Genomic DNA, 44677 nt, shown 5'->3' on the forward strand with positions numbered 1-44677 from the left:
ACACCCAACTGCCTCCGGCTCGCCTTCGCCGCAGGCCGAGTAATCGCCGCGAGGAGTTCGTAGCTATCTACGTTTAAATTTCCAAAAGCTCGGTATGCAACATTTCGTGAGTCATCAGGAAAGCGGAGCCTCTTAAATGTAAGTCATTCGATATAACGAAACCATGTCCACATTAACAGCTACGCATCACTCTTCCTCAGCAAGAGTCGGTGCCCGACCACCGGACATAAACACATCTAGTTGATCGCCAGCAACCAAACAGTCAAATCTCATTTCCGACTTCAGCATCTGCGCCGCCTCGATTTCGCCGCAAAATTCACTGAGAGAGATCGCATTGATCACCTCAAAACATTGTTCTTTCAAACAGCCCCGTGCGCGCCAGGGCAGTCACACTGCTCCGGCATTTCCACAAGCAAACGACCAATGAAACCTACTAGAGTCATATTTTCTTTTAAGAACTCTCCTTTCTCTAAGCAAATCCTCGATCGCGACCATTTTTGGTGCATCCGTCTACACATTGTCGTCAATTTACGGGAAAGCATCCGCTGCCCGCGGATGATTCGCGAGCTCCTGATAAAAGATCTCGCACCGACCCGCAGCACAATTTCTTTCGTTTTTATCGATTATACGCTTGCGAATTCCGTCCAAATTATCATAAATGACATTCTCGACGTTTGGTCCCAAAAGACATGAATTACTAAGGGCGGCAGCTCGAGCAGCCGAAACCCCGGTAGTTGCCGCCTGCATTGGCAAAATTTGGTTGCTAATCGAACGGTCTGCGCCTGCCGCATCGAAAGGCCCTTCGGAATGTTGCTATTGACGCGTTAGCCATGGTGTCACACAGGTTAATAAGTTAAAGATGTAGGTGGATCTCGAATGCTTTCCATCGGATGTGCATATATAGAAGCAGCGATCCGCCGCAAGCCAATGCTAGCTCACCAAGGGTAAGCTCCGCTATCGAAAATAGTCAGCAACCTTATCTTTTCCTGCGTGGTTCAAACGTATGCGGTCCTGAAGGTCCCCTAGCGATGAGCGAATGAATCTCTCATCTCAGCTGCCTCCGTGGACAGCTGCGATGAATGGCATAACAGAAGATTCAGATTGGCGAAGTCGCCTGGTAGTCGACGCGAAGCGGGACGGTTACCGGAGCCGCTGGTCGTACCGATGTCGGTGAACGTTGTGTGGTCGATGGATTTCATGCACGACCAGTTGAAGGATGGTCGCCGGATCCGGCTCTCGCGCAATGACGTGACGCTGTCGTGATTCACCATGGCGATCAAGGCTGCCAGTACACGTCCTGTGCCTTCGGCGCCGCTGCCGTGAAGCTGGCGTGGGTCTGTCGATGGGGACGGTGGCGGATTGCTTCGACAACGCCATGTGCGAAGCCTTCTTCGCGACACTCGAATGTGAACTGCTCGCCCGCACACACTTCCAAACCCGCGAACAGGCGCGGCAAGCGCTGTTCTCGTGGATAGAAGGTTGGTACAACGTCAGCCGCCGCCATAGCGGCATCGGTTACCGCTCGCCGATGCGCTACGAGCAACTTCACGAGGAACAAAACCGAATCGGCATCACTGGCGAGTTGTCCACCGCCGGCCGGCGTCGTGGTCGTAATAGGCGACCCGCCGACCGGCCGTGGACAACTCGCGGCACTGCCCAAACCGGAGGGATTCAATCCATTCAAAATTCAACTGCTTAATCATCCACGGAAGCGGGTCACCCCCAATGTTGCGCTGGCATCCCCGATCGTAATTCGAGGGCTCGAAGCTTACTCTCAGTCAGCGCAGGACGGTCCCAAGCGAAAGTTTCAGTGCCCGCAAACACATGCCACACGATGACCGCGAGTTTGCGAGCAGTGGCAACGATCGCGATCTGCTGACCGCGTCGATCACGCACGCGCAGGTAGAAGGCGCGTTTGGTGATGTGACCATGCTGAGCCCGCGTCGGACCTGGTTGATAAACCGCTGAATTGAGCCCGAAACAGCTGACCAACCAACTTCTCTGGCTTCGGGAACCGGCTGGCTTCGCCGATTGCCGACAGCAGTCCAATCGCCACCGTGGCATTGACATCGGCGATCGTCAGCAATTACTAACACGAGCTCACGACTCAACGTTTGAAAACGGCCTGCCCACCCGAAGTGCTCCCCAGTTCCTCTTGTACCGGATGGTCACACATACGCCTGAACTGCGCGGCGCGAATCACCGGGCACCGGATATATAATGCCGGTTACAGATGCCATCGCGAACATCAATTCGCAACTGCGCAAGGTTCTCAAGGCCCGAGGTCACTTCCCAAGCGATGAAGCCGCAACGAAACTGATCTGGCTGGCCCTGCGCAACATCACAGCTGATTTGTGACGCGCGGCCGATGACTGGAAGACGGCCATGAACGAATTCGCTACCCTTTACGGGGATCGATTCGTTCGACCATCCGTGCAACTCCCAGCCCGCCTTGAACACGGAAATTCTCACACCCCCTTCGCACCGTGCCTTACAACGCAAAAGACGCGATGATTCTATGCGAAAAATTTGTTAATCTGGCCCAACAGGGCGCGCACCACGATGCTCGAACTGTGCCGACGCTCAACATCTATCGATAGACTGGCTAAAAATGATTCAAGCGCGGCGAAGACCCACTGGCCGATCCGCCGCGTCGCCCCGCCCGCAGTCCGTCAAAAACCTCCGATGCTGGCAAGCGAGAGGTGCCGCGCTTACGCAAGACCCAGCGTAAGCGTCCGAGTGACGCCGTACTTGACTCCGCGGAAATTCTCGAGTGGATGACGGGTTTTATAATTGGGATCGCATCCACACATCCTTCGCATTTCGGTCTCCGATGGCTTTCGCGGTATAGGCGCTCGCTGTCTGAGCTCAGTGTACGTGAAATCCGAGCCGAGTCTCTAGCAGAGGTCGAGATGAAAACCGGAGGGGCGGGGTCAGACCAGCGCCACTACTTGGCAATGCCATGTAGCCACAGCTCTTAAAACTGAAAGTCGGCGAACGTTTACCAAAGCCATTTCTAGCAGTCTGTTGAAATATCTCTTCTTGAACGAGCGCCCGCTCATTCGAGAGAGCCAATGCCGTATAGAGTCCCAACTAATTCGCCGCCGAACTTCGTTGATTCAGGTGCTGCTAAATTCGCCCTCATGCCGCGCGAGCGGCCAGCGTGCGCATGCGCGTCAGGTTGTAGGTCGTCTGAGTCAGGACAAAGAGTTGGTCGACGCGCTTCAGACCTCGATACATCACCTGCCGAATCCTCCCGACTGTCTTACTCCAACCAAACACCGGCTCAATGCATTTGCGTTTGCGCTGACTAATAGCGTAGCCAAGCCATCGTGTCGTTCGAGCATCGATGGCGGAGCCGCCCGCGCGGCCGACGTTTTGTGCCACGTGCGGCGTCACATATTCGCGCGGCATGTTGCCACGAAGCCCGACGTATCGTAGTTTTTATCAGCGCCGACCGAAATGGACGTACCGGCGACTCGCGCGGCGTCCGCAAGCATCTGCGCCGCCGTGTCCCGCTCGGCCGTGGCGTTGGCCTGCGTGACCGGAGCGTTCACGACCATCAGTCCTTGTGCGAGCAGGTCAGCGATCCGCGTCGCGTCATTCACATCGGTTTTGCGACCACACATCTCGAATATAAGCCGCGTTGCCCAACACGAGTTGGGAGGAACCTTCGAGAACGTGCCACACTGGCTTCCAATTTACACCGGTGGCCTCCATCGCCACGTGAGAACATTTGTGGATGGCTAGCCAGTCCGACAGCGCAAGCAATCCCTTCGTTGTGCTGCAAAAACTTTGCACTTCGAGGGGCTTTGGCGCGGAAACACAACGGACGCAGGCGGCGATGATGTCCTTATGTATGTCCAGTCCGGCGCATCGCGGATAAAGTACCTGCATGCTGTGGTTCTGCATAATAGAGAATAGCAGCGGAGACGCCCCTCGTTATCGGATTCTGGTAAGCGTGCTCCAGCAGGGCGACATGTGCCCTCGGTCACAATTCGGAGTGCTCGCAGGGTTGTGGGTCGAGCTTTCAAACGGGCTCAGCACGCCAGATAATGGGCCGACGTCGATCGCCGCTGCCTCGTCATCGTATCCCGTCCCAGGTCCATTTGCAGCAGTAGTGCGCTTCATGCTTCGGGGTCGGGCAAGACCGGATGATCCACTCTCAAGAGTTGGAGCCGCTACAAAATCCGGGGCGGTCCAGTTATGCGAGCAAATTCACTCAGATGGTGATTGCGGTCAGAATCCGTAACTGTGAGTCGCTTTCCGAAAGACTGGTGGGTCTGTAGAGTCTAGACTTTCACCGGTGCGGAACTATACGCATCTTTCAAAGAAACCCTGGTCCGCAGGAGATTGCCGGGCTGCGACGGTTATGGTGATTGCGCTGGGTGCTTCTTGGTGCTCATATCGCCAAGTACCTGCGTTTTTCTGGCGTGACTGATAAGGTGTTCGAGGTGAGGAGGGCGATAAATCGTTGCGTTGGTGGAAGTTTGGGCCCGTCGGCGATTCAATTTAGGGCGCGCGCGACCGAGGTCAGTGTCGCATTGTGCCAGTCCTGCATGAGGTGCAGTGATGAGAGAAGTCGCAAATCGAAGTTCAAGCAAGATTGTCTAGCTTTAAGCCATGGCTTCTGCTTGCTCCCTTCGAATTGGCAGGTAGAAGGCTATTGAAGCAATGTTATTGGTGAGGTGTGCGGGGAAACTTGAGGTCCGCGAGAACGCAAACTGATGCGTCTAAATAGACTCCGGTTAGTAAGTAGGGTTGTCAATAAAAATCGGCTGTTACTCGGATGCGGCCGTCACGGTCAGGCCGAGTCTGATCTGTTCTTCGGAGGTGTGCGGCCGTCGTCATCGGCGCGTCGCGCGTTGCAAGAGACGCGCTAGTAATGAGGCAACAACTTGGCGTCGCTAGAGACGACAATTCTTTCGAGCGGAGGAGGCTGACGAGTGCTGCGCCTAAGCAATAGTCGCGATGTCGGTTAATTATGTGAGGGTGCTGCTGATTGGCCTCGCGGTTTAGTTGGTCGGATAGAGGGTTGGTCAAGAATGCAGGCGGATAAACTACCAACGCGATTCGAGGGTTATCTTGGTTATTAGTAAGATTGCCGTGTGTGGCTTGGGTTACGTAGGCCTTCCAGTTGCCGTGGCGTTCGCGCGGCAGTTCGATGTGATTGGATTTGATGTTGACGGTCGTCGAATAGAATCTCTGCGTCGTGGCGAAGACTGGAACGGTGAAGTCGAATCATGCGTGTTGAGCGCGTCGACGATGCGCTTCACCGACCGGGCAGAAGTTCTGTCGGAATGTAACTTTTTTGTGGTTGCCGTGCCTACGCCGGTCGACAAGAAGTGCAGCCCCGACTTTTCGCTTCTCGTGCGCGCATGCCAGACGATCGGTCCGGTGCTTCGCGCCGGTAGCATTGTCGTGTTCGAATCGACCGTTCATCCAGGTGCGACCGAAGAGATTTGCGCGCCGGAACTCGAGAAGGCATCGGGTCTGCGTTGCGGTATCGATTTCAAGCTCGGTTATAGCCCAGAGCGCATCAACCCGGGCGATCGCGAACATCCGCTGAATAAAATCGTGAAGATTGTGTCAGGCCAGGATGCGGAGGCGCTTGAGATCATTGCCGATGTGTACGGTCAGATCATCGACGCAGGTGTGCATCGCGCGGCGTCGATTAAGGTCGCGGAAGCCGCGAAAGTGCTCGAAAACACGCAGCGCGACATTAATATTGCGCTAATGAACGAGATGTCCAAGATTTGCGATCTTGTCGGCATTTCGACCTCGGAAGTGTTGAAGGCCGCGGGCACCAAGTGGAATTTTCTGCGCTTCACACCGGGCCTCGTTGGCGGCCATTGCATCGGCGTCGACCCGTACTATCTGACTTCCAAAGCTCAGGAGCTGGGCTACCACCCCGAAGTGATTCTAGCAGGCCGGCGTATCAACGACGGCATGGCCGATCACGTCGCCTCGCGACTCGTGCAGCTTCTCGCGCGAAATCATCGTCTCTCGCCGGTCGCACGCGTTGGCGTGCTCGGGATGACGTTCAAGGAGAATGTTTCGGATATCCGCAACTCGAAAGCGGTCGAGCTGTGTCGCGCCCTCGAGCGCTTCGGCCTCGCGCCGATCGCGTTCGATCCGATCGCCGACAAGGCGCAGATGGAGCGCGAGTACGGCATCAGCCTTCTGAGCAAGGCGTCGCTCACGAAGCTGGATTTGTTGGTTCTCGCAGTGCCCCATCGACAGATCATGGACTGCATTTGGAGTGACCTGCCGCACATGATTAACGACGACGGTGTAGTTTGCGACCTCATGTCCGCGCTTGATCGCAACCGCCTGAAGTCGGGTCTGCAGTACTGGGCACTCTAAGCGGGCCTTCTCGACTCTCTACCCAGGATTTTCATGGCTGCTGCATCGAAGCTGACGGTAGCGCCCGTCGGAACATGTCGCATTCACGGCCCGCTCCGCAAGGGCGTGTCGCGGTATCCAATCAAGGCGAACACATGGCGCAATTATGGATTCGTGCACACGAGCGCAGAGGCGCTTCAACAGGTGCGTTTCATGTTCGGCTCCCAGTCCATACCGGCCATGATTCAGCCGCTGACGTTTCGCCCCGGTACATCGCTGCAGTCACTGGAGAAACCTTATGTGCCGGCGGATGTGTACCTCGTCGAACTGTCGTCGCGGAAGCTTCTAAGCGTGGGCGAGCACGCGGTTCAAACCAATTACATGGGGCGTTACTTCGGTGAATTTCTGGCCGATCGTGACCGGGCCCGCTTGTTTTGGTCGATGGGGGCTGCCGAGCAGCACGCGGTACGTCGCGCATGGCTCGATACGGACCCTGTCTTTCTTCGTCTGTCGAAGGATGATCGGGAACTGCTCGCGAGTATTTCAAGGCGTGTGCAATCGGACAACGAAATCGAGCGCGATATGGCGCAGATCGTTCAAGTCGTCGGCAGAGACAAGCTTGTGTTCGTGACACACGTGGATGCTGTCACGCCTGACGAGTCCGTGATCGCGCAGCGGCATGAACTGATCGAACTGGTGAAGGCGTGCGCAGCCCGGCTCGATGTGCCTTGCTACGATCCGACGCCGGCCATGCAAGAGATTGGACAAAATCATGCGCTGGAACGTAACGGGCTGGATTTGACGCATTACACGGACGCGTTTGCAGAACGTCTTTTCGATGATTGGTACGCGCGCTACCTGGTCAGGCGCGTCGGGATCTTGTCATGGAACCGTTTCGAAGTGTCCGATCCGGTCGCGGCGATTGAGGCAACATGGTTTGCGGGAGATCTGCGCGGCGCATCACGTCGCCTGCATGCGGCTTTGCGCGCAGATCCGACGCAAGGCGAGCATCGAATGTTGCTTGCGCGCATGCAGTCCGATTTGGGCGATCACGAAGGAGCCATCGCGAATGCGGAAGCTGCACTGAGCGAGGACGGGCCGACTGAACAAGCTAACGAACTGCTGATGCGCAGCCTCTTCGAGCTCGAGCGCTATGTCGAGGCTCATCGCATTGCAACCGGCCTGCTGGGTGACGAGCGCGAGACGCCGGAGGTTCTGCGTATTTGTGCGCTATCGGCTGCTCGTATCGGTGAATTCGAAACGGCGATCGTAAGCTGGAAACGTCTTTTCCGACTTACGCGGGAAAGCTCGGAGGCCGCGGACGCTGTGCTCGACTTGCTCGAAGCCGCGGACGATGCTCAAGCCGCCGAGAGCTGGGCGGACGAAGTGCGCGAAGTGCTGCCAACGCATGGGCCAAGTTTCGCGGTGCAGTGGAGGCGCTGGATTTCATCGGGAAACCGAACCGCATTGTTCGCGTTAGCCGCGCAAGCGCCGCCTCTCGACGTGGGACTCGTCTTGCCGCTAGCGCGCCTCTCGGCCACGAAGGGCTTCGTCGTCGCGGCCGCTAGGTTGATCGAGGCGCAGGGCGCGATTATTAAGGATAATCCCGAAGTTGTGGGGTGGATCGCCGTGCAAGCGCCAAAGTGGCTCTCAGAAGCGAAGGATGCGATCGAGCACAATGACTTGCACGTCGCCGTCGATCGCATCGGGGGAAACTGTCTGCTGGATCCAGAGAGTCGTCCGATCATGCGCGCCGAGTGGACGCTCGAGAAGCGTTTGCAGAAAGACGCGCGTGCTGCGTTTAGCGAAAAAAACCACGTGTGGTTGATCGAACTCATTGATCATGTTGTAGAGGCGGGCCTGTCGTTCCCTGAGATGCACTCATACCGGGGACGGGCGGCCGAAGCGATCGGTGACATGAACGCGGCAATTCATTTCTTGCGGAATGCAGCCGACGAACGAGGCGCGTCTCTTTCGTCGCGCCTCTATCTGGCGCGGGTCGCTGCCCGCCGCAACTTCTACGCGGAGGCTCTCGAAGCATTCGGACAGATCGCGTCGAACGAGAACGTCGATCAGGCTATGCGTAACGAGGCGCTTCGCCAACTCGATACCGTCAGGTCCCGATGCGTACGTGCTGCGCGCGAGCTCAACGCCCGCGGAGGACACGACAAGGCATGGGCGCTGCTGGATTTGATCGAAGGCGATGTCGATGTCACCTCAGAAAGGAAACGTGTGCTTTCGGCGCTGCACGTGAAGTTGCGTTTGCTCGATTTGTCTGATGCAAGTGGGCGCTCCGCGCGGGCGAAGGCGATTCTCGATCTGGCGCCTCGCGACCACTTGGCGCTGAAGGCTGCAGCGGTCGCAGCCATGCGCCTGCAACGATTCTCTGAGGCGCTTCCCTATTGGGAAGCGCTGCGCGGGACACCTGAGCGCGCAGATTATGTCGAAAGCAATATCAAGAAGTGCGCAAGGTTAATCGAACGCTCTACCGTTTCAACCGGATTCCCGAGAAAAGTCGCTTGTTAAGTCCGGTGACAAGCCGAGGCTCACGGGTCCGACTCCGTAAGTGCGCGATTCCCGCATTAAATGCGCTGACCCAAATACAGGAAGTTCATCGATGAAAGGAATCAACGAGCTGAATGCGGTTGCCGTCGATTCGTCACAACGAGGCAGGCTGAACGAAACAGGAATGCCTTATATCGAACCGCTTCAGTCCGTGCGAGACGAGCTTGCGCAACTCGTCGCGCAGGCGAGTGCCGTTCAGGCCGCACAAAAAGCGCTCGCCCGTGCAGAGCAGCTCGCCGCGGCTCATCTCGGCGACTGGACCGTGCGCTTCATGATTCTGCAGCTCAAGGAAGCGGCGGGTCATACGGTAAGGATGTTCGAGCAGTGGTCGGAACTTCTGCTGGAGCAGCCGGACAATCTGCGCATCGTGCGTTATTGCGCGTCGCATCTCGTCAGGGAACATCGAGACGCGGAAGCGCTCGTGCTCATCGACGTCTGCATGCCCGAGTCGCTTGACGATCATCGCGCAGGGCTCGTTCGCGCCGAGCTTCTCGCGGACATTCGCGCGTTTGCCCAATCCGATTCGCTGTTCCGCCGCCTAATCGATTCGCATGACCGTCGGGAGTTGCGCGTCGCTTTCGCGAAGCGTCTGAGCAAGCGAGGCCTGCTGGCGGATGCGGTCGAAGTGCTCGCGCCTGTTGCCTCATCTCTTGCGCCTGAGTCCAAGGCGGGGCAGCTCGCGCACGCGCTCGCGAGCGACCACGCATTCTTCACGCGCTTCGAGCCGGCAAGCGAGCTGACCGGACGCGACATCAAGATCGTCGCGATGAAACATGCGATCCTCTCGTTTCGCGATCGCGTACTTCCGGATGCCAGCATCGAAGGCACGCCGTCGATTGCACTGCTTACCGGCAGCCTAGGGCTCGGCGGTGCCGAGCGACAGTTGACGCGCCTTGCCTGCAACCTGCAGAAGATGTCGGCGGGATCGAAAGATGTCGCGCGCGGCGTTGGCGATCTTGTCACGATGAAGCCGAAAGCAGTCGAAGTACTGGTGAAGCAGTATGCTCAAACAGTCGGTTCGGGCAAGCACCAGCGACTTAATTTTTTCGCGGCCAGCCTGCGAGAGGCGGGCGTGCCGCTCACCGAAGTCAATGCGCTTCCCGCAGTGTCGGTGAGCCATCAGCCGGTCGATTATCCCGACCTCCTGCGTCTCCTCGAAAGGCTGCCCGCGCCGGTCCACTACGGTGTCACGCGCCTTGCGCCACGCTTGCGAGAGCGGAAGTTCGACGTCGTCAGTCTCTGGCAGGACGGCACGTGCCTGTTCGGCGCACTGGCTGCGCTGCTCGCGGGCGTACCCGTGATTCATCTCGTGTTTCGCGGCCTGCCGCCGAGCATCCGCAAGGAGCGCGACCGGCCGGAGTATGAAGTGCTGTATCGCGCGCTTGCACAGGTGCCCGGCGTCCAGTTCGTGAGCAATAGCCGCACGGCCGCCGAAGAATACGCGCGCTGGCTCGACCTGCCGCTCACTCGCTTCCAGATTCTCTACAACGGCGTGCCGGAGCTCGACACGGCGGCGCCGGCCGACGAGCAGGCGCGCTGGCAAGCATTCGTCGATGCGACGCCCGATGCGACCGAAACGATCGGCGGCGTATTTCGCTTCGAGCCGGACAAGCGGCCGCTTCTGTTCATCAAGCTGGCTGCGCGTTATCTGAAGCGGCGTCCGCACGCGCGCTTCCTGATCGTCGGGGACGGGCGGCTTCAGGAGAAGGCGGTTGAGCTCGCGGCCGAACTCGGTGTGACGAATCGGCTATTGTTCGTGGGCCTGTCGGCGCATGTCGGCTTCTGGTATTCGAAGCTGGATGTGAAGGTGCTGCTCTCGCGCTACGAGGGTTTGCCGAACGTGCTGATCGAGGCGCAAATGCTCGGCATTGCGACGCTGTCCACGCCTGCGGGCGGAGCCGGCGAATGTTTCGTCGACGGCGTGACCGGACATCTGCTCGATTCCGCCGAGCAGCCTGACCTGAATCTCGCGTGCGAGAAGCTTGCCACGCTCATCGACAACTTCCAGGCAGACGGCACCATGAGCGAGCACGCCCGGCACCGTGCACGCGTGCTGTTTTCCGTCGACTCAATGATCGAACGATTCTCCGCGCTGTGCCTGCCGGCGGAGGCCAGCGAAGAATCCGGAACAGCCGATTGCGGCGATCTCGCCGACAAGCGGCTCTCGACCCCGGCTTCATCCAGACATCTCGAGACCTCCGCTCTTTCGGTTCGTGAAGAAGAAGCATGAAGTCGACTGACCTCCTGCGCTGCCGGAAGCTCCGGTGCGCGTCGCCATACCGAAGCGCTGCGGCACTGGTGTTCGCGCTGTCCAGCACCCTGGCGCTGCAGGGTTGCGGCCTGCCGCGCAGCGGGCCGTTACACAGCGAGGTCGATGCCGCAGGCGAAAGCAGCAACATCGTGCTCGTGCCGGTGACGGAAGAACTCGCGCGCACGAGCCGCGGACCGGATCGCGCGAGCTTTCCGGCTGCGTTTCTCGGTGCGGCTCCGTTCGATTACGACCGTCTCGCGCCGGGCGACGGCGTTCAGGTCACGCTCTGGGAACATGACGGGCTCGGTTTGTTCGCCGCGGGAAAGAGCGGTGCATCGAATCTGGGCGAACTGATCGTCGATCGTGCCGGTGACATCCATCTGCCTTACATCGGCAAGGTGAGGGCGCAAGGCCAGACGCCGGCGCAGTTGCACGACGCGATCCTGCGCCGCGTGAGCCGCCTCGTCGTCGGTGCAGATGTGAGCGTGCAGGCCACGGCGCGCCGGGGCCAGACGGTCACCGTGCAGGGTGATCTGTCGAAGCCGGGCATCTATTCCCTTGGACGGGACACTGAACGTCTCAGCGGGCTGCTCGGACTGGCCGCGCCGAATCAGAGTAATCCGGAACAGCTCTCCGTCACCGTGCGCCGCAACGGCGTCGCGGGCTCGGTGCGGCTTGCCGATATTTATCGCGATCCAGCCGAAGACGTGGCGTTGCGCCCGGGCGACTCGATCGTCGTGAGTGGCGTCGTCGAACGGCTGACCGTGCTGGGCGCGGCGGGCGTCCAGGGCCGCGTCAAGCTGATGAAGCGCAATTACAGCGTGCTGGACGCGCTGGGTGACTCGCGCGGCCTGAGCGATTCGCTCGCCAATCCGCGCGCGGTCTATTTGCTGCGTCGACAGTCGGCCCCGGGCACCGACGCTGCGCAGCGTCTGGATACACGTCCGCTCGTCTATCAGTTCGACTTCACCAAGCCTGGCCAGATCATGCTGGCGGGCGAGTTCGTCGTGCGGGATGGCGATGCGATCCTGATCTCCGACGCGCCGTTCACGCAAGTGCAAAAGCTTCTGTCCACCTTCAGTGCGACGCTCGGCACTGCGCGGTCCATCAGCACGCTTACGGACTAGCGACGTCGCGATGAGCAACCAAGATCGCATTTCGAAGTGGCGTGAGCGCCGGGAGGTCAGCAGTGATGTCGGCGGGGGCGCATTCAGCCGTCCCAATCCGGCCGCGGAGCAGGTCGATGCACGCGCCGTCGCGGCGATGCAGGTGGATATCGTCGCGGAAAAGGCGGCTTCGCCCGCCCAGCTTGCAATCGCCGATGCGGATGCTTTCCTTGCGCCGCAGCCGCCGGACGAAGCGGCGCCGCGAAACGACGAACAGGCTGCGACGCTGCTGGCGCGCATGCTCTCCGCGCTGCGCGAAGCACCGCGGCGGTCGGTTGCCGACCGCCGCGCCGTGTATGAAGCGCTGGAAGCGCAGCTCGATCGCGAGGCGGCAAAGCGGGATCTCCACGAAGAGTCCGCCGATTTCGGACGACGCGTGTGGCGCACTACGATTCGTCTCCTTGAAGACGATATCCGTGCTGGCATCGATGTCTTCGCAAAAGGCTATGCGCCGGCGGCGCTCGCCTCGCACGAGTTGCGTCTTGCCGCGGCTTACGAGCAGCGCAGGCAGCGCCGCCGCGACCAGGAGGCGCGCGAGGCGCGCCGGCTCGCTTCGCGGCAGGACACCGCTTTCGAAGTCGAGCTGGAGGGGGGCGAAGTCGCGGAGGTGGTGGCGCTGCGTCGACGTATCGCGATGCTTCATGCCCGTCAGCGGCCCGTCGCGCCTGAGCCGGATCGCCTGCGAGTGTCGGCGCTCCTGCCGCTTCTGATCCTGCAACTGCGCACGATTCACGGCGAAAGCCGCTTCGCGCTCGTCTGGGCGCTGTTCGGCCCCACTGTGCTGCTCGCGCTGATCTCGTCGCTATATTTTCTGACGGGCACGCACTTCATCCTCGGCATGGGCGTGCCGACGTTTTCGATGCTGGGCGCGACGACCTGGATCATGTTCCGCCAGATCATTTTTCGCAGCAGCACGGCTTATGTATCGGCGCGCGGGGTGCTCAATCTGCCGGGCGTCACACCGTTGATGAGCGTCATCGTGCAGGCCACGATCTATCTCGTCATCTATTTGTTCGTCTTCGCGATGCTCATCGGCATCGGATACCGGATCGATCTTGTGACCCTGCCGGCGAGCTGGCCGACCTTCATTTGTTATGTCGTGTCGATGGCCGTGGGTGGCACCGCCGTCGGCCTGCTGTTTGGCGCGATCGCGACGAGCTGGCACTTCTTCCTGAGGCTCGCCGCCGTGATCGAGCGCATCCTCGAAGTCGTCAGCGGCGTTTTCTTCGTTTCGGAACAGCTGCCCGAACAGTTTCGCGCGTACTTTCTGTGGTCGCCGTTCGCGCACGGCATGCAGCTGCTGCGATCGTCGTACTTCCAGAGCTACGTGTCGTCGGATGCCAGCCTGCCCTATTATTTGACGTCGCTCGTTCTGCTCATGGTCGTCGCGCTTGCGTGCGAACGCCTCGCGCGCAGCCGAGTTCATCCAATGTGAGCGCTATGATCAGTTTCATCGACGTCACCGATTCGCCCAAGGTCTTCGGCTCGCATCAACCACTGTTTCTCCAGGCCAACCTTGCGCTGTCGCAGGGACGCTACGCGCTGCTTTCGCGTACGCCCGAGCTGCATCGAACAGTGATCGACGTCATGGCCGGCTTACGGCCGCCGCGTGAGGGCTTCGTCAAACATCACGGCCTCGTGTCGTGGCCACTTGGACGGCAAGGTTTCATCCGAGGCAAGGCGAACGGGCTGCACATGATCGCATTCGTGGGCTCACTATACGGCATCGACACGAATTCGACCGTCGAACTCGTTTCGGATCTGCTGACGACGCCCGAGCATCTGGAGCGGTCAATGGAGCACTGGCCTCTCTATACGCGCCAGGAGTTTTCTTTCGCGCTGGCGCTCGCTCCCGCATTTGATGTCTACGTTATCGACGGCGCGATGCCTTTCGAGCCCTGCCGTTTCACGCGCCTGTGGCTCGCACTGTTCGAAGAGCGTCTCGTGGGCCGGACGCTGATACTTTCCACTTACCGCCAGAACCAGCGGGCGGACTATTGCACTAAAGGTTTGGTTTATGAGCGAAGTGGCCTCCGAATCGAGGAAGACCTCGACGAGTGCATCCTCCGATATCCTGCGCGGCGATCCAGGAGTGAATCCGGCGACACGGGAGAAGAGCCCACATTGGATGCCTTCTCCAGCGGACAGTTCGGTCTCTGACACCGTTTCGGCCATCGACGTGCGCGCCCTTGCGCGTGCGGCCGCGCAGCGCGAGCGCCGCCGCCGCCGCTGGATCACGCTCGCCGTCGTTCTTGCGCCGGTGGTGCTTGCCGCGCTGTATGCGAATCTCATCGCGGTGCCACGGTACTCGGCCGAGTCGCGCTTCTCGGTGCGCTCGAGCGCCAGCCAGTCGGCCATGTCGGGCGCGGCGGGCGGTCTGCTCACGACCGGTGACAGCTCGGGTCTCGCGGGCGGCTTCGTCGACGGCTGGGCAGTCAGCGACTTCGTGAATTCCCGCGACTGCATGCAGCAGCTCGACCGCAAGATGGGCTTGCGGCAACGTCTCGCGCACACTGGTTTCGATCCGGCGGCGCGCCTCTCGCCGGACGCGACCGAGGACGAGCTGTTCCGCGCCTATAAGGCATCGGTGAAAGTGTCGTACAACATTATGGAACAGGTCGACGTCATGAAGGTGAGCGCCTTTTCTGCGGCCGATGCTTTTGTCATCTCGGAGGCGCTGCTCGATATCGCGCAGGAATTCGTCAATCGAATGGACGAGAAAGGCGTGAACGATGCGCTGAAGGTGAGTCGCCACGCGGTCACGCTCGCCGAGACGAACGCGCGCAGCGCACGCGCCGCGCTGACCAAATGGCGTATCCAGCACGGCAACATGGACCCGGCGGCTGATGCCACCATGCTCCTAGGCATCGTCGGGCAGATCGAAGGCGAGCTGAACGTGGCGCAGATCAACCTCGACAAGATCCGCGCGGTAGGCAATCCCGATCATCCGATGTTGCGGCCCGCGGAAACAATGGTAACGACGCTGGACAAGCGCCTCGCCGATACACGCCGGCGGTTGAGCGGTGCGGGCAACACCGAGGCGACTCAACTGCGGGAATACGAAGAGCTGAGAAATGCCCAGACTTTCGCCGATTCCCACCTAACGGCGGCGCAACAAAGCTACCAGCAGGCCTTCACTGATACCCTACGTCTGCAGCGTTATCTCAGCGTGATCGCGCGGCCTTTGCCGGGAGACCGGCCGACGAGTCCTGACACGCCCGTGCTGCTGCTCGAGGCGCTCGCGGCGGGTTTCGTGCTCGCCTTGCTCGTGCGCTTCGGGTGTGCGCTCGGCAAGGAGTTCCGCCATGGATGAACTCGCCATGACCGTCACGCCGGCCTTCGATCTGTGCCGGCAGGCCGTGCGCGCCTGTGACTGGAACGCCGGCCTCGCCGCTTGGCAGGCCGCGCTCGACGGCGGGAACGTGCCCACCGCAAGCGCGCGCCTGTATCATGCCATCGCCTGCATTCGCTCCGCTGCGGACCCGATGACAGCAATCGGCGCGCTCGATGCGTCCTTCGTCACGGACGCGGCGGCGCGCATGGATGTGCGCCGTCTGATTGTGATGCCGTTCGTTCGCGACAGCGCGCTCGACGCCGCTGCAGAGGCGCTACGGGTGCTGGTTCAGGCGTGGCCGCACTTGGCCGATGATCGGCGTCTTCTCGCCAGCGTGTTCGGCCGCCTGAAGCGCTGGGATGAAGCCATCGGGCAAGCGGACGCGGCATCGCTCATCGAACCGGCCAACACGGCGATGCTGGCCGCACGCATCCAGTTGCGCCTGCAGGCGTCGCTCGTAGCGGACGCGGCGCGTATTGCCCGCGCGACGGCCGATGCCCTCGATCTCGCCGATTCGAATGCGCACCTCTGGCTGACCGCGCTCGTGCGCAATGGCGATGGCGCGCTCGCGGGGCAGCTCGCGTCGAGGCTCGACGTAGCCGTGCTGCCGAACGACCGCGTGGCGGCGATGGTGGTCCAGGCGTTGCTTTCGGACGATCGCATCGAGGCGGCGATCGTCGTCGGCGAGCGGGCGCTCGACGCGGGCCATGAAGGCGCGGCGCTTCGGTCGAGCCTTGGACAGGCCTACCTTGCGCGCGGAAATCACCAGGACCGCACTGAACATGCGCTTTGCCACTTCGCGCGCGGCGTCGAGCTCGCGCCGAAGAATCTGCGGCTGGCCTCGTTATACGGCGAGACGCTGCTTCGCACAGGCAAGTATGCCGAGTCAATCGCTCCTCTGCGGGCGGCCTGCGAACTGGCGCCAGAACTGGAACACGCGCGTGCGATGCTGGCACGTGCGATGCGCTATGCCGGCCGGTACGACGAAGCCGCCGACGAGCTGTTGACGCTCGTTCGTCGACAGCCCGATCGGGTGCGTTTGCAGCGCGCGGCCGTTGCGGCGCTTTCGCAATCGGGACGCAAGGACGAAGCGTCCGAGCTGTATGAAAGCTATCTCAAGAAGCGTGCCGACATGCTTCCCGCGACGTTCGCCGAAGCACTCTTGGAACTCGACAAGAAGATCGAATCGGCGCCGATTCCCCGGGCGCGCCTCGACTGGGCGTGGTCGATGAGGCGCGAACCTGCTGAGGTGGATCGCGCCACATGGGAGCGGGCGGCACGCTGGGGATATCTCGTGGACGACCTGCTTCTCGAATGGATCGAGTGCAGAGAGTCGCAGATCGAAGAGGCGATGTCGCTGCTCGGCAGTCTCGACGAAGCAGAAGCGTTCTTCGCGCCGCTGCTCGCGAGCGGCAAAGGTTTCGTGGTCGCGACAGCTCACGTGGGGCCGATGTACGCGGGACTGATGACGCTCGAGCTGCTCGGCATTCCGGCACGCTGGCTGTCGACGACGCCGAGCATCGCAAGCGCGAGCTATGCTTCGGCGCTGATCTCCACTGCCGACCAGACCGAAGCCCAGGTGGCCAAAGAGTGCCTGCGCGCGCTTCAGGCCGGCTATGCGGTTTGCCTCGCGGTCGAAGGCGCGCCCAATCCGGCTGCGCCGCGCATCAGCTTCGAAGGCCAGGAAGTCACCTATTCCAGTTTCGCTTCGAGGGCCGCGCATCGGCTCGGCTTGCCGTCGATTTTCTATGCGCCACGATGGCACAAGGGCGAGATCGTTCCTACCTTGGAAATGCTGCCCAATCCGTTGCCAGGCGAAGACGTCGAAGCGTTTGCGCTTCGCTGGCAGCAGGCGTACCTGACGCATCTGCGCGATCACATCGCGGGACCGGCGGAGAATCTCCGCCTGAGCGGCGGCATCTGGCGCCACGTGCGCAGGGTCGACCGTTCCCACAGCGCGAACGCCGCTGATGATGCCGCAGGAAGCGATTCACGTGCAGCGCATCCTGGCGACACTACTGAAACCTCCGACCAGACGATCTAAACCAAGTGAAAGCAGAACTCTTTGCAAACGAATTGAACATACCTGGCTGGATGCGGCATGAGTCCCAGGCAGCCTTGTGCCAATTCCTGCTCGCGAACCGCTTTCAGTGGCTCGTGACGGGGGCCGCAGGCTTTATCGGCTCGAATCTGGTCGAGTCGCTGCTCACGCTCGGGCAGGACGTGTGCGGCATCGACAACTTCGCGATGGGCCATCAGCGCAATCTCGACGAGGTCGAAAAGCGCGTCGGCGCGCTGCGCTGGTCCCGGTTTTCGTTTTCTCGTGCCGACATTCGCGACATGAACGATTGCGAGCGGGCCGTAGAAGGGGTCGATTACGTGCTGCATCAGGCCGCGCTGGGTTCCGTGCCACGCTCGGTCAAGGATCCAATCGCGACGAATGACGTCAACACGTCCGGATTCCTGAACGTACTCGACGCCGCGCGGCGCGGCGGCGTGCGTCGTCTCGTCTATGCGGCGTCGAGCTCGACCTATGGCGACGAACCGAATCTGCCGAAGCGTGAAGAGCGCATCGGCAATCCGCTGTCGCCGTATGCGGTGACCAAACTTGTCAACGAGATTTATGCAGCCGTCTACGCCCGCACCTATGGGTTCGCGTCGGTCGGGCTAAGATATTTTAATGTGTTCGGTCCGAGGCAGGATCCTGATGGCGCGTATGTGGCCGTCATTCCGAAATGGATCGCTGCGATGCTCGCCAACGACGATGTCCATATCAACGGAGACGGAGAGACGAGCCGCGACTTCTGCTTCGTGGACAACGTCGTGCAGGCGAGCCTTCGTGCTGCGCTGAGTAACGATCTCACAGCGAGCGAAGTCTATAACGTGGCGGTTGGCGGCCGCACTACGCTTAACGATCTCTTTCACGTCATCCGCGACGGTCTCGCGGGACTCGGCGTCACGTATGAGAAAGCTCCGGTGTACCTCGATTTCCGCGCGGGCGACGTGCGTCACTCGCAGGCCGACGTCGCGAAGGCGCGCGCGCAACTGGCCTATGAGCCATTGTTCGATCTGCGCGCCGGCATGTCCGAGGCGCTGCCCTGGTATCTGGACTTCCTGCGCGCCGAAGCGCAGCGCAAGTCGAACTGAAAAAAGGCGATGATGAGCGCAACGTTGATGTCCAGCCTCGGCCGTCGTATTGTGCCACTTTCGATGATCACGGCCGGAATGCTGTCGGCGTTGACTGGCCTGTCCGCGCGTGCGCAGGCGCTCGAGGGTTGCCAGAAGGCGAGTGTGTCGTGCCCTCCGGTAGCGGAGCTCCTGAGCCAGCGCGAAGGATATGGCCGAAAAGCCACGGGCGGCGCAGATGGCGTCGTGATGATGGTCACGTCCGCGGCGGACTCTGGTCTCGGCACGCTGCGCGAGGCCGTGCGACGTGCGAAAGGCCCCACTTGGATAAGCTTCGCGTCGGATATGACGATCGACCTCGAATCACAGATTCGCCTGCCATCGAACATCACGATCGACGGTCGAGGACACTCGGTGAAGCTGCTCGATTACGGGTTCGGCATTTACGGCAGCGCCAATGTGATCGTGACGCATCTCACGATCGATGGTCGCCTGCGCACCTTCTCACAGGCGATCAACATTGCAAACGGTTCGCGCAATGTCTGGCTCGATCATCTCGACCTGTCGCGTTTCGCGGATCGTCTCCTGAACGTGAAGAACGGCTCGACCGATGTAACCGTCTCATGGGTAAAGTTCCATGACGACGACAAGGTCATGCTGCTCAACAACATCACCTCGGAGAACCTGTTCAAGAACTATGAGCGCGACGCCATCGCTCGCGTCACCTTGCATCACAACTGGTTCATCGACACGGTTCAACGCAATCCGCGCGCGCAATTCGGCACGTTCCATCTGTACAACAATTTGGTTGAGAACTGGGACTTCTATGGCATGAGCTTTAGCCTCGAAGCGAAAGCTACGGTGGAAGGGAACATCTTCGTCAATCATTCGGACAGGGTCTGCACGGAGCCGCCGTTTTTCCCGACGGTCGAAGGCATAAATGCGACCTATTGCTCAAATATTTCCGGCGCGCCCGCTAGATCGGCGCTCGTAAATGGTGAGTCGGATCGAAAGCGCTACGAGGAAACCCGTTCGAAATATCAATACACACAGGACTATCGCGCATTCCTCTCGGTACGCGACAACCTCTATCTCGGAGATGCGCAGGCCGTGCTCACGAACTATCATCCCGAGGCTGTACCGGTGCACCCGTATTGCTATAGCTACGAGCATGCAGATATCACGCTAGTTGAGCGCGTTCGACGGCATGCTGGTAACGTTCCGTCCGGTACAGCAACGCTGTGCCGCCGTGGGTCGGTTGACATGTCAAATCCAATGTTCCAATACGCAGGCGCAAACCTACCTGGCAATCAGAGCGAAAACGGGGCACGTTCTAGAAAATTTCCAGAATGACTTTCACAAATTTTGTCAGCATTCGATGCTGCGAGGGATGTTCGGGCAACCGCGGTGGTAAAAGCACGCTGTTCGCGGCCGCCGGTTACTCGTATCGACTAATGCGCGGTCTCGGGTCCCTCTGCTGCGTAGACCTTCCCCACCACGGGCGCAGCCTCGTCGGATGGCAAGGAGCGCAACAGCGACGGTCAGCCAGCATTAGCATTGCACCGAATCTCGCTGCGACAAGGGCAAGTCTTTGCGCCTGACCTCGGTTTGGATCGTTGCGATCGCGAAGTGATGAGTTGAGCGACGAAGACCTTCAAGGACAGTCCCGATGAGGTACGTGAGGTGATGCTCGCGACTATCGGAAACCAACTCGGCAATGTCTTGAAACCGTCGGCTGAACTTGAAAGTGGCATCAGAGATGCGGGGGTAAGCTACATGACGTAAGAGACCGGAGGCTTTGCGTCGTCCGTCCCGCTAGAACTGGCCAGCCACACCGGACTCCGGAATGGCGGAGGGGCTTCGCAAAGCAATGGAACAGAACTAAGTCGCCTTCATACCTAAGCTTAACGCCGCGTGCGGCGCACAAGTTCTCTGGTGTGCGTGAGCACGGCATCGAACGTATCCTCACAGCGCACTGAAGTACCGCTCTGAGCCCAGAATTCGCTTAAAAGCCAACTCATAAGCCCAAGTGCGCGTAGATTTCGGAGTTGCGGGAGGTAAATCTACGAACCACACAGCCATACACAACAGATGCATATTTCGACGCCTGAGTGAAAAACAATGAAAAATTCTACGCCCAACTCGCGCTGCGACAGCGAGCTACCGTCCCGCGCAACACGCCGCCAATTTCTCGGTTATACCGGCGCCGGCGTGCTCGCAACACTTCTGCCTGGCTGCGGCAGCGATGGGATGAAGGCAACTCAATATCCCCGCACAATCGCAATGGGGCAAGAAATCATAGAGAACACTGTCGATCGTTCGGCGCAGCCCGTCGCAGCCGTCTCGATAGCCATGCTTAAGGACAGTCGCGTAGTCTGGCAGCAAGCGTTCGGCCTCTCCTCCGTGCCAAACGGAACCCTGACGACAACTCAGACACGATTCAATATCGGCTCGGTAAGTAAGGTAATCGCGGCCCTCGCTGTCGCCATTCTCCAGGATCGCGGGCTCATTTCGCTTGATACGCCAGTGGTTCATTATCTTCCCTCGTTCACAATGCTGTCTCCCGAATACGCTCGGATTACTACCCGACACTTGCTTTCGCATTCTTCGGGGTTGCCCGGCACAAACTTGCGTAATATCTTCACTTTCTCTCCCATACCGGACTATGCAGCTGACACGCAGAGTGAGCTGGCATTTACACATTTGAAGCATTCGCCGGGAGAACTGGCGGTCTATTGCAACGACGGCTTTACGATGATCGAGCGGATCGTGTTGTCTGTGACGGGGCAGAGCTTCATAAGCTTCGTCAATGAGAACATCTTCGTCCCCCTAGCGATGACCAATTCTGGGTATCTTGCAAGCGTGCCAAACGAGGGTTTGTTTTCTTATCCTTATGTGAAGGGCACGCAGTATCAGGAGTTCGTCAACGCTTACGCCACCGGCGGAGTGAGTTCTACACCCGGAGACATGATGAATTTCGCACAGATGCTTATCGATCGAGGCATGTTCGAAGGCCAACGTATAGTGTCGGCTGCCGGTATCGCGGAGATGGGAGCAGATCAGACCGCTGGGCTTTCGATCAATCCCTCGCCGGAGTGGCGTTGGGGTTTGGGTTGGGATTCTGTTCAGCAACCGGCCCTCGCAGCGGCTGGTGTTCTGGGATGGGAAAAGGACGGTGGCACGGCGTTCTACACGAGCGAGTTCATCGTCGTGCCGCACGCGAAACTTGCGGTGATGGTCACTGGCAACACGGGATATGATGCGCGCAAGCTTGCAGAATCGATCGTGCTGTCCGCACTGGAAGAGGACGGCACGATCCGCGAACTACCACCGAAGGTCAGCATCGCGCCTCCGGCCGCCGCCTCCGGTCCTTCGATCGCCAGCGCGGCCGGCATCTACGCGAACTCCGACTCGCCACTTCAGGTGCTTGTCAACTCCGACAACAGTCTGCAACTCAACCAGTGGGATGGCGCCAAGCACGGGTGGGCCCAGGTCGGAACCGGTCCATACCGCTACCGAAGCGACGGTTGGTGGTGGAGTAACAGCGACCCATTTTCATATCGGTTTGCTGTCGTATCTAGAATTGGTGAAGACGGCAAGATGTACAGCTATCGTTATCTGATGAAACGCGTCGTACCAGGTGCCGGCTATGCTTTTCTCACTCTGCCGATCGGTCAGCAACTCGCCGCACTCGAACCGCTAGACAGCGTATGGGAGCAACGCCTTGGCACACAATGGCGCGTAACCAACGATTCGCAGACGGCCGTGTCGGTCGTCATGAATGGCGAGCAGCGGGCCGTTCTGACTTCCCTTGCCGAACTTCCAGGCTACTTTCTGTATGGAAATGACGACCTTCGTTATCAAGTTTTTGTGCCGTTGGCGGATGACAGAGGTGGCATGTCGGTGAAAGTCCCCGGAAATTATGGCCGTGACCTCTACGAAATACGCTTTGTCGTCGCGAACAACCTCACCACGGTGACTCTGGGCAGTTCGACTTACGTAAGAGTGTGACGTCTGGTACTACCGTGCCCTAAAATCCGTGGCATTATAGGAGCTTCTTCATCCTTTGCATGAGGAAGCGATGGACTGGGAGTCATCGTTCGACGAGTACCTGGAACACCTCTGCGAGACAATTGGACACAGTGATTGTCGTGCCGGTCTGATGGGATATTGTCAAGGGTTGATGCTGCTGATTGCGCGTGGAAGTATTGAGCCGCGGGCGGCCCATCTCGAGCCGCAACGCGTAAGCGCGCGGCACCAGTCTCTGCATCACTTCGTTTCAGAGTCCGAATGGTCTGACGCCGCATTAGTTGAACAGGTTCGTCGCTGGGTATTGCCGCACATGAATCCGTCAAAGGGGCTGTATTGGATCATTGACGATACCGGTTTTCCGGAGATGGGAAAGCATTCGGTGGGCGTGGCGCGGCAATATTGCGGGCAGTTGGGTAAGCAGGACAATTGCCAGGTAGCCGTGAGCCTGTCGGTAGCCACCACGGAGGCGAGCCTGCCCGTCGCGCATCAGCTTTACCTTCCGAAGGAATGGCGGACGATCCGGCGAGACGGTGGTTGGCAGGGGTTCCCGAGGAGATTGGGTTTGCGACCAAGCCGCAGATCGCCATCAAACTGACATTGCCCGCGAATTTCGGATCCCTTAACTGAGCGGAGATTATGCCACCCGTTGGTTCTGGGCGGCGTACCAGTACTGCTCGAATTGCATCGGGCTGACGTAGTCTAACGTCGAGTGCAAGCGCGAATGATTGTAGAAGCTCAGCCAGTCGATAACCTCGTCCATCGCTTCTCGACGCGTTGCAAAGCGATGACCGAGAATGCGGGCACGCTTGAACGATCCCCACAGGCTTTCGGTCGGCGCGTTGACGCTCCTATGTCAAGAAGGTCGGGCGGAATCGGCCAAGTCGGCCAGAATAAGCGGATACAGTTCTCTGACGATATAGCGCTTTGGGCAGCGATGAATTCCTTGTTCGACATTCCATCCTTAGTCCGTCTGTGGACGTACGCCCGGGTTCTGGTGTCACTGCGCATTCGCACCATTGCAATGGTCCACAGAGCGTTGTTTGCAGCGCGGTCGCCTCCACGGTTCAGGCGATGTCGGACCGTTTTGCCAGAGGAGGCTTGCAATGGGCTCGTACCGCAAAGCGCGGCAAGTGCTGCATCGCTTTTCAAGCGCTCCGGATTGTCGCCCGCAACGGCAACAAGCACGGCCGCCGTTTGAGGCCCAACGCCGAACCGTTCTCGAAGTCGTCTGGCATGTTTGAGGGTCAGGCGTTCGAGCATCGCATCGAGCATCTTGAGCTCTTCCGCGAGCACGAGGTAGCGTTTAGCCAGCAAACGCAGCGTCGTCGCCAAAGTCTGTAGCATAAGCGTTTAGCCCAACGTCGCGACCAGCGCGAGCAACGGCTCGCGTCCTCGGCGGATGACGGTGAAATCGGCCTGCATCTGCTTGCCCGGTGGCGTCTCGAAGCGCACGACCGGCTCGGCTTCGGGATGTTTGTGGGGCGCCAGAAACGCCTTGAGCTGGCTGATACCGCCTGCATAGCCGGCCTCCTGCAGTTCGCGCAGCAGAACTGTCGCCGGAATCCAGTGCGGCCGCGCTGCTGCCACGCGCTCCAGCAGATAGTCTTTGAAAGGTCCTATATGCAGCGCTTGGACCGGCAGACCGGAAGGCTGGCGGACTGGGTCCGTTCAATGCTCACGCGTCGACATTCCAACGTGGTGGCCTGTGCGCTGGCCAACAAGCTGGCGCGTACCGCGTGGGCGCTGGCGACGCACCATACGACGTTCCAACCATGATGAGGCGAAATGCTCGCCTGAACGCTCGGTCTACCGTTGTACCGACGTATCCGTCTGGTTTTGCGATGACTGACATTTGATGACGTGAACGGCATAACGGCCTGACAGACAACCTGTGATGTAAATCGGCCTTCGAGGCCGAGACAGTTTTTAAGGATTGTCAGGCGCGACTCTCATCGTGGCGCGGGGAGCACTTTCCTCAAACGACGCCGGATAGATTTGGACAGGCCAACCACACCGTCAAAAATCAGGGTTGCAAAAACGAAGGGGACCATAGATTTACATCGGCGCTAACATATCAACGCCTATCGTGCCTGGAAGCGCGGTGGCACCGTTGAGCGCAAGCGACTGACCGAGTTGCAGTTGCTCAGCTTGATCAAGTCGATCCACGCCGAGGTCAAAGGCGCTTACGGTTCGCCGCGCATGACCGAGGAGATTCGATCGCGTGGCTTTCCGGCCAGCAAGACGCGGGTAGAGCGGTTGATGAGCCGCCACGGTATTCGGGCGCGTCACCGGCGCCGTTACCGCGTGACGACCGATTTCAGGCACGAGCTGCCAGTCGCGCAGAACCTGCTCAACCGCGAGTTCACGCCTGAGGAGCCCAATCGGGTGTTCAGCTCGGACATTACGTACATCTGGACCGGCGAAGGCTGGTTGTATCTGGCGGTGGTGCTGGATTTGTTCAATCGAGAGGTGGTGGGCTGGTCAATGCGGGCCGACATGACGACGGAGTTGGTGGGCGATGCACTGACAATGGCAGCCTTCCGTTGCGTGCGGTAGCGCATCGTGTGCACGCGTTCGTTCTTCAAGCTGTTGAAAAAGCTCACCTTGCGCAATTCCGTGTGTTGCATGCTGAAAGCATTTCGCGACTATCGGGTCAGTCGCTGGAGAAGATCGTGAAGGCCGTGATTCCCTCGGAGTATGTCGAAGGTTACATGATTGGGGCCGCCGCTCGCGCGAGCAAGAAGTGGACAACTCCGCAGGCCCAGGCGGATCTGAAGCGGTTCATTCTTCCGCTGGTGGGGCGTAATCACGATGATTTCGTCGTGTTCAAGGAGTTCTCGAATGCGCGTTTTCAAAAAGGCCTGCTGGAGCAGCTTTTTGCGGAGGCCGAGGCAGTACATGGTGCCAATGACCGACGCCGAAAAGGCTTTTCCCTCAGATCCCATGCAGCCGCATTGCTTGAAGGCAATCTATACCGCAGCCTTACCTGCAAAATGGAGACAATATTGAGGTTCGTCCGGTTGCTGCGGGATCGGGCTATCATGGCCGTCAGTGAACGCGCAGCGCTGGCGGCATCGTTGTGCGGTTTCAAACTGAAGCGCAACACGGAGTCTCGTGTTTAGAACCATGAGGTTGGCCCGCTGAGGCAAGCGTCGCAGCAAATACCTCAAACGGAAATTGGAACGCGTGAGTCGCGCGGGGCCGGCTGTTCAGGCTGTCGCCAATGGCGTCGAAATCTTTCTGACTGTAGAAAGACAGGTCAGTGCCTTTCGGCAAATATTGACGAAGCAATCCGCTGGTGTTTTCGCAATGTCCCACGCAGCCAGAGGCCGTGCGGATCGCAGAAATAAATGCGCACGCCAGTGGCCGAGGATAGTCGCGAGAAGACGCAGATGATCGCAGACGTCGGCGACGCGGCTGCGGCTGCACGGTCAACGTCACGACGAAGGCTTGCTGGTTCAAAGTTGGTGCTGTTGTCGCCACCCAGCTTCCTGCTCCCAATTCCGGCGGTTTGAGAGATGCCAGGTGCATAGTTCTTTCACAGCGGAGTACGGTTGCGTTTTGTCAGCCTTGTCGAGTTGTTCAATCGCGTCGATCCAGCGTGAGGTAGATTCAAGATAGCGGGCATCCGCGTCCTTTGGGAATAAGACGCCATCAAACTTGAAGACGACGTCCCAGGTAGGAATAAGGAGGTTGCGCACCCCGCTGGCGATTGCGGTCAGCGGCTCTCGCCGGTACCCGGGCGGCAGCTTCTGGATGTCATCGAGGAGCGTATTGAGGCCTTCTAGACTGCTAACGCTCGCTGCCCGCTTCGTCAACTCTAGAGCCCTAGTCACCTCGGGAGCATCGAGGGTTGAAAGGGCACTATTGACGCAGCGTACTGCTCCCAAGACTTCGTGGGTCAGATCGTTCCGAACAATCCACCACGCTTCGGGAAGTAGCTTGGTCTGCAATAAAATCTCTTGCGAACTCAAATGATGCGACCGCATACTTGTTGATGCGCGTGAGTTCAGTCTAGTCAATGCAGCCTGAATCTCCCAATCAAGCCGCTCTGGATCAAGGTCGACTGCTTCATTAAGCGCTGTCGCGACCAGTGATGAAACGAGCTGCTCGCCTCCACCGACCAGATCTTTTCGCTTATCTCCGAGGTTCAGTTCGGGGAAATTCAGCGTTATCAGAGTGTCGATCGATTTACGGCCGGAATCAAAGCGAAACTCCAGCGCCTCGTGACCATCGCCGTGGTTAAGGTTCCCGGGGACGAATGTATCTACTCCCACCTGCGAAAGATGCGAGACCAATAAGACTTGCGCCATCCGGCGCTCCTGCGACGTCAGTCCCTGGACGTCTCCATAGCCTTGGCGCTGTGCCTCGCTGGACAGCGCGAGAGTCGCGATTTGCTGCAGGGCGCCTTGCTCAGCACCGTGCTCAAATAGGTGATCGCCCAAGGCGTTCCCCAACACATCGCAGATGCTGTCGCGGGCTTGCTGGACTGATGCTGGATCAGAAAAATCAACCGACTGCAGCGTTTCCGCAATCTGCGCTCGGGGTGAAGAAGAAAGCCCAAGGCTGGGGGGGAGATGAGTGCCCAATCCTATAATGTCTGACATGTTCCGAATCTCCTTTATGTTTTGTTTGCACCACCTAAATCCCTTGAGGCAGGATAAAAACTCCAAAATGAATGGTTCGAGTTGCTCCAGCAGCAGCTGGCGCCGAGGACGTTCGATGTATTGTTGGCGGCGCGTAGAGAAAGTCTGACTCGGCGGCAAATGTACGCGTCAAACCACGACGGCACTTTGGCGAAATAGCCTCGATTTTTTTAAATGCGCCTGGTAGATGCGCCGGTATCGGCGAAGATGCTCCACTGCGCGCGCCAGTGAAACGCCACCTTAGGGTTAATGCCGTTCAGTCATGAACCGTCCCGGGAATCGCGGCGGCTGTCTTGTTAAGTTAATGCGGGCTCAGCAGCAGCTGTTTCAAGGTAAGCGCCTCCTCAATCTTGCAATTACCCACAGTCGTGGTGTGCAAGTTCGTAGCCTAGGGAAGGTCTAATAACGCCTTTTGAAAGCGACTGTGTGCCACATTCGAATTCGGCGTGCCTTAAGAGATCGTTTATCCAACGAACGCGATGATAAAAGACGCCGAAAAATTCACTTCCATTCCGTCGGTTGCTGCGCTTCGCGGGCATTTTCTGCTCAAATTTTGAGCAACTTGCGCCGCACCATCCAAAGATTCGAGAGCGCGAACAGCGTTGTTAGTTGAGCAGTGTTCTTCTTCAAGCCGCGATAGCGAACCTTGACGAAACCAAACTGCCGCTTGATCACGCGAAATGGATGCTCGACTTTCGCCCGGATACTTGCCTTGAGGTATTCAATTTCATCAAGAACGGCGTCGAGCTTGTTGTTCTTGTCCAGCGCAGCACGCTTGCCCGGGCCCATCGCGACATGCCACCTCACTGTCCGCGCCTCGATAACCCGCATCGCCATACACGTCGGTTTCCTTGCCATGCAGCAGCGCGTTCGCCTCGACCACGTCATGCACATTCGCCGCCGTTCCTCTGACCGTGTGTACCAGCCCCAAGTCCGCGTCAGCACCTACATGGGCCTTCATCCCGAAGTACCATTGGCTTCCCTTCTTGGTCTGATGCATCTCAAGGTCTCGCTCACCACTGGCATTCTTGGTCGAACTTGGCGCCGCGATCAGCGTGGCATCAACCACCGTATTTACGCAGACCCCCCCTAGCTGAATGTCAATCAGGCGCGCATGCCGCGCCACACGACGGTATTGCCTGGCGGCGGGTCGCTGGCACGTGCAAGGTAGCCGCCGAGTTGCGCAAGCTTGATGAGGCTGCGCAGCAGCGGCGGAGCCTGTGCCATGCGAGGCGTGTCTTTAACGACGCGATCGAGGAGTTCGACTTCTGTTTGTATGAGCGCCAACTGGGCCGGCGCATGGGCAGCGCACCGGTTGAGCATCGTCAGCCAGAAGATGCGCCAACTCAGGATACAGAACACCGAGATAAGATTGGCTAAGCGATCGGCGGTACGCAGCTTCGATTCTTCAGCCTTGCCTCCCGACTTCAGAACCTTATGGAAGGTCTCTATTTTCCAACGCATCGCGTACCAGTCGTAGACCAAAATAAAAGTGTCACTCTTTCGCAAGTAAATGTGTCACTTCGGACATTTTCGGTTCGCACGCGATAAAAATCTCTTTAAATTCAGTTGTTTGACGGACGCGAAATAAAAGTGTCACTGCTTTTTCAGGAGGTGCCGAGAACAATCGCTTAAAACGGCGCCGCATTACCTGCGTAAGACTCAGTCATCCGATATCGGATCGAGGTCAGGAAACAGCACGGCGGTAAAACCGAGCTTGGCGAAATTTGTGATTCGCATCGGATACAGCTTGCCGATCAGATGATCGCATTCGTGCTGAACCACGCGCGCGTGAAAGCCTTCAGCGACGCGATCGATCGGTTTGCCGAACTGATCGAAGCCGTGATAGCGGATCATCGACAGACGACTCACCGCGCCACGCAGGCCCGGCACCGACAGACAACCTTCCCAGCCCTCTTCCGTATCCAGTGATACAGGCGTGATGGTCGGATTGATCAGCACCGTTTCCGGCACGGAAGGCGCGTCGGGATAACGCTCGTTATGGCCGAAACCGAAGATGACGACCTGAAGATCGACGCCGATCTGCGGCGCGGCGAGCCCGGCGCCATTGGCGTCATGCATCGTCTCAAACATGTCACGGACAAGCTCGTGCAGTTCGGGCGTGTCGAAATGATCGACCGGCCTGGCGATGCGCAGCAAGCGCGGATCGCCCATCTTGAGGATTTCGTGAATCATGTTGTCTGCCCCTCCATGAGCTTATGCATAAGTGTTCAGGCAAAATGGATTTCAAATTTCGAGCCAAAGCCGCCGAGTAGCGTGGTGATCTCGGTATCGATGGTTTGCTTTGTCAACCTAACGAATTGCCGCCAGTGGTACTTGGCGTGTTTCCAGACGATCTCGATCAGGTTCAACTTGGGACTGTACGGCGGCCGATAGAAGAGCACCATACGATGGTCGAGAATCCGTCGATCGTTTCCTGATCGATGTTGTGATGAATAGAGGCGTTATCAAGGCGGCACGCCCCGTCGACCGAGGCTGATCTCCAGCAGGCCCCGCCCACGGGTTCGAAAGTCTTCAACTGGATGTTTGAGCGACAGCTGTTGCAAGGTCTTCTTCTCCGGCCCGGTCAGTTCAACGGCACATTTCATCGGCAGCAGGTCATCTGACCCGAAAAATTGCAACTCGTTTACTCTTGGTACTTACCATCTTCGTCGCGCACCGGAATGCCGAGTGCCTCGGCATTTGCGAGCTTGCTGCCCGCTTCAGCACCCGCCACCACGCAGTCGGTCTTCATCGACACCGCGCCGACCACCTTCGCGCCGGCCGCTTCAGGCAACTCCTTCGCCTCGTCGCATCCCATCGTGGGCGGCGCGCCCGTCAGCACGACTGTATTGCCCGCCAGCGTGACCGCGGTGCCTTCGGCGCGGGCGGCCCCACGGCCATGTCACCTTGCCGGGCGCGCGTAACTGCTCGATGACCGTACGGCTCTGCTCCTCGGCGAAGGAGTGATTGTGTTGGATCGCCTCGGTAACAATCGGGCCGCCGTCATTCAATCCAGCTCGAGAGTCACCAGTGCCCTGTCGCCTCGAATATCTCGCGATGCAATACTTCGTTTAGCACGAGGCCTAACAGTTATACGCACGCAGAAAGAGAGAGAGGCGAGCCGGACGGTCGGCGTCAAGTTTGTGGCGGGACGACACCGCACAAGATCCGCACGCCTCCCCCGCCCAATGGCATCGGATCGTCCGCAAAATTGTCGCCGCCCGCATGTACCATCAATGCACGCCCGCGCAATTCATCCAGCGTATGGATGCGGGGAGCAAGAACAAGTTCCGATATTCGCCCATCTGCGTCGGCATGCAAACGTGGCAGATCGCCACGATGACCATCGCCGTACGGCCCGGCATGCCTCTTCGTTTCAGTCGGATCCCAATGCCCTCCGGCTCCCCCCGCCGCCACCACTTTGCCATTGACCGTGCCCGGGGCGCACGATAGACGTTCGTGTACATGGAATCCGTGTGTACCACCAGGCAATTTCTCCAGGTTTACCTGAAACAGCAAGCCGTACGAACTCTCGCGGACTACGATGGAGCCGGCCTGCTGCCCAGCTCCGCCAAGGGTAGCCTCATACATTGGCACAGACAGCTCTGCCGCACCCGCGGCCCGTGTAATCAGAGCACCTGTTGCGCACAGTACGATCGCTCCCAAGATACTAACTCTCATGTTTATTCGCCGTTGTATTGAGGAGCGGCAATTCTAGCGGACAGGATAACGCCGAAGTTATTGAAGGTTTCAATGACCATGATAGCCATATTTATTCGGAATGCATATTGTCATTTACCTTTTTGATAGCGCACAAGCTGATCGTGCCACCGCTTTCTTCGAGGGTCCTCCTTCTGCCTCGGCAGGGGGAATGTCGCCGATGGGGCCGAACAGCCGGCGATTGTTGAACCAGTCCACCCATTCGAGCGTTGCCATTTCAACGGCCTGCAGATTACCCACGGCCCGAGGCGATGGATCACCTCGGCCTTGTACAAGCCGTTGATCGTCTCAGCCAGTGCGTTATCGTAGGAGTCACCCACGCTGCCCACTGACGGCTCGATGCCGGCGTCGACCAGCCGGTCCGTATAGCGGATCGATACGTATTGGGCGCCGCGGTCGCTGTGATGGATCAGGCCGTTCTGCTGCGCCGGCTGTCGTTCGTACAAGGCCTGCTCCAGTGCATCCAGAACAAAGTCTGTGCGCGCCGAGTTCGACACATGCCAGCCGACAATGCGTCGGGCAAACACGTCGATGATGAACGCGACATAGACGAAGCCCTGCCAGGTCGATACATAGGTAAAATCCGACACCCACAGCGCATTGGGCCGTTCGGCCGTGAATTGCCGGTTCACCAGATCCTTCGGGCAGGGCTTCGAACCATCGCTCACTTTCGTGCGTACCGTCTTGCCCCGCAACACGCCGCGCAGGCCCATCAGCTTCATCAGCCGCTCGACCGTGCAGCGCGCCACGACAATGCCTTCGCGCTTCAATTGCTTCCAGACCTTGTCGGCACCGTAGACCTGGAAGTTTTCTTCCCACACGCGCCGGATCTCATCCTTAAGCATCCTGTTGCGCCGGGCCCGCGGCGGCGCCAGTCCAGGATCGGCGCGACGGGCCACGTGTGCATAGTACGTCGACGGTGCGATCGGCAGCACCCTGCAGATCGGCTCGACTCGTAGACGTGCCGATGATCATCAATGAACACGATCATCACTTCGGTCGGCGGTCGAGCTCCGCCTGTGCGAAATACGCTGATGCCTTGCGCAGGATTTCGTTGACCTGCCGAAGCTCACGGTTTTCCCGCTCCAGATCCTTGATTCGATCCTGCTCCTGCGTGCTCGTGCCCGGGCGCAACCCCCGATTCCGCTCTTCCTTGCGCACCCAACTCCGCAGCGTCTCGCCCGAGCAGCCAAACTTCGCTGCGATCGACGCGATCACTTTCCATTGCGAGTCGCGCTCGCCCTGATGCTCCAGTACCATCCGCACCGCCCGCTCACGAACTTCCGGCGAGGACCATGGTGACTTCTTCTTCGTGTTTTCCATAGCTCCATTTTCTCAAGAATTGGAGCCTCCGGAAAACCCGGGGCGCTTCATTCGCCACTCGCCGAAATTCATTGAGTGCCGGCTTCAGGTCTTCAAGATAGTCGAAGGCAAGTGAGCACAGTATTTTGTCGAATGACTGATCCGATAGCCAGTTGAGCGGGGCCGCAAGATCACCTTCCGTTACATCGACCGGAAGCCCTCTACACCGCGTGCGAGCCAGTTCCGCTATTTCCGGCGTGACATCGAAAGCGTGCACTGATGCCCCGTTGTGCGCCAGATGCTCGCTGCAAATGCCCGGACCACATCCCGCATCGAGAACACGCAACCCATTGACATTCCCAAGCAGTGCCATGGTCGCAGGTCGTTCGTAGAGGGCATTGTGCGGTTTGGTCAGCGCAATCTCGGCATAGCGTCTTGCAAATTGGGAGTACGCCATGTTGCTTGTGTTCTCTGCGTCGGCCATGTGTCACCGATAAAGGTCGATAGGAAGACATATTTCACTGCGCCCAGATATCCCACTGCGGCCAAGCTGCACTTATAGAAAAGCGAACTCATCGTTCAGGTCCCTTGAGAGACGCGGGCCCGGAAGTGGCGCTGCGGACTGCGCCTTCGACAACTCACAGCCGCCACGTCAGGGAGGGCTGTTGCCTGTATCACCCAACGATGCGCTCAGGTATCAGTTCGCGGCGAAGGCGTCCCTGATCTGCTTGGCCCGCTTGACCTCGTCGCTGTGGAGGTAAATCGACGTCGTCGCAATCGACGAATGGCGCAGATCCCTCATGGCGGATCGCGAAGCCGTCACCCAGGCGGTAGCGTACGAAGCGTTCAATTTCCGACAGGAGGGAAGCCGGAACGAGTCCCCGGTTGGCCACGACGTACGGCAGCATGCGCTGCCAGTTATCGATCCACATCCGCGTGGCGGCAAGATCGGCAGGTGCGACCCGCCGAATAGTCAGCCCTGCTTCGTCAACCCTGCGCCCCGGCCTGTCGTTCTCCGGCTCATCGCAATCCTCAATGAGGATAACTAACTCTTGATGATCAAAAAATTCGACCCAAAAGTCTGCGAGATGCCGGTGCCCATCGAGCGTCACGTAGCCGGGGCGCTCGCAGAAGCATATAACGGTCGGGTCGGCTTCCAGCACGATCCACTCGTCAACGAGCGCGCGCCGGAAGAACGTGAGACGCCGCGCAAGCTTCGGGCTGAACACTTCGAAGCGGTGAGCTCCTTTGGGGCGGACAGCCGGAAGCGGCTCCACAATGTGCAGGGAATTTTCCATAAGATCAGCAACTTACGGACGGGCTTCGAATTTTAGGAGGTGAAGTAGCAAATTTAATACGGACATATGCGAATTGACACTTTCATTTCGTCCCGAGTGGAAGCAAATGTGTCACTCCGGCGACGGAATGCGCCGTCGCATCGAGCCTCGGGTAGTGACACTTTCATTACGGCCTACGCCAGTCGAGCTTTTCGATAGCGTCAGCACGAGATTTTACTGGCAGATCAGTGATCAACTTCCACTCGATCGGAGGCCGACCGGCGGGTGCGGCCGTCTCCAGAGCATGAATGACGGCCAGACGTAGGTCGGGATAGCGACGCTGCTTGTAGAGAGGTGGTCGCACGGTAATGCGGCGATACCTGATCTCAAAAAAGGCTTCGTCGGGACGGCCTTTCGAATCGCGGAGCTCAACACGATGGACACCCTTGATCTTCGCCTCGGCCATTTCGTCGGCGATCGTATGCTCTCCGTCGCCGGCTAGGCGGTCAACACATGTGCGCACCAGGAAGTGAGTGCCCAAGTCGTGCGCTTCACAGAACAGTTCGTAAATGTCGCTCTCGCGATCGCCGATATGTACGCAGCGTTTGGGGATGCACCCAATAATGTCGTGGATTGTCTCAGATTTTCTAGCCAGCGATAGCTTTCCTTTTCTTCAATTGGCACACGCGTAGGGTTGACCTTTCGCTTCAAAGCCGTGCAGCCCTTGAACTTGGCACGGGTCCAGAATTTGATGGCCGTCAGACCAAGCGGCAAGCCTTCAGTGGCTACGGCCAGACTCGAGTGCATCAGAATGCCGCATTGGGTCAGCGGCTTCTGCAGGCCGTGCCTGCCACGCTGAATCGAGGTCTTGCCCGTATAGCCGACAAGTTCAGACCGTTCCCGCTAATACGAGAACGTTGTCGTATCTTGCGGTACAAGAATCGGGCCTTCCGTCGCCCTAAGAGGCGTTAACAAAATGACGTTCGCAGTTGTCGCCAGCATATGATGCAGCAAGCGATTTTCATGAAGGCTTCGTGGATAAACGCGAGCCGTTCGAAGCGGATGCGCAGTCGGCGGAAGTTGTGAAGCCACGAAATGGTCCGCTCCACGACCCAGCGTGTTTTACCCAATCCGCTGCCGTGAGGCTGGCCGCGCCGAGCAATTTCCGTGGCAATGCCCGCTGCGTGCAACGGACGTCGATGTTTGTCGTGGTCGTAGCCTCTGTCGCCTTGAACGACCCGAGCTTCGATAGTGGTCTGCCAGGCTTGCCGCTGATGGGCGGAATAGCCTCGACCAGTGCTTGAAGTTGAGCGACGTCGTTGCGGTTGGCGCCGGTCAGTATCACCGCGAGCGGAATGCCCTGCGCTTCGGTGATGAGGTGGTGCTTTGAACCGGGTCGCGCGCGGTCTGTGGGATTCGGTCCCGTTTTTGACCCGCGCCCACAGCACGGATTGAAGAGGAGTCGACGATGACTCGAGACCAGTCGATTTGGTCGGCGGCCCGAAGCCGCGCAAGGAGCAACTCGTGCAACTCGTCCCAGACGCCTGCCTCCTGCCAGTCACGCAGGCGACGCCAGCAACTCATGCCACTGCCGCAACCCATCTCGCGAGGAAGAAGGTCCCAGCGCAGACCAGTCTGCAAGACGAAGAGGATGCCTGTGAGCACCGCACGATTGTCGAGCGGTTTGCGCCCTGGGTAACGGTGGCGTCGTAGTTTTGGAGGGGGCAGTAACGGTTCGATGAGTGCCCAGAGTTCGTCGTCGAGTATAGGTTTAGCCATGTTCCTTTCATCGCCGAAACAATGAATAGGTTAACAGCATTCATCGAGGGTTAACAGCCCCTTTTCTTCATTTTGTTAAGGGTTCTAAAGCGCTCACCACTCGCTTGGAAATGTCCGTCCAGAATATCCTGCTCGCTTACTCGCTCATTGGACAAGAAGCGGTAAGCGCCTTTCGTGTTCGCCCAGTCTTGGCAGGCGAATGGAATTGTTTGTCCTACGCCTGACCATAGTCTCTCTAACAATGTTCGAAATCGTCTGCGAAACCTGGCAGCTTGAAAACTGCTATCCGTCACCTCGTGATTGATCCAGTCCTCGCCACCTACTCGGCCGGTACCAGTCATTTTCTATCCATAGGTATCCCAACGTATGGCAGGATGCTCCTGGCCACGCCCCGGCTGGTACTCGAACAACACGACCGGCTGCTCGCTGTCCTCGGCGCTTCGATAGACCCACATATACGACGTGTCCTGCGCTTTTCGATCCGTTTACTTAAGGACCTGAACCGTAGTCTCGTCGCCGTGAATCAGTCACTGACCCAGCAGAACCGTCTTGAGCGCGTCGTAAATCCGCTTGTAGTGCAACTCGGAGGGGTGGATGATCCAGTTCGCCAGCGTGCCGCGGCTGATCGTGATGTTCGCGCGCGCGAGCACATCCTCCATCCGGTACAGCGGCGTGCCATCGACATACTTCCCGGCCGTGACAGCGGCGATCATCGATGGACTTGCATGGCTGCCAGGCAAGGGCTGCGCCGGCATCGGGGCGACCACGATCGGCGTTTGCGTGCCGTGACGCTCACAGTGACGACACGCGTACTTGAAGCGCGCGTGCTGAAGCACCGACACCTTGACCTCCATGTGCAACTGCTCGCTGACTTCCTCGCCCATCCGGTGCATTGCTTTGCCGGATCACGCAGCTCACTTTAGCGATTCTCGGCGAGCTATTCGATCCGCGCAAGGTTGTCGCCATGCGGCGCGACGTGCTCGCCCGATTTCTGTCGCGGCACGCCTCAGGCAATCATCCTAAGAGCGGCCCCTTTATCGATTCGCTGGTCGAGAAACTTAAATCAGCTGCAGAAGAGACCATTGAGCGTCATGGTGATAGTGTCGAGTTCGTTGCACTGCAATTTGAGGTGGCACAGGAGGTCGAGCATCAGCGATTGTGGGATCGCCACGTCAGCGCGACCGAGCGTGAGGTAGAGCAGATCTATCAGCGGGTGCACCCGTCCAATGCGCTTCGATCTATCACCGGCATTGGGGCAACCCTGGCTCCCTTGCTCATCAAGGTGCTCGGCTACGCAAAGCGCTTTCGCAATGAGGATCACATACGTGGATTCTGCGGTATGTTCCCTCGAATTACGTTCCTCAAGCGAGGCCTGCACGCACCGGCCCAAACGATTGACAAGCGCTGACAAGCAACACGAAATTATGGCGGCGCTATCTGCGTCGACAGGTGTCGGCTTCGCAGTCACGAAAATGTTTCAGTCGCGAGATAGGGCGCCTGATAAAATGAAGCGTATCGTCGGAGCGCTCAGCACTAATCTATGCCACACACAGCGTCTCTATGGATAATCGAGAAAGTGCTTCCATTCCACGAGCGGTCTAAGCACTTCAACACTTCAACGTGTGCCGACTTGCTTTGCTCTCGCAATGAAAACGGGCGACACATGCCGGGATTGAGGAGTTCGGCCTGCCTTGACGCGCTAAAAGGCCTTTAGCGAGATCGGGATACGGCCGAGTTCAATTTGAAAATATGTCACGGTTCGACATTCGAATATGGCCACTACCTGAAATGTGTGTTTTGATACATGGTGGGCTGCTTAGCAGCTTGATGTCACCACTCCCTTCAGCCGACAGGTCGGCCTCTTCACTTGGGGCAAGAATTACATCTCCTGAACCGACAACCCTGATTGCTGCGCTTAAGTGATCGAGCGAACTGAGATCGATGTCCCCCGAACCCAAAACACTAGCTCTCACGTGCTGCACGCGTCCAGCAGCCAGGATGTCCCCGCTGCTGTCTGATTCCAGTTCCAATGCAGACTGTGACAGGTTGAGTAGGCGTAGCTCGGCGCCACCGTGAACTGACCAGGCTTCAATTGCCGGGCTCTCGAGATCAACACGGAGGTGGTTGTTGTGGAACAATCTCCATTTAAAGCGTCCGTGCAATTGCCGACTGTCGAGACGCACGTGATCTATAAGCCACGCAGGGCCCTTCAGTATTGCCTTCGCCCTGTTGGCTGGTCGCCACGAGACTTTTACGGGCAGGCTTATCTTCATGTGAGAACCTGAGATCCATGTCAGCTCGCGGGACTCGTCGCTGCTCTGCCGGCGGCGTCTCGTATCAAAGAGGCGCTTTACCGCATTCAGCAGACCGCGGTCCTCGTGGCGTCGATCAACAACGTGCTCGTCTCCGAGGGATACGGGATCACTCAGCGCCGCTGCAGTCGCTTCCTCTGTGTGCCCGCAGGCCGTAGACTCGTTGAAATGCGGGCGATAGTCATCAAGAATCTTCTCGATTTCACTGGGTGTCAGATCAGGTCTGGCGCTGCGGATCTGCCGCAGAAACTCTTCTTTTTTCATGGGCGACTCAGGAAAGGAACTAGTCGAGACAATGAAGTACTGCCACGTCCGCGTTTATGCCGGCAAAGACGACCCGCCTGCTCTTGTGAGGGGGTAGTGCTCGCACGGACGATCCCTCAACGGACTCTTACAGGTCGATTTAAAGTCGGCGCATTAACACGTGGTTCGGTGCGAGAAAAGCCGCAATCTGGACGGCATCCAATCAAATATTACGCGCGTCGATCGGCAGAGCTATCGAAAATCGACGCAGCATTTCGACTATGCGCGGCGCTGCAGAACACGTTCAAAGCCCAGTCCTTTGATTTACCGAGCATTCCTGGGGAACGCTTGGGCGACCGTCACAAAGAAGTATTTCTGGCTCGGGACCCGTGAGCGCGTCGTCGGATGCGCGCAAGTGAATCGCCATCACTGCACGCATGTTTCGATGGGGCCCGTTCTAGCCACGCGAAAAAACTGCTGGCGAAGACGTCCAGCAGCCGTGCCATCGTGACAATGGGCCATCCGGCACGATTCGCTTTCATGGACTCGAACCCTCCTCGGGCCCCGTTCCGCTCTCCTGTGCGAACCAGGCCGTGGTTTTTTTTGAGACGATCTCAAAAATCATGCTCAGGCTCAAGCTGGCGTACCTTGCGGCACAGGCGCATAAGTTCCTCGCGCGCGCTCGTGCTCAGGCCGTCGTGACCGCATACCAGTATCGCGATCGGCTCGCTCTGAAGGACGAGAAACGCTGTGGGACAGGGTGCACGCGAGTAACGTGCTCGGCCATATCAGCTTCGTGCTGCCCGGGCACAGCGGACAGAAGGCGCGTGAAGTGAAGCGGGGACTGCGTAGCCAGCGCATCATGCTGCCCGGGCGGGGCCGCTTAACGCTCACCTGCGTCGAGGCGTGCGAGGTGGATGCGCCAGCGGACGTAACGCCCGTCATCTGGGGTCTTGTGACCAACCGCAAATTAGGCGCTGCGGATGCGCTTTTCGAAATCGTTGACTGGTACCGCGCGAGGTGGGAGATCGAAATGTTCTTCAAAGAAGGAGAATACGAAACGAAAGGCTGCAAACGTTGCGAGGTGGACTTTTCAACTTTATTTGGCCGCGCCTCAAAGAAGTTGCATTGTAGTGGTCTAGCAATCTTGGACACATCGAAAGGTAGACTTTGATCGACCAGCGAGGTGTCAAATGGGCAGAAGAGAATTTTCAGAGGAATTCAAGCGCGAAGCGGTGGCGCTCGTCCTGGAGCAGGGCTACACGGTGACGAAGGCTGCGAAGGCGCTGGGCATTGGAGAGACGGCGTTGCGACGCTGGATCGGCAATCGCCGGCCGGTTGCGGGTGCGCCAGTGAACGCAGCCGAGGGCGCTAGCGCTGAACAGGTAAGGATTCGGGCGCTTGAGAAGCGCGTGATGGAGCTTGAAGGGGAGCGCGACATTCTAAAAAAGTCCACGGCCTTCTTTGTCAAGGAGCTGGATCGCGATGCGAAGTGATCCGGCGGGCAGAGAAGGCATATCCGATAGCGACGCTGTGTCTCGTAGTCGGCGTGGCGCGCAGCAGTTACTACGCCTGGAAGGCGCGGCAGTGCAAGGCGCGCCCGGCGCGTATGGAGTTGGTGCGCGAGGTGCAGGCGATTCATGCGCAGATGCGGCAAAGCTATGGCAGTCGGCGCATGTCGCAGGAACTGAATCGTCGTGGCCATGCGGTGGGGCGCGAGCGTGCGCGTCGACTCATGCGCGAAGGCGGCGTGCAGGCGCGAGTACGTCGCACGCATCGTTATGTGAAGCGCGAGCAGGCATCGGCGATTGCCGAGAACCGGCTCGATCGAGCCTTCGACGTGACGGTTCCGAACCGGTTCTGGGCGGGCGATGTGACGTATATCTGGACGCAGCAGGGCTGGATGTATCTGGCTGTGGTGATCGATCTGTATTCCCGGCGTGTGGTCGGTTGGGCGACCTCGGGTTCTCGCCCAGGTGGTGCTGGCTCCAATGCGCCGCCCATCAAGTGGCGCATTTACGCAGCCCTGAGAATGGCTCCATAGCGCCGCCCCGTGACATAGGCCAGTTGATAACCAAACACGTCACTTTCCAAAACACAAAACGCGCGACAAAATTACCAAGGTTCAGATTTATTGAGGTAATTACGATAGCTCAATCAGATGAACGCTTCGCAATAGGTTTGCCGTGTGCAAGACGACCGAGAGGCCGTGCGCGACTTTTTTTACCAGGTGGGACGGTGCAGCCGCTGATGGAGCTGGAGCCGCGTGATCTTACGCTATGCCACTCAACCTCTTGATGGGGGCGACTATGCGCCGGCCAAGCGATTTTACGTTCTGTTATCCAGCCTCAGTCAATGGAAATTCGATTATTGGTTTGCGCGAGGACGTTGCTGTAAGCGACTTTCTGAACACATGGAGGCAGTATCTGTTTCGGGCAAGCCGGGCTGCCGCGACTGGACGATACGCGCCCAGCCTATCCTGTCGAGCAGACTTATCGGATTGTTGGCCGCTCAGGCAATGCCCACAAGGCACTGGACGCGGCTGTCAAGTGGGTGCGTGATCAGGCCTCAGTATGTCATCCTTAAAGCTGAAATCATCATGCAGCTGTTAATTTTCTCTAAAGAGACGCGCGCAACGCGTTCTGTTGGAATAGGCGAGGTTTCCTTGAGGGAAGCTAAGAGACGCTAGCACGATGGAATTCTGTGGTGGCCCTGACGCGGTGTCACGAAGGAGAATCTGCCGCTATTGAGTGGCTGTGCACGGAAGCAAGTACATCGAACAGCGAGTGCAGTTGCTGCGATTGATAGTATCGCCTTCCTTGATCACCTCGTGATATGACCCTGGACGAAACGCTGGTTTAGGGGTTCAGCGCGAAATCTCCCGCGGCGACACGTGGGTCATAAGCGCCTGAGGTGTGTCTTTAGGCACCGCTAGTTGTGACTGCGTGTCTCGATGCGCTGTTGTTTCTGGACCCAACAAGGTCCAATACGAAAAGCGTGTTAGCCAAGCAGCAGGACTGAAGTCAAGGCAGTGTTGCGCGTCAGATGTATCAGTTGGCAGCTCCTTACGATAGCTTTTTTGCCTGCATGTACGATTGCGCATAAAGGATGCAAGGCGCGTTGAATATTACTTTGGTGTCAAGTTTGAGCGTTCTGGACGTCTGCGGGATTGCTCGGAAGCCCGAGAAGCTTTCACCGATCTGGGCAGGCGTTCGGTCATTATTTCGAAACACCGTCGCCTTAAGGCGCGACTCCAGTGGGAAGCTGCAAGGATGACTGACGTGACAGACTTTCTTCGGACGGAAGGCCTACTTCCAGTTCAACAACGCTTCTTGGGCAGCGACTTTATACAAGGTTTTCGTGTCACAGCCGAGCATTTTACGTTCGTCTATCGTCACGAGGGGGAGCGCTTACTGATCTCCGACGTGGCCGCGATTGAAGAGTGTGCGCACGCGGCATCGATGATAGTTCTCCTCTTAGACCGGATCGTTCGATCGGTTTGGGGGGTGCATTGCGTCGACCTGATGCTCATTGAGAAGCCGAATCCAATCCGTAACGATTTAGTGGAGCTAATGCGTGCTGATGGGGCGCGGACGATCAATCTGAATGGCGAGCTATGGCTGCGTTATCGCTCACAGTAGGCTAGGTTGAGAACACAGGAGACAGAGAGCGTTCACGTGCATGAGCTATGGTGGTCGATTTTGTCAAGGGAAGTGGCCCACGGATACTTGTCGAGCGAAAAGGAAAAGAAGAAATGCGCGTATCGAAGAGACTCAACGCTGCTCCACCGCCTCCCGAGCTTGGTGCCGACGCCGCGCTGGCGGCCGGGTATACCTGTTGGGCGAATAGTGCTGGAGGTGGGACGGCTTTGCATGTGGTGAAGCTTGCGAAGGCTGAATACGACGGTAATATATCTCCGGACGCATCATCCGGGATCGCTGAGGCATCCAATGTCTTTGCGTTCGCGGAAGCTGTCGTTACGTGGGCGATGTTCGTGAAGACGGACAGAAGCGGCCACAAAGTCAAAGCAAGCTTAGATGAGTTAGAACGCGCTCCGTCAGGGCCAGACGAGTTTGGCCGAGATTACATCCCCGCAGAACTGGACAAGGTCAGGCAAGATTGGGACGATTTTAAGAATAGGCGGGGATCCGCGATTCTTACATTATTGCGAGACGGCGTTGTTCAAACCATGAAGGCCATGATATCCACCGTCGTTGTCGCTAGTGTATGGGCGGGAGAATATGGGATAGAAGTACTAGGTAAGGTCTTAGAAGGAATCGGCGCTGTTGCAGGTGCGGTACTCTCTTTGCTCTGTGGGGCGTTGCATGCAGTGGTTGGCGTGCTGGATTTTTTCAGGTTCAGTAAAGAAGAAACTGCATCTAAAAAAATCGCTGCGAAAATTGCCTCCTGTTTTGATAAGAATCGCCGCATCGATTTGATGCGGATGGTGGATGGAGGCAATGATGAGCGACATGTGGAAGGTTTGCGTAGCATGGGTGCCGCAGGGAACGAACTAGAGCATATAAAAGATATTTACGAGAGCTTTTCGAAGCTCGCGGAGTCAAATTTGACGTCAGTTTCGAATGAAAAGAACAAATGGAAGTGGTTTTCTGTTGCAAGATTTGGCTATGGCATGGCGGCAATTACCGTGGGCGGATTGATTTTAGGTGGAGTGGGCGGACTTGTGCTTCCGCTGGTCGGAGCGGCGCTTGGCTTAGGGTGGCTGAGCTTCGCTGCTTACAAGTTCATAGCAGCTTTGATTGCTAAGAGGAAGGGCGGCGAACTCCATAGTGCTGAATGGTTGCTCATTAAAGAGGTTGGGGATAAATCCCTGAACGATGCAGAGCACAGGCTGTTAAAAGAGGAGCGTTTTCAGAAATCGACAAGCGTGGCCGCCGCGATCTTGGTGGAGCACCTTTCAGGGGGTAAGATCGAAAGCCGTAAGCGGGAACAAGCGGGCTTGGCCGAGAGTAGGCAAGCACAGGAGGTGGGGCACGGAGGTTCAGGTGGGCTACGAATGCGGCGAAAGATTGCCGTAAGATTCTTAATTCACTTGGGAATGAACAGAAGGCAAATTCGTGGCATTAAGCTGGCGATTGCAGAAGGGAGAGAAGCGCTGGCATTCCGGCAACTTGAGGGAGTGATGAGTGGGAAGTATCGGCGTGCAATGTCTTGAGGGCGCTGTCCCGACGCAGTGCCGTGTGACACGATCAGACAGCGGCAAGTGACGACTTTGTGAATACGCAATTCTTTCGGGAGATGCGTGGCCTAAGTTATAGCGTCCGGGAGCGATCCCGATAGACGTGTCGCAGAGCGCTTAGTTTGTCGGCCCCGACCGGGCGACAGTCAGCTACTCCTGCTGATAAAAGTCGATTGGTCACGATCGGCTACCAAAGTAGTGCCGAACAAGCAATCTTGCGGTTAGTTTGACCGTGAGGGTCAGCGGAATCCTCGGCAGTACACCTAGCAGTCGAGAGCAGTAGATCTTTTCACTGTATTAACGGGGCTTTTTTAAGAGAAAGTCACGTGTTGCGACCTGAGCATTGGGACTGTCAGGAACTTCATGTTCAAGGCAGTTGAGTTGTTCAAACATTCACGATGAGGGTTTGACGGCTAGGCGCCTAGTCGTGTAAAGCGATCCTCGTAGAGGATCGCGAACTGGCGCATGGCGGCCTTCCAGTCGCGAGCAGCGCGATGCCAGTCGTCGGTGATGTTTCGCAACCCCAGCCACAGTAGTTTGGTCGCGGCATCGTCCGAAGGGAAGTGTCCGTGCGTCTTGATGATTTTGGGAAGCCCAGCATTGACGCTCTCCAGCGAGTTCGTCGTGTAGAGACGGAACTGAAACTGATGCGCGGCATCGACGACCTGCATCTTGAGTTGGCGTTCGCGGGAGCGCGCATGGTGGCGCGTCTGCTGCGCCGTGAAGACATCAAGATGGGACACCGGCACGTGGGCAGACTGATGAAGCGTATGGGCATTTAAGCGCTGTACTGCAAGCTGAACACGAGCCGTCGTAACAAGCAGCACAAGGCCTGGCCATACCCGCTGCGCGAAATGACGATCAACCGCGCCCATCAGGTCTGGGCACTCGACACGAGCTATCGCCCAATGGCGCAAGGCTTCGTGTATCTGACGGCCGTGGTGGATTGGGCCAGCCGCAAGGTATTGGCACATCGGGTGGCGATCACGCTGGAAGCGATCCATGCGCTCGAAGTGCTGGAAGAGGGCTTCGCGAAATATGGCCAGCCGGAAATCGTCAACACCGATCAGGGCAGTCAGTTCACCGCGACCGCTTTTACCGATGCGGTTCTGGATCGCGGCGACAACATATTCGTCGAACGGGTGTGGCGAAGCGTCAAATATGAGGAGGTGTACCTGAATGTTAGCGCCGATGTAAATCTATGGTCCCCTCCGTTTTTGCAACCCTGATTTTTGACGGTGTGGTTGGCCTGCCCAAATCTATCCGGCGTCGTTTGAGGAAAGTGCTCCCCGCGCCACGATGAGAGTCGCGCCTGACAATCCTTAAAAACTGTCTCGGCCTCGAAGGCCGATTTACATCACAGGTTGTCTGTCAGG

General features: G+C 58.3%; 30 protein-coding genes, 18 pseudogenes and 1 other annotated feature. Of the genes and pseudogenes, 24 read left to right on the top strand and 24 right to left on the bottom strand.

Annotated elements, in window-relative coordinates; translation table 11 throughout:
* Positions 1–186 precede the first annotated feature (186 nt).
* Positions 187–363 (bottom strand): hypothetical protein, encoded by a 177-nt coding sequence (locus IAG25_RS34870; RefSeq protein ID WP_187608922.1) that lies wholly within the window; start codon positions 361–363, stop codon positions 187–189.
* A gap of 896 nt (positions 364–1259) precedes the next feature.
* Between IAG25_RS34870 and IAG25_RS41710 the strand changes: the two are divergent.
* Positions 1260–1549 (top strand): annotated as a pseudogene (locus tag IAG25_RS41710) (transposase); the annotation flags it as partial.
* Between the two features lie 176 nt (positions 1550–1725).
* On the opposite strand, the pseudogene IAG25_RS42540 reads toward IAG25_RS41710, so the two are convergent.
* A pseudogene (locus IAG25_RS42540) lies at positions 1726–2086 on the bottom strand (transposase); the annotation flags it as partial.
* Between the two features lie 143 nt (positions 2087–2229).
* Here IAG25_RS42540 and IAG25_RS41715 point away from each other — a divergent pair.
* Positions 2230–2433 (top strand): annotated as a pseudogene (locus IAG25_RS41715) (IS256 family transposase); the annotation flags it as partial.
* A 708-nt stretch (positions 2434–3141) separates the two neighbouring features.
* Here IAG25_RS41715 and IAG25_RS34885 read toward each other — a convergent pair.
* Positions 3142–3563: pseudogene (locus IAG25_RS34885) on the bottom strand (transposase); the annotation flags it as partial.
* Positions 3561–3897: pseudogene (locus tag IAG25_RS34890) on the bottom strand (IS110 family transposase); the annotation flags it as partial. The pseudogenes IAG25_RS34885 and IAG25_RS34890, both read right to left, overlap by 3 nt.
* 1209 nt (positions 3898–5106) lie before the next feature.
* Here IAG25_RS34890 and IAG25_RS34895 point away from each other — a divergent pair.
* From IAG25_RS34895 to IAG25_RS34950, 12 genes and pseudogenes are all read left to right on the top strand, one after another.
* A complete protein-coding gene (locus IAG25_RS34895) occupies positions 5107–6366 on the top strand; it encodes a nucleotide sugar dehydrogenase (protein WP_187608951.1) in 1260 nt (419 codons plus the stop codon).
* A 33-nt stretch (positions 6367–6399) separates the two neighbouring features.
* Positions 6400–8871, top strand: a complete 2472-nt coding sequence (locus IAG25_RS34900) for a hypothetical protein (RefSeq protein ID WP_187608924.1) — start codon at positions 6400–6402, stop codon at positions 8869–8871.
* A gap of 163 nt (positions 8872–9034) precedes the next feature.
* Positions 9035–11140, top strand: coding sequence for a glycosyltransferase (locus IAG25_RS34905; protein ID WP_187608925.1), 2106 nt, complete (start codon positions 9035–9037; stop codon positions 11138–11140).
* Complete coding sequence (locus IAG25_RS34910) at positions 11137–12288, top strand: polysaccharide biosynthesis/export family protein (RefSeq protein ID WP_187608926.1); 1152 nt, start codon at positions 11137–11139, stop codon at positions 12286–12288. Before IAG25_RS34905 ends, IAG25_RS34910 begins: the two co-directional genes overlap by 4 nt.
* A gap of 10 nt (positions 12289–12298) precedes the next feature.
* On the top strand, positions 12299–13762 hold the full coding sequence (locus IAG25_RS34915) for an ABC transporter permease (protein ID WP_222946789.1): 1464 nt from the start codon (positions 12299–12301) through the stop codon (positions 13760–13762).
* Positions 13763–13767: 5 nt separating this feature from the next.
* A complete protein-coding gene (locus tag IAG25_RS34920; protein ID WP_187608927.1) occupies positions 13768–14487 on the top strand; it encodes an ATPase in 720 nt (239 codons plus the stop codon).
* Positions 14420–15640 carry a sugar ABC transporter gene (locus tag IAG25_RS34925; protein WP_309243997.1) on the top strand — a complete coding sequence of 407 codons (1221 nt, stop codon included), beginning with the start codon at positions 14420–14422 and terminating at the stop codon, positions 15638–15640. The genes IAG25_RS34920 and IAG25_RS34925 overlap by 68 nt, the downstream gene beginning before the upstream one ends.
* Complete coding sequence (locus tag IAG25_RS34930; protein WP_255504161.1) at positions 15633–17705, top strand: BTAD domain-containing putative transcriptional regulator; 2073 nt, start codon at positions 15633–15635, stop codon at positions 17703–17705. The genes IAG25_RS34925 and IAG25_RS34930 overlap by 8 nt, the downstream gene beginning before the upstream one ends.
* 50 nt (positions 17706–17755) lie before the next feature.
* Complete coding sequence (locus IAG25_RS34935) at positions 17756–18808, top strand: SDR family oxidoreductase (RefSeq protein ID WP_187608955.1); 1053 nt, start codon at positions 17756–17758, stop codon at positions 18806–18808.
* 27 nt (positions 18809–18835) lie between these two features.
* Positions 18836–20140 (top strand): pectate lyase family protein, encoded by a 1305-nt coding sequence (locus IAG25_RS34940; RefSeq protein ID WP_441301381.1) that lies wholly within the window; start codon positions 18836–18838, stop codon positions 20138–20140.
* Between the two features lie 768 nt (positions 20141–20908).
* Positions 20909–22798 carry a serine hydrolase domain-containing protein gene (locus tag IAG25_RS34945; protein ID WP_187608928.1) on the top strand — a complete coding sequence of 630 codons (1890 nt, stop codon included), beginning with the start codon at positions 20909–20911 and terminating at the stop codon, positions 22796–22798.
* A gap of 70 nt (positions 22799–22868) precedes the next feature.
* Positions 22869–23407: pseudogene (locus tag IAG25_RS34950) on the top strand (IS701 family transposase); the annotation flags it as partial.
* Between the two features lie 46 nt (positions 23408–23453).
* On the opposite strand, the pseudogene IAG25_RS34955 reads toward IAG25_RS34950, so the two are convergent.
* The 3 pseudogenes from IAG25_RS34955 to IAG25_RS42310 all read right to left on the bottom strand — a co-directional run.
* Positions 23454–23660 (bottom strand): annotated as a pseudogene (locus IAG25_RS34955) (IS3 family transposase); the annotation flags it as partial.
* Between the two features lie 12 nt (positions 23661–23672).
* Positions 23673–24169 (bottom strand): annotated as a pseudogene (locus IAG25_RS42545) (transposase); the annotation flags it as partial.
* A 3-nt stretch (positions 24170–24172) separates the two neighbouring features.
* Positions 24173–24439, bottom strand: a pseudogene (locus IAG25_RS42310) (IS21 family transposase); the annotation flags it as partial.
* On the opposite strand from IAG25_RS42310, the pseudogene IAG25_RS34970 reads away from it, so the two are divergent.
* The 3 genes and pseudogenes from IAG25_RS34970 to IAG25_RS34980 all read left to right on the top strand — a co-directional run.
* A pseudogene (locus tag IAG25_RS34970) lies at positions 24431–24595 on the top strand (IS110 family transposase); the annotation flags it as partial. The pseudogenes IAG25_RS42310 and IAG25_RS34970 sit on opposite strands and share 9 nt — an antisense overlap.
* A gap of 297 nt (positions 24596–24892) precedes the next feature.
* A pseudogene (locus IAG25_RS34975) lies at positions 24893–25363 on the top strand (IS3 family transposase); the annotation flags it as partial.
* Between the two features lie 128 nt (positions 25364–25491).
* The gene (locus tag IAG25_RS34980; protein WP_187608929.1) at positions 25492–25941 is read left to right on the top strand and encodes a hypothetical protein; all 450 of its coding nucleotides are present in this window, start codon (positions 25492–25494) and stop codon (positions 25939–25941) included.
* Here IAG25_RS34980 and IAG25_RS34985 read toward each other — a convergent pair.
* The 15 genes and pseudogenes from IAG25_RS34985 to IAG25_RS35055 form a co-directional block, all read right to left on the bottom strand.
* Positions 25907–26198 (bottom strand): annotated as a pseudogene (locus tag IAG25_RS34985) (transposase); the annotation flags it as partial. The gene IAG25_RS34980 and the pseudogene IAG25_RS34985 sit on opposite strands and share 35 nt — an antisense overlap.
* A gap of 79 nt (positions 26199–26277) precedes the next feature.
* Complete coding sequence (locus tag IAG25_RS34990; protein ID WP_187608930.1) at positions 26278–27426, bottom strand: hypothetical protein; 1149 nt, start codon at positions 27424–27426, stop codon at positions 26278–26280.
* A 585-nt stretch (positions 27427–28011) separates the two neighbouring features.
* Positions 28012–28537: pseudogene (locus IAG25_RS34995) on the bottom strand (IS5 family transposase); the annotation flags it as partial.
* Between the two features lie 32 nt (positions 28538–28569).
* On the bottom strand, positions 28570–28974 hold the full coding sequence (locus IAG25_RS35000; RefSeq protein ID WP_187608931.1) for a hypothetical protein: 405 nt from the start codon (positions 28972–28974) through the stop codon (positions 28570–28572).
* A gap of 153 nt (positions 28975–29127) precedes the next feature.
* On the bottom strand, positions 29128–29661 hold the full coding sequence (gene def, locus IAG25_RS35005; protein ID WP_187608932.1) for a peptide deformylase: 534 nt from the start codon (positions 29659–29661) through the stop codon (positions 29128–29130).
* 35 nt (positions 29662–29696) lie between these two features.
* A complete protein-coding gene (locus tag IAG25_RS35010) occupies positions 29697–29888 on the bottom strand; it encodes a transposase (RefSeq protein ID WP_375336560.1) in 192 nt (63 codons plus the stop codon).
* A gap of 224 nt (positions 29889–30112) precedes the next feature.
* Positions 30113–30476, bottom strand: a pseudogene (locus IAG25_RS35015) (BRCT domain-containing protein); the annotation flags it as partial.
* A gap of 127 nt (positions 30477–30603) precedes the next feature.
* Positions 30604–31149 (bottom strand): superoxide dismutase family protein, encoded by a 546-nt coding sequence (sodC, locus tag IAG25_RS35020; protein WP_187608934.1) that lies wholly within the window; start codon positions 31147–31149, stop codon positions 30604–30606.
* 114 nt (positions 31150–31263) lie between these two features.
* A pseudogene (locus IAG25_RS35025) lies at positions 31264–32511 on the bottom strand (IS3 family transposase).
* Positions 32106–32221 (bottom strand) — a sequence feature (AL1L pseudoknot). It overlaps the preceding pseudogene by 116 nt.
* Positions 32436–32974: pseudogene (locus tag IAG25_RS35030) on the bottom strand (class I SAM-dependent methyltransferase); the annotation flags it as partial. The pseudogenes IAG25_RS35030 and IAG25_RS35025, both read right to left, overlap by 76 nt.
* A gap of 190 nt (positions 32975–33164) precedes the next feature.
* Complete coding sequence (locus IAG25_RS35035) at positions 33165–33788, bottom strand: hypothetical protein (protein WP_187608936.1); 624 nt, start codon at positions 33786–33788, stop codon at positions 33165–33167.
* A 166-nt stretch (positions 33789–33954) separates the two neighbouring features.
* Complete coding sequence (locus IAG25_RS35040; protein ID WP_187608937.1) at positions 33955–34308, bottom strand: hypothetical protein; 354 nt, start codon at positions 34306–34308, stop codon at positions 33955–33957.
* Between the two features lie 427 nt (positions 34309–34735).
* Positions 34736–35546 (bottom strand): annotated as a pseudogene (locus IAG25_RS35045) (IS5 family transposase).
* Between the two features lie 50 nt (positions 35547–35596).
* Complete coding sequence (locus tag IAG25_RS35050; protein ID WP_255504163.1) at positions 35597–35887, bottom strand: IS4/Tn5 family transposase DNA-binding protein; 291 nt, start codon at positions 35885–35887, stop codon at positions 35597–35599.
* Positions 35888–35917: 30 nt separating this feature from the next.
* Positions 35918–36439, bottom strand: a pseudogene (locus tag IAG25_RS35055) (IS66 family transposase); the annotation flags it as partial.
* Here IAG25_RS35055 and IAG25_RS35060 point away from each other — a divergent pair.
* A complete protein-coding gene (locus IAG25_RS35060; protein WP_255504164.1) occupies positions 36439–36954 on the top strand; it encodes a transposase in 516 nt (171 codons plus the stop codon). The pseudogene IAG25_RS35055 and the gene IAG25_RS35060 sit on opposite strands and share 1 nt — an antisense overlap.
* Positions 36955–37282: 328 nt before the next feature.
* On the opposite strand, the gene IAG25_RS35065 is transcribed toward IAG25_RS35060, so the two are convergent.
* Positions 37283–38122 carry a GIN domain-containing protein gene (locus tag IAG25_RS35065; protein WP_187608938.1) on the bottom strand — a complete coding sequence of 280 codons (840 nt, stop codon included), beginning with the start codon at positions 38120–38122 and terminating at the stop codon, positions 37283–37285.
* Between the two features lie 754 nt (positions 38123–38876).
* Here IAG25_RS35065 and IAG25_RS35070 point away from each other — a divergent pair.
* From IAG25_RS35070 to IAG25_RS35090, 5 genes are all read left to right on the top strand, one after another.
* The gene (locus IAG25_RS35070) at positions 38877–39275 is read left to right on the top strand and encodes a hypothetical protein (protein ID WP_187608939.1); all 399 of its coding nucleotides are present in this window, start codon (positions 38877–38879) and stop codon (positions 39273–39275) included.
* 19 nt (positions 39276–39294) lie between these two features.
* Positions 39295–39597, top strand: coding sequence for a transposase (locus IAG25_RS35075; protein ID WP_187608940.1), 303 nt, complete (start codon positions 39295–39297; stop codon positions 39595–39597).
* On the top strand, positions 39594–40145 hold the full coding sequence (locus IAG25_RS35080) for an IS3 family transposase (RefSeq protein WP_309243998.1): 552 nt from the start codon (positions 39594–39596) through the stop codon (positions 40143–40145). Before IAG25_RS35075 ends, IAG25_RS35080 begins: the two co-directional genes overlap by 4 nt.
* Before the next feature lie 1237 nt (positions 40146–41382).
* Positions 41383–41742: a type III secretion protein gene (locus tag IAG25_RS35085; RefSeq protein WP_187608941.1), complete on the top strand. Its 360-nt coding sequence runs from the start codon at positions 41383–41385 to the stop codon at positions 41740–41742.
* Between the two features lie 47 nt (positions 41743–41789).
* Positions 41790–43277: a hypothetical protein gene (locus IAG25_RS35090; RefSeq protein ID WP_187608942.1), complete on the top strand. Its 1488-nt coding sequence runs from the start codon at positions 41790–41792 to the stop codon at positions 43275–43277.
* A gap of 437 nt (positions 43278–43714) precedes the next feature.
* On the opposite strand, the gene IAG25_RS42550 is transcribed toward IAG25_RS35090, so the two are convergent.
* Positions 43715–44275 (bottom strand): transposase, encoded by a 561-nt coding sequence (locus tag IAG25_RS42550; RefSeq protein WP_309243999.1) that lies wholly within the window; start codon positions 44273–44275, stop codon positions 43715–43717.
* Between IAG25_RS42550 and IAG25_RS35105 the strand changes: the two genes are divergently transcribed.
* The gene (locus IAG25_RS35105) at positions 44156–44530 is read left to right on the top strand and encodes a DDE-type integrase/transposase/recombinase (protein WP_187608944.1); all 375 of its coding nucleotides are present in this window, start codon (positions 44156–44158) and stop codon (positions 44528–44530) included. The two genes, IAG25_RS42550 and IAG25_RS35105, sit on opposite strands and share 120 nt — an antisense overlap.
* The last annotated feature ends 147 nt before the right edge of the window (positions 44531–44677 follow it).

The sequence above is a fragment of the Caballeronia sp. EK genome (genome assembly GCF_014384845.1).
GTDB lineage: Bacteria > Pseudomonadota > Gammaproteobacteria > Burkholderiales > Burkholderiaceae > Caballeronia > Caballeronia jiangsuensis.

What these genes read in the sequence shown, in the direction of transcription:
- IAG25_RS34900 (WP_187608924.1), top strand. Translation starts at nt 6,400, where the DNA reads ATGGCTGCTGCATCGAAGCTGACGGTAGCGCCCGTCGGAACATGTCGC.
- IAG25_RS34905 (WP_187608925.1), top strand. Translation starts at nt 9,035, where the DNA reads ATGCCTTATATCGAACCGCTTCAGTCCGTGCGAGACGAGCTTGCGCAA.
- IAG25_RS34910 (WP_187608926.1), top strand. Translation starts at nt 11,137, where the DNA reads ATGAAGTCGACTGACCTCCTGCGCTGCCGGAAGCTCCGGTGCGCGTCG.
- IAG25_RS34915 (WP_222946789.1), top strand. Translation starts at nt 12,299, where the DNA reads ATGAGCAACCAAGATCGCATTTCGAAGTGGCGTGAGCGCCGGGAGGTC.
- IAG25_RS34920 (WP_187608927.1), top strand. Translation starts at nt 13,768, where the DNA reads ATGATCAGTTTCATCGACGTCACCGATTCGCCCAAGGTCTTCGGCTCG.
- IAG25_RS34930 (WP_255504161.1), top strand. Translation starts at nt 15,633, where the DNA reads ATGGATGAACTCGCCATGACCGTCACGCCGGCCTTCGATCTGTGCCGG.
- IAG25_RS34935 (WP_187608955.1), top strand. Translation starts at nt 17,756, where the DNA reads ATGCGGCATGAGTCCCAGGCAGCCTTGTGCCAATTCCTGCTCGCGAAC.
- IAG25_RS34940 (WP_441301381.1), top strand. Translation starts at nt 18,836, where the DNA reads ATGTCCAGCCTCGGCCGTCGTATTGTGCCACTTTCGATGATCACGGCC.
- IAG25_RS34945 (WP_187608928.1), top strand. Translation starts at nt 20,909, where the DNA reads ATGAAAAATTCTACGCCCAACTCGCGCTGCGACAGCGAGCTACCGTCC.
- IAG25_RS34990 (WP_187608930.1), bottom strand. Translation starts at nt 27,426, where the DNA reads ATGTCAGACATTATAGGATTGGGCACTCATCTCCCCCCCAGCCTTGGG.
- def (WP_187608932.1), bottom strand. Translation starts at nt 29,661, where the DNA reads ATGATTCACGAAATCCTCAAGATGGGCGATCCGCGCTTGCTGCGCATC.
- sodC (WP_187608934.1), bottom strand. Translation starts at nt 31,149, where the DNA reads ATGAGAGTTAGTATCTTGGGAGCGATCGTACTGTGCGCAACAGGTGCT.
- IAG25_RS35035 (WP_187608936.1), bottom strand. Translation starts at nt 33,788, where the DNA reads ATGGAAAATTCCCTGCACATTGTGGAGCCGCTTCCGGCTGTCCGCCCC.
- IAG25_RS35050 (WP_255504163.1), bottom strand. Translation starts at nt 35,887, where the DNA reads ATGACTGGTACCGGCCGAGTAGGTGGCGAGGACTGGATCAATCACGAG.
- IAG25_RS35065 (WP_187608938.1), bottom strand. Translation starts at nt 38,122, where the DNA reads ATGAAAAAAGAAGAGTTTCTGCGGCAGATCCGCAGCGCCAGACCTGAT.
- IAG25_RS35075 (WP_187608940.1), top strand. Translation starts at nt 39,295, where the DNA reads ATGGGCAGAAGAGAATTTTCAGAGGAATTCAAGCGCGAAGCGGTGGCG.
- IAG25_RS35090 (WP_187608942.1), top strand. Translation starts at nt 41,790, where the DNA reads ATGGTGGTCGATTTTGTCAAGGGAAGTGGCCCACGGATACTTGTCGAG.
- IAG25_RS35105 (WP_187608944.1), top strand. Translation starts at nt 44,156, where the DNA reads ATGACGATCAACCGCGCCCATCAGGTCTGGGCACTCGACACGAGCTAT.
- IAG25_RS42550 (WP_309243999.1), bottom strand. Translation starts at nt 44,275, where the DNA reads ATGTGCCAATACCTTGCGGCTGGCCCAATCCACCACGGCCGTCAGATA.